Here is a 57,671-nt window from a genome sequence, read left to right as displayed (position 1 = left end):
TCGAATCCGTCGGGCCGGAAGAATTCGCCAAAAAGCCGGTCGGCACCGGTCCTTACAAGCTCGTTGACTACCAGATGAACTCGCGCATCGTGCTCGAACGCAACGACGATTATTTCGGCGCCAAGCCGAAGATCAAGCGCGTTACGATCGACATCATCAAGGATCCGTCCGCCCGCACTGCCGCCATCCAGTCCGGCCAGGTGGACCTGACCGTCAACATTCCGGTTCGCGAAGCCGAACGCCTCGGCAAGACCGAAGGCCTGACGGCCGAGATCAACCCTTTCACCCGCCTGATCCTGCTCCAGATGCGCAATGACATGGGTTTTACCGACAAGGCCGTTCGCCTTGCCGCCCATCACGCCATCGACAAGGCCGCGCTTTCCAAGGCCTTCTACGGCGGTGCCGCCGTTCCGCTCTCCATTCCGGCCACGCCGGGCACGCCGGGTTATATCGAGGACTACAAGTTCTCCTACGATCCGGAACTCTCGAAGAAGCTGCTGGCCGATGCCGGCTACACGGCCGAGAAGCCCGCGACCTTCACGCTGGCAGCCACCAACGGCCAGTTTCCGAGCGATTTCGACATCGCCCGCGCTCTCGTCCAGATGTGGCAGAAGGTCGGCCTGAAAGTCGAGCTGCAGCAGATCGAATATTCGAAATATTTCGAGCTGAACCGCGGCGGCAAGCTGCCGGAAGCAACCCTCTACAGCTTCGACAACGCCACCGGCGACCCGGAGATCTTCTCCGGCTATCTCATGAACCCGAAGATGCCGTTCGGCGCGTGGAAGGGTCAGGAAATCGGCGACAAGATCCTCAAGCTGTTTGTCGAACCCGTCTATGAGAAGCGCATCGCCGGCTACAAGGACGTGGCCAAGGAAGCCGTCGAAACGGGCGCCAACATTCCGATCCTGCAGAGCGTCCAGACACTGGTGCGCAAGAAGAACCTCAACTACGTCAAATACGGCAATGCCTGGGTTCTCGGCAGCACCATGTCCTGGTCATAAGCTGGCTGAATGAAATCTCGAGGGGTCCGGATGCGTCCGGACCCTTTCCCTGACATCGTAATACGGGGCAAACGCATGTTTGCGACCATTGCCAAGCTCTTGGTAAAGCGCGTCCTCACCGCGATACCGATCTTGCTCATTGTTTCCGCGCTTCTCTTCTGCATCCTGCGCATCCTCCCGGTCGATCCGGCCGCCATGTCGCTGCCGCCGAATGCGACCGTGGAGGAAGTCGAGGCCATGCGCACGGAGATGGGTCTCGATCGGCCGCTCTACGAGCAATACGGCATCTGGCTCGGCAAGCTGCTTGAGGGCGATGTGGGCCGCTCCATTCACTTCCGGCAGGATGTGACGTCCCTGATCGGTTCGACGCTGCCCGCCACCATCGAACTTGCGGTCATTGCCATGGTGGTCGCCACCATCTTCGGCCTCGCCGGCGGGCTTTTCCTCTTCTATGTACGCGGTACCCGCGCCGAAGCCGTGATGGACTTCTTCTCCATTCTGCTTCTCTCGTTGCCGGAATTCCTCTGGAGCCTGTTCCTTCTGCTGATCTTCGGCGTGTTCTTCGAGGTGTTGCCCTTCACCGGGCGGCTGAGCCCCGGTTTTGAACGTCCCGTCGTTACCGGTTTTCTGCTGATCGACAGCCTGATCACCGGCAATATCTCGACCTTCTTCAACGCCCTGCAGCACATGATCCTGCCATGCCTGGCTCTCGGCATCGCGCTCTCGCCCTCACTCATGCGCGTGCTGCGGTCGAGCCTGCTCGATGCCTATCAGGACGACTATATCCAGCAGGCGCGGCTGCGAGGTCTCTCCGAAAAGCGCATCCTGATCCGCCACGGCCTGAAGAACGCCATCCTGCCGACATTGAGCCTCATGGGCGTGCAGTTCGGCTTCCTGTTCGGCGGCACGCTTCTCGTCGAGATCATCTACTCCTATCCGGGCATGGGCAACCTGATGGTCGATGCGATCCGCAACGCCGACCTGCCGATCATCCAGGGTGCGGGGCTGACCTATTGTATCGCCGTTCTGGTGATCAGCATCGTGGTCGACAGCCTCTACCTGATCCTCAACCCGAAACTGAGGATGCGCTGACATGCGACCGCTTCCGCTCTGGCTGAAATCCGGCCGTGTCCAGACCGGCCTCGTCATCATCTTCATCCTTGCCGTCTGTGCGATCTTCGCGCCCCATCTGGCGCCGAACGATCCGAACGAGCAGAACCTCTTGAGCATCCTGACGCCGCCGGCCTGGGCGGACGGTGGTGACTCCATGTTTCCGCTTGGTACGGACAGTCTCGGCCGTTGCATCCTGTCGCGGCTGATCTACGGTGCCCGGGTGGCGCTGACTGTCGCCTTCACCGCCTCCATCGGTGCCATGATCATCGGCGCGTTCTTCGCCCATATCGCCGGTTATTTCGGTGGCTGGGTCGACTGGCTGATCGGCCGTGTCGTCGAAATCTGGCTCTCCTTCCCGCCGGTCATCCTCTCTCTCATCCTCATGGTCGGCCTCGGCACGGGCCTGCGCAATGTCGTGCTGGCAATCATCCTGGTCGACTGGACGCGCTTCTGTCGCGTGCTGCGAAGCGAGGTGATCGTCCTGCGCCGGCGCGACTATGTCGCTGCCGCCCAGCTCGTCGGCTTCTCCCACTGGCGGACCATCACCCGTGAAATCCTGCCCGGCACGCTGCCGCTGCTCATCACCCTGATGAGCCTGGAAATGGGCGTTGCCGTCATCGTCGAGGCGATCCTCTCCTTCGTCGGCATGAGCGTCGGCTCGGAAACCGCCGCCTGGGGCCAGATGATCGCCGATGCCCGCCAGAACATCTACGAAGCCCCGTTCAACCTGATCGCGCCGATCTTCGCGATTTTCTTCGCGGTTTTCGGCTTCAACATCTTGGGCGACGGGTTGCGCCGCACCCTCGATACGCGCCTCACGCAGACGGAGCGCACCTGATGACCAATTCCCTTGGGCCTATCCTCTCCGCACACAACCTCTGCGTTGAATCGCTCGGCGGGAAGGAAAGCTTTCCGGTCCTGACCGATCTCAACTTCTCGCTCCAGCCAGGCAAGATCCTCGGTCTCGTCGGAGAATCCGGTGCCGGCAAGTCGATGATCGGCCGCACCATCTCGCAATATCTGCCGAACGGTTTCGCGGTCACCCGGGGCACGCTGGAATTCGACGGCGAAGACCTGGTGAGTATGGCGCCGGAACGCCGCCGCAGCCTGCTCGGCCGCGACATCGCCTTCATCCCCCAGGAACCGCTTTCAGGCCTCAATCCGGTCTTGAGCGTCGGCCAGCAGATGAAGGAACATTTGCTGCGCATCGGCCTTGCCCCCGGCGAGAACTGGCGGGAACGGGCTCTGAAGGAATTCGAGGCGGTGCATCTGCCGCATGGCGCAGCGCTGCTCGATAAATATCCGCATCAGCTTTCCGGCGGCATGTGCCAGCGCATCCTGATCGCCATGGCCTTCGCCAGCCACCCGCGCCTCCTCATTGCCGACGAGCCGACCACCGCACTCGACGTGACGATCCAGGCCCGCATCGTCAAGCTCATTGCCGAAATGCAGAAGCGCGACGGCACGGCGGTGATCTTCATCACTCACGACCTCCGGCTGGCTTCGCAGATCAGCGATGAGATCATGGTGCTTTATGCCGGCCGTCCGGCCGAACGCGGGCCTGCAAAACAGCTGTTCTCTGCACCGGCACATCCCTATACGCGCTGTCTGCAGCTCGCCAACCCGACGATCAGCGGCCCGCGCCGGGGCCTCTTCATCCTGCCGGAACGCATGCCGGGCCTGCGCGTCCTGAAGGAGTTGAAAGGCTGCCGCTTTGCTTCACGCTGCCCGAATGCAGTCGAGGCCTGCACCGAGAGCGAGCCGCCGCTTGCCGATATCGGGCCGAACCACATCGCCGCCTGCATCCGTACGGAGAAGACGCCGGAGATCGTGCCGCCGCCATTGGCTCCCCGCCGCCAGGCCACGTCGGCCAAAGCGCATCTGCTGGGCGAAAAGCTTACCAAGGCCTATACGACCGCCTGGAGCCCCTTCGCCAGGCGCAGCAGCTTCAAGGCGGTCAACGGTGTCGATTTCACCCTCGGCGAGGGCGAATTCGTCGGGATCGTCGGCGAGAGCGGCAGCGGCAAGAGCTCGCTCGCCCGCCTGGTCGTCGGCCTCGATACGCCGACCGAGGGCAGGATCACGCTCGCCGGCCGCGACGTGACGGCAAACGACAATGCGGAAAAGGCCTATCGCCGGGAATATATCCAGATGGTGTTCCAGGATCCGCAATCGGCGCTCAACCCGCGACGGCGGATCGGCAGCATCGTCACTCAGGCGAACGAGGCGACCGGCCTGCACAACAGCACCCGTGAACGCATGGACCGGGCCGCCGAGCTGCTCAAGGAAATCGGCCTGCCGCCGGATGCGGCCATGCGTTTTCCCTCTCAGCTTTCCGGCGGCCAGAAACAGCGCGTCAACATCGCCCGCGCGCTCTGCACCCTCCCGCGCATTCTCGTCGCCGACGAGATCGTCTCCGGCCTCGACGTCTCTGTCCAGGCCCAGCTTCTCGACCTGCTCCTGAAGCTGCGCGACGAACACGGCTTCTCGATGATGTTCATCTCGCACGACCTTTCGGTGGTGCGCTATATCTGCGATCGGGTCATGGTCATGTATCGCGGCGAAGTGGTCGAAAGCGGCAAAACGGAAACCGTTTTTGCCGATCCGCAGCATCCCTATACCCGCAGCCTGCTGGCGGCCGTGCCGCCGGACGACGTCAACATGGAATGGTCGCCGGTGCTTTCGGAGGCGAGCTATCAGGTCGAATAGCTTCGCCCCGGATGACCGCTTTATCGTTCAGGGCCGAATAGTCCGCGTCTCCATCGGATAATGGGAATTGCCGCCTTCGAAGGGCGGAAAGGTCTTGAAATCCTCACGCATGGCGATGCGCGCAGGCGATTGCAGTGCCATCTGCAGCGCTGCCGGGCTGTCGAACATCACCCGGTTTCGCTGCATGTGGTTGACCCGCTCCCACGGCAGGAAACCGCACCAGTCGATGCGCGACAGCACCTCGATCTGCCGGATGCCCGGAAAAGTCCGCATCACCTGAGGATGATGGCTGACATAATGGTGCATCCAGACGTTCAGGTCCTCGGCCGGCCCGGTATAATGTACGACGTAGGAGCAGGGATTGCCGTTCTTTTCGACATCGAGCTTGCCGTCGTCGACCGGAAAAGGCCGCACATACATGGCCTGCTGCGTCGCCCTGGCACCGCGGATGCTGGAGAGCACGCCGGAAGCCGCGAGCTGCTGCAGGTGGCCCGCCGGCGCCATGGCGTCCTCAAGCTCGGTCAGCTCGTTGAAATAAAGCTGCATGCCGAAGACCGGCGGCAGTTCCTTCGCATTGAACATGTCGTCGGTGGTCTCGGGCGTATAAAAATTCGCCGATGTAAGCCCCGGTGTCAGTCTGACGATCTCCGCAACGGTCTCGACATCCGCCTCGCTCACGGCAAGCTGGCTGCCGTCGGTGTTCTCAAAGAAGGCGAAATAGGCAAAACGCATGGCTGGATTTCCTGCTTTTCTAAGGTCGCAACGCTTGGGCGGCGGCCTCGTTCCCCGATCGATTGGCTCACTATCGGACCATAGCCGAGGAAAAACAAGTTTAGGCCTAAACTATTTTTACAATGCGCTTTACCGCCGGTAACACCCATGCGGGACATGATTTAAGCTTCAATCTTTTCGCTTGAAACCGGCCGGATTTTGCATCACGATCCCCTCCAAACGCGCGTTGAAAGAGGATATGGAACGCTTGCGGCATCGCTCTTGGGGGAGAGCCCGATCCTGTTCATTCCATTCATCGCCAAGAAGAAAGAACAGATTGATCGGGAGAGAGCCTCCGGTCACGAACAGAGGGAACGAAATCATGACCATGACCCTTTTCCGCCGCGCCTTCATGGGCCTTGCGGGCGCTGCCGTCTTGTCCCTTGCGGGCGCCGGCCTCGCATCCGCCGAAGCGCTCGTCGTCGGCTCCTATCCGAGCAATCCGCCCTTCGAATACAAGACAGCGGACGGCAAGTTTGAGGGCTTCGAGGTCGACATCGTCAATGAGGTAGCCAAACGGCTCGGCATGACGGTCGAAATTTCCGACCTCGGTTTTCAGGCTCTGTTCGCCGCCGTCTCCTCCAGGCGCATCGACGTGGCGATCTCCTCCATCACCATCACCAAGGAGCGCCTCGCCAGCCAGTCCTTCACCCAGCCCTATTATGATTCCGACATGGGTATCGCCACACGCAAGGAAGCGAACCTTTCCGCGGTCGAGGATCTGAAGGGTAAGGTTGTCGGCGTATTGGCCGGCTCCACCGGCGACAAGTGGAGCAAGGACAACCAGGCGAAATACGGCATCAGCGAAATCAAGAGCTACAATGCCCAGCAGGACCTGCTGATGGATCTCTCCGCCGGCCGCGCCGACGCTGCCGTCAGCGACGTTCCCGGCATGGAATACGCTTTCCTCAAGATGAAGGACCTCGCCGTCAAGGTTCGCATCAAGACCGGCGAACAGTATGGCCTAATGATGAGCAAGGACCACCCGCTGCTTCTCAAGGCGAATGATGCTATCACCGCGATGAAGAAGGACGGCACGCTCGCGGCCATCCACAAGAAGTGGTTCGGCAGCGATCCGGCCGCTGGCTCCGCCTCCGCCGTGGAACAGCCCCTGCCGAAACCCTGAGCCGGCTACCGGTCGCTTCCACTTCAATCATGCCGGCCGGCGACGGCCGGCATTTTCATGACCCATAGGGCAGACGGACATGACCCTCCTTGAAACATTCTTCAATCTCGAAGTCCTGGGCCTCTCCTTTTTCCCGCTCTTGCGCGGATTGGTGAACACCTTCCTGCTCGGCATCGCCGGCATCGGTTTCGGCATTCCCTGCGGCTTGGTGATCGGGCTGCTGCGTCTCTACGCCCCGAAGCCGGTGCGCTACCTTATGGTGCTCTATATCGACATCTTCCGCGCCGCGCCCATGCTGGTCGTGCTGATCATGATCTATTACGCGCTTCCCTTTGTCGGCATCCGGCTTTCCTCCTGGACCTCCGCGGGGCTCGCTTTCTCGATCGTCATGGCCGCCTATTCGGCCGAGGTCTTCCGCTCCGGCATCGAGAGCATTCCGAAGGGCCAGTTCGAGGCCGCCTCCGCCCTCGGCCTTCCTTTTCTCGTGACGCTCCGCAAGGTCGTGCTGCCGCAGGCTATCCGCATCGTCATCCCGCCGATGACGAACAACTGCGTCTCGATGTTCAAGGATACGTCGCTCGCCTCGACGGTCGCCCTTCCTGAACTCCTGAAGGAAGCGACCGATGCCCAGGCGCTGCACGCCAATCCGACGCCGCTGATCGGCGCGGCGCTGATCTACATCGCCTTCCTCTGGCCGATGGTGCGGCTGGTCAGCCTGCTCGAAAAGAAATTCAACAAGGAAAAGAAGCGGTAGTTCGAGAACTATTCGAAGACGGCGCCGGAAAGATGATTGCTCGCTGAATTCTTCACCGCTCCGATTTCGGACCAGAGTGCCGTAATCATGTGCGGATCGACATCCGCCATCATCTCCTGCAGCCAGCTTTCGTGTGCGGCGGCCATCGCGGCAAAAAACGTCGTGCCATTTTCGGTAAGCTTCGCGACGGTAACGCGCCGATCGCCGTCCGGCGTCACCCGCTGGACATAACCATCCGCTTCGAGCCGCTCGACAAGGCCGGTGACATTGCCGTTCGTCACCATGGTGCGCTTCGAAAGCTCTCCGAGGCGCAGGCCCTCCTTCTCGCGGTAGAGCTGCGCCATCAGATCGAATTGCGGCAGCGTCGCGCCGAATTCGGTTCTCAGCCGCCGGCGGATTTCCTGGCTGATCAGCTTGGTGGTCGAGAGCATGCGCAACCAGAGACGCAATTCGGGCTTCGAGCGCCCCTGCGCCCCATGCACGATGATCTCCAGATCGACGTTGATCGCTTCCGCTTCTGCCATTCCGAATGCAGCCTCTTTCACCGGGGAAAGCTCTAAAAGCTGATATTTGAAATGTCAAAGGTTCGTGCGCTCAGCGCTTGCCGGCCAGCATCTTCGCCAGCATGAAGCCCGAACCGGCCCCCGTGCCCGCTCCCGGCCACGTCGAGGCGCCGCAGAGATAGAGCGACTTCACCGGCGTCCTGTAACGCGAATAACCTGCGACCGGCCGGAACAGGAAATTCTGGTCGAGATGGTGACTTCCCGAAAGATTGTCGCCGCCGATGAGGTTCGGGTTTTCCCGCTCGAGATCGAGCGGCGAGAAGACTGCCCGGCCGAGGATTTTTGCTTTCATGCCGGGCGCGTAACCCTCAAGGATATCCAGCGCGCGATCCGCATAAGCTTCCTTGACTTCATCCCAGTCGGTGCCCGCGATCATGCCCGACGCGTCACCGCGGATCTCCGCGGGCAGCACGCGCACTTGCACCCAGAGCACATGGTTGCCTTCCGGCGCCCGGGAGGGATCCAGCGCCGTCGGCTGACCGATCACCAGTGCCGGCTCCGTCGGCAAGAGGCCGGCCATAGCCTCGGAATAAACCCGCGACATCATGGCGAGATCAGGCGCCACGTGCACATAGGCGAAACTCTTCAGAGCCTCGCCAGCCTTCCAGTCCGGCAGGTCCTCCATCGCCAGATGGATCATCATCGTACCCGGACCGGCGCGGAAATTCGCAATTCTGCGGTCAAAAGCCTCACGTGCCGGATCGGTGTCGACCAGTTTGCCGAAGAGCAGTTTGGGATGTGCGTTGGAAATGACCGCCTTGCGCGCAGCGATAACCCGACCATCTGCGAGCCTTACGCCGGTTGCCGTGCCGCTCGACACCTCGACCCTCTCCACCGGTGTGCCGAGCAGCAGTTCGCCGCCCTTGGCCTTCAGAAGTCCCGTCATGGCCTTGACGATGGTATCGGCGCCGCCCTGGCCGATCACCATTCCAAAAGCCTGGTTCGCCATGCTTTCGAGATAAGGGAAGAGCGCACCGCCCGCGACATCTGGAGCGAAATCGAGATGCAGGCCCCAGGCGCTCATCATCGCCTTGACCTTGTCGTTCTGGAAACGGGCGTCGAGGAAATCCCGCGGCGAGGCGAGCAGCATGCGCGCCGTGTCGTAGAGCCAACCGCTTCTCCTCTCGCGCCAGGCTTTCCAGACCACTTTCGCGGCGGCAAGAGAGGGCATGGGCGAACCGAGCAATCCAAAGATATGCGGTGCATCGGCCCCGAACTCGGCAAAAAGCTTCCGCCATGCAGCGGCGTCCGCGGAAGAGATCGCGGCGATTGCGCCGGCGGTTTCCTCGATGTCGGTCGAGACACCCAGACAGGTCCCGTCCCGGAAGACGCTGGCGAAGCAATGCTTGGCCGGAACAAGGCCAAGCCCATGGCTGATCAGCTCTTCCTTATAGGCTGCAAAAAACGGCGAACCGGCGAACATGGAGAGATTCATGGCGGCGAAATCGTGCCGGAAGCCCGGCAGCGTCAATTCGCGGGTTTTCACCGCGCCGCCCGGCTCGTCCCTGCCTTCGATCACCGCCACCGACCAGCCTTGCGCGGCGAGATGGATAGCCGACGCGAGCCCGTTATGGCCGGCTCCGATCACCACCGCATCATAGGCTGTCATCCTCGTCCCCTCAGTTTCTTTATTTATCCATATGCATACATTTTCCCCAAAACACATCAAGAGCCTCAGTCAACCTGCGGGCGTGGAGCCGTGTATGGCGGCAGACACTCCGCATAGCTATGCACCGACTTGAGGCGAGTTCCGCTCCTTCTTCGGTCCGGCTCAGATGGGCAGAAATTGCAAAGAGAAGCTCCGCCGGATTGCTTGCATCCTCATATTTTCTGCAATAGGCTCCGCTATCGGTAAGCGGCACCCGGAGAGGAAACCGGCTGCCGCCCGGCTTACGAAACCGGTCATTCAAGGGGAACCTGATCATGTCTTCCAACGCTCTTTCCAGTCTTGCTTCTGCTCTTCTTTCCGGCTCGGTCAAGGTGGTCGACCTGACGGCGCCGCTTGGTCCGGACACCCCCGTCCTCTACCTCCCGCCGCAGTTCGGCAAGAACACGCCGAAGGTCGCCGTCCACACGATCTCGGCCTACGATCAGGACGGCCCCTTCTGGGCTTGGAACTGGCTGGAACTCGGCGAGCATACCGGCACCCATTTCGACGCGCCCTGTCATTGGATCACCGGCAAGGACAATCCGAAGAACACGACCGATACCATTCCGCCGCAGAATTTCGTCGCTCCCGTCAACGTCATCGACCGCTCCAAGGAAGCCGCCGAAAACCCGGACTACCTGCTGACCGTCGAGAGCATCAAGGAATGGGAAGCCGAGCACGGCGAAATCGAAGCCGGTACCTGGGTGCTGATGCGCTCCGACTGGTATAAGCGCAACGGCTCCACCGAAACCTTCCTCAACGCCGACGAGAACGGCCCGCACTCTCCGGGCCCGACCGCCGAAGCGATCGAATACCTGTTGTCCAAGGGCATCATCGGCTGGGGTCAGGAAACGGTCGGCACCGACGCGGGTTCGGCCGGCGGCATGAACCCACCCTTCCCCGCGCACAACCTCATGCACAAGAACAACAAGTATGGTCTCGCTTCGCTCTCGAACCTCGACCAGCTTCCGCCGAAAGGTGCCGTGCTGATCGCCGCCCCGCTCAAGATCGTCAAGGGCACCGGCTCGCCGGTCCGCGCGCTGGCGCTTATCGCCGGCTGAGCCTTCCGGGCCGGATCGCTCGCGGTCCAGCCCTTTCTGTATCCGGCGGAGAGAAGGCGGCATGGCGGATTTCGATTACATCATCGTCGGCAGCGGCATCAATGCGCTGGTCGCCGCCGCCATGCTCGTCAAGAAGGGCAAAAAGGTACTTGTCCTGGAGCGCAACGACCGCATCGGCGGCTGCCTCCATACGGAGGAGATCACCGAACCCGGCTTCGTTCACGACGTGATGGCAACCACGATGGTGCTCTTCCTCACCTCTCCTGCCTATGGTGCGCTCGGCAAGGATCTTGAAGCGCGCGGCCTCGAATTCGCCCATGCGGACCTGCCGACAGGCGTGCTGCGGCCCGATGGTTCGTCGGTCATCCTTTCAAAGGACCGGCAGCGCAATATCGCAACCTTCGAGGCTCTGGCGGCGGGCGACGGCAAGACGTTCGACAGGGAAATGAACCTGCTCGGAGCGGATGCCCCCTTTCTTTTCTCGCTGCTCGGCGGCGCGCTCTGGTCCGGCACGACCTTGAGAACCGTCGCCAGGCAGGGCTGGGGCAAAGGCCTGCGCCGGCTTGCCGCCTGGTTCGGCGATGCGTTGACGCCGGCGCGCGGCTATCTCGAAACCACATACGAATCGGATGCTACCCATGCCCTCTGGGCTCCATGGGTGCTGCATTGCGGGCTTTCGCCGGAAAGCGCCTATTCCGCCGAAATGATCAAAGTGATCGGTTTCGCGATCGAGCTTGCCGGCTGCCCGATCGTCAAGGGAGGTGCGGTCAATCTCGTCAAAGCCTTCGAGCGGCTGATCGCCGATCAAGGTGGTGCGGTCCGCACCGGCGCCGATGTCGAACGCATTCTCTCCGACGCCGGGGACAAAGCCGCTGGCGTACGGCTCTCGGGTGGCGAAGCGATCGACGCAGCATCGGGGATCATCTGCTCCACGACGCCCCACCAACTCTATGACCGACTGCTCAAGGATTGGCCGCAGCCCGCTCCGGAAGAAATCCGCGAAGGCGTTGCCCGCTACCGCTACGGCAAAGGCAACATGCAGATTCATTATGCCCTTTCCGCGCCGCCGCGCTGGAAGGGTGATCCGGAACTGGGCAAGGTCGCGCTCCTGCATCTGACGCCGGGCCTCGACGGTGTTTCGCGCGCCACCAACGAATGCGAACGCGGATTGCTTCCTGCCGAACCGACGGTCTGCGTCGGCCAGCCGGCGAGCTTCGACTCATCGAGAGCGCCGGAAGGAAAATCGATCCTGTGGCTTCAGCTGCCCGAAGCACCGCGCTTCATCAAGGGTGATGCCGCCGGCGAGATCGAGATACCGGCCGATGGCCGCTGGAGCGAGAACGTGCGCGAGCGCTATGCCGATCGGATAGAGGCGCTGCTCGCCCACCACATCGAGAACTTCTCGGAGATAAAACTTGCCCGCCGGGCCTATTCGCCCGCCGATCTCGAAGGAATGAACATGAACCTTGTGGGTGGCGATCCCTATGGCGGCTTCTGCGGCTTGGACCAGTTTTTCCTCTGGCGGCCCTTCAAGTCGTCTGTTAACCACCGCACCCACGTGCCGGGCCTTTACCATATCGGCGCCTCGACCCATCCGGGACCGGGGCTCGCGGGCGGCTCCGGCTTTCTGCTGGCATCGTCGCTGCGCTGAAGACGCGGCGGCCTGAGACATAAAGAGGGCTTATGGCAGAACGGTTTTCAGGCGTGGTGCTGCGCCGGCATCAGGAAGGCGATCAGGTGGACCGTCCGACCATGGGCGAGATCGGCCTCAACCATTTTGCGCCCTACCTGATGAACCGCATCATCGCCCGCTGGAACTCCAACATGGCGGAGGAGCTGCGGGAATACGACCTGTCGACTGCCAAGATGCGTACGCTCGCGGTCTTGAGCGTCTCCGCTTCGCTCACCATCAACGAACTCTCGGTCTTCGCCGTTATCGAGCAATCCACCATGAGCCGAACGCTCGATTCACTCGAGGAACAGGGCTACATCCGCCGCACGCCGCGGCCGGAGGACATGCGGATCCGCGATGTGACGATCACGGAAGAAGGGCGTGCGGCCTTCGCGCGCTTCTGGCCGGCCATGTACGATTCGCTCTTGAGGATGTTCGACGGCATCGACGAAGAGGAATATCGCGCCTTCACCGGCACGCTCCACAAAATTCTCGTCAACATCCGCAAGCACGAGATCTGAAACATACTGCCGGGCACGGGAGACGCTCCGGGCGACCTGCGAAGAAGAAACCAAAGCGTCTATTTCAAGCGCCCCTGCAGGCTGTCGCGAATCCGCTTGCCGAGCGCCTGATAGTTCTCATCGAAATGATGTCCGCCGTCGATCGGCACGACCTCGACGCCGCGGTCCTTGAGCATGGGGCAGGGATCGTCATCCTCATCCGTGCCGTAGACGCATTGGATGAGCTTCGGATCGATCTCGGCGATATCGTTCATGGGATCGCCGCCCCCGCCGTCCGAGGCGACGCCGAGCCAGCCGGTGACGGAGATTTCATAGTCCACTTCATGGGACAGGCCGAGCAGCGTGATCTGCTTCACTCTGGCTTTGTCGGCGGCCGGCAGGAGATTGTAGGTTGCAGGTATCACGTCGGCGCCGAACGAATAACCGATCAGCATCACGTTCTCGACCCCCCAATGGCGCCGGTAGTGTTCGATGATCTTCGCGAGATCGTCGGCAGTTCCCTGCGGCGTGCGCTCGGACCAGAAATAGCGCAGCGAATCCACTCCGACCGTCGGAATGCCCTGGGATTGCAGGTAGCCGCCCACTTCGCTGTCGAGGTCGCGCCAGCCGCCGTCGCCGGAATAGATGACCGCCATGGTGTTCATGGCCGGCTTGGCGTCGAGAACCGTGAGCGGCAGGTCGAGCGGCTGGCTGTTCTGGCCCGCAGCCGCAATATGCTCCAGGAGGACCCGGGACAAGGCCGCATCCGGTGTCTCGCCGGAATCCACAAGCTCCACTTCCGGATGTTCCTGCTTCAGGCGCTGGCCGTGCGCCTTGCCGGCAGCGTCCCCGGAAATGGTCGAGACGATCGTCACGGCAGCAGGGAGGGCCCCGTCGTCGAAGCCGTAAACAATCCGGTTGCCGACCACCTGCTTCGAAGCCGGCGTGCAGAGCTCCTTGGCAAGTGGAATTCCCGCCAGCGGATCGACTGCGATCGCTTCGCCGATCGTCGCATTGGGACTCTGGGAGATCATCGCCAGCGCCAGAGCGCCACCCTCTCCGATGCCGGCAACGATCGGGTGCCGGTAGTTCGGGTTGCCGATCCGCCGCTGCACCTGCTGAGACACGTCCTCGATGTCGGAGACCATATAGATGCAATCGCCGTCATCGGCGGCGAGCGACTTGATGTAGCTGGGAAAGTCGATGCCGACGACGGCGGCGCCCGCATTCTGCAGCGCCTGGGCCTGCGTCTCCTCCTCGGCGCCCCAGCCCTGCGCATCCGAAATCAGGAAAACGATGCCCTGCAGATCGTTGCCGTTGTTCGGCAGCATGATGTGCGGCGACGGGATCATGCCCGTCTGATAATCCTGCTGCTGGGCAGCAGCCGTTACGGTCCAGAACAACAGACCCGCAAGCACGATGCAAAAAGACCGCAGAGACATCATTTACCGACCACTCCTCTCAAGCCGCCGCCGATCAGAAGCGTCGCGTCCATCATCACGATGGCGGGGCTGACGCCGCCCGCCACAGCCAGATAACGCGGCTCCCAAATGGGATTGAACTTCGACTTGAAAGCCTTCAACCCTTTGAAATTGTAGAACCGTTCACCATGCTCGAACACCACGCTGCCGATCCGGTCCCAAGCGAGCGCCGCCTCGCGTGTGGACATGCCGGAAAGCGGCGCCATGCCGAGATTGAAACGTGCATAACCGGCATCGCGAAGATATTCCATGATCTTCACGAATAGAAAGTCCATCGAACCTTTCGGCGCATCCGGCAAGAAGCGCATCAGATCGACGGTTCCCTCCTGTTTCGTATCGGTGACGCAAAGCGTTGCGAAGGCGACGATCTGTCCCGCCTTGCGCAGAATTGCCACCGGCTGGGAAGCGACATAATCGTCCCGAAAGGCGCCCAGCGAAAAGGTTTTTTCGCGCGTATCATGCTCGGCGAGCCAGGCGTCGGAAACCCGCCTCAGCTCTTCGATCGACGCCATCACGTCCGGCGGATCGATGATGGAAAACTCCAGCCCCTCGCGCACGCCTTTGTTGAGCGCTTGGCGAAGCCCGGCGAGACGCCCGCCCTTGAGATCGAAGCGTGAGAGATCGACGATCGCCAGTTCGCCGAGTCTGAAGGCTCTCAACCCTGCATCGGCGCAATGGGAAAGAAGGCCGGGCGATATCTGGTAGAAGACCGCCCGCCCACCCTGGGTGCGCGCCTCCTCGACGAAACGCCAAACGAGATCGGCCATTTCTTCCTGCGGTCCGACCGGATCGAAAAGCGCGATCCACGAACGGCCCTGGATGCCGTACATGATGAAAGCCTTGCCGCTGTCAGAAAACATCAGCCGCTTGTCGCCCATTCTGACAAGGTTGGCGTCGGCATTGCCCTGCGCCATCGCAATCTCGATCGCGCGGTCGAGATCGCCGGAGGTCGAAAGCGGCGAACGGCGGACAGCCGGCCGCAGCAGGCTGAAAAGCGAGATGCTTGCCGCAAAGATCGCCAGCCCCAGAACGGCACGCAAACCGCGGGGCGCTTCCTCGGAGAATTCGAACTGCCACCAGAGCTGATGGCTATATTCCACCTCGCGGTAGACGAAGAGCAGCATGGTGACCGCCGCAGCCACGATGATGAACATTGCCGCAATCCAGCTCGGCGTCAGCACCTGGCCGAACAACGACGCGCGACGGTCGAACTGCTTTGCGCTGAGAAAAAGACCTGCCAGAAGGACGATGAGAAACGCTGCCTCGAAGGGGGCGATCGCGCGCACGAAGGCGAAGACGAGCGCCAGCGCGCTGCAGATCATCCCTGTCCACCAGGCCCCGTCCAATCGTGCGCCGATCCCGCGTGCTGCTACGAACAGGATGAGGCCGAGAATGCTGGAGATGAAATGCGCGCCTTCGACGAACGGCAGCGGCAGATAGCCGGAAAGGAAATCGAGGTCGGAATCCGGCGTCGGCGTCACGCTGGAAAAGATCAGCATGGCACCGGCGATGATCGCGAATGTCGCAAGCAGCGGCGGTGCAAGCCGGAATTCCAGTTTTCGAAGCGTCGAGGCGACCGGATGATAGGCAAGCTGGCGGATTTCGACGCCGATCACCACCAATGTCGCGATGAGCAGCGGTAGTACGTGATAGATGACACGGTAGAGAACCAGGCTGCCGAGTACCTGATCGATGCTGACCGTATTGCCGAGGGCTGCGACGATCACCGTCTCGAAGACGCCGAGGCCGGCCGGCACGTGGCTCAGCACGCCAAGGCCGACAGCGGTAGCATAGATCGCCAGGAAGGACGGCCAGCCGATCTCCGTCTGTGGCAGGAGGACGTAAAGGACGGATGCCGAGGCTGCGATGTCGAGCGCCGTGATGAGGAACTGCTGCGAAGACGTGCGGGTATCCGGCAGACGGATGCTCAGCCCGCCGACCGAGATCGTCCGCCCGTCTCGTCCGAGGATCACCAGGGCGGAAAGCACCACGATGATCAGGATCGCTCCGGCGCGGACCCAGCCGCCCTCTATTCCCAGGATTGCTCCGATTCTCGGCGCGGTGACGAGGGAGGCAAGCGCGGTGACGGAGAGCAGCCCGAGGCCGAAAGCCAGCGTCACGAAGGCGATGACCCGGCCGACATCGTCCGGCGAAAGGCCGAGCCGCGAATACGCCCGGAAACGTATGGCACCACCGCTCAATGCCCCGAAACCGGCCGTGTTGCCGACCGCATAGGCGCTGAAAGCCGTCATGGCGACCGGCACGAAAGGCAGCGACCGGCCGATATAGGTGAGCGCGTTCACGTCGTAGCCGACGAGGGCGGCAAAACTCAATGCGGTGAAAAAGACGGCAAGACCGATCGAAGACCAGCGTGTATTGCCAAGTGCTTCGATCACATCGTCATAGCTCACCTCGGTGGTCAGATCATAGATCGCAAACGTGGTGAATGCGAAAACCGCCAGCATCGCCAGAGCGATGAGGTAAGGGCGGTACGCCTCAAGAAGGTCTCGAAAGCGGCTAGGCTGACGATCCGTTGTTTCCATTTCAATTGCCGATGCTGAGAAGCTGCGCGTATAGATTTTGATCGGAAGCGCAGCAAAAGCAACGGGATCGCGGCGTAAATGTGTCTGATATGCTTAAAGCGTCGCCACCGTCTTGAGCGCGCCGTCGAGAGCGATGCCGCTTTCATCGAGAAGTGCCGCCTGCCGCAGGCGTTTCATCCAGGCTGCACCGTCCTCACGATCCTGTAGTGCGGTCAGTGCCGACATCACACGATCGAACTTCGAAAGACCGCGGGCATGCGTGTCGGAATAGCCTTTCACCAGCCGGCGATTGTTGATCACCTCGACCGCGAGATCGTAGTTCCGCGGCAGAAGAGAGGCGGCCGCATTGAGCCAGGCTTCCCGATGTTCCCTCTCGCGCATATGCCGCAGCGTGCCGCGGCGCGTGCGGCGCAGCGCCGCGAGCGTATAAAGCGTCAGGAACCAGAAAAGGGTGCCCGTCTGTACCCGCCGGCCCTTGTTGATGCGGCGGTCGAGCCAGGCGAAAAGCTTCGGACGGTTTTCGACCCAAAGACCGAGACCCCTCGGCAACGTACCGCAGACCTCCTCCATACGCGGATGCATGTATTCGGTCATATAGAGGATCTGATCCTGCTTGACGCCGACCTCCTTGCGGACACGATCGAAGCGCGAGCCGCGCGTCTTCAGGTCGGCGACGCGAATGACATCGTCATAGGCCATGGCCACAGCTACATATTTCGCCGATTGAACCGTAAAGGCATAATCCCTTTCCTCACCGCCATTGGCGCGGTCGAGGGCGAGAAGCTTGCCGACGCGGTCGAGATATTCGGCGGCATAGGCCGGGTCCTGAAAATCGGTAAGCTTCTTGATGCCGGCAAAAAGCAGCGGCCAGGCCGCTTCCGGAAACTCGGCGCGCAGGCGGTGCACCAGCCGGTCGAGCTGCGGATGGCCGGCGGTTTCCGGCATGGCGTCGAAGCGTTTCGGCGGTGAGGCGGCGATTTCCTCGCGCGGCTTGGCCTTCGCACGGTCATACGCCGCATTGAAGGCCTTGAGACTCGGCTCGACGCCCTTCCCGCCACCGCGGATCGTCGCCTCGAAGGCCTCCTTGGAAAAGGGCAGCACCTCGGCCGCGGCAAGCGCTCCGAACATCGACGCGGAGATGACGCTGCCGTTCTTCAGCGCCAGGGTATCCATGTCGAAGGCGATGGTGCGTTTGGCCGCGAAGTCCGTGGCGCCGACCACCACAGTCGGATCGCCCGTGCCGTCGCCCGGCTTTTCCTTCTCCCCGACCGCGAAGGAACGATGGGTCGAAGCGATCAAGGTCGTCTTGTCGGGCGTGACGAGGCCGCGCAGCACGGAGCGCCCGGCTTCCATCAGTTCGGCGGCGAGCACGACATCCACGTCGCCGGGCGTCGGCATCAGCGAAAAGATCGGCGAGACGCCGTCCCTGGCAGGCAGCATCTCGATATAATAGATCGTCGCGCCGGTGCGCTGGGCCACGCCCGGCACGGAAGTCGATTGCGCCATCCAGCCCTGTTTTTCGGCAAGGCCGACGATCCAGTCGGCGAGCACCCCGCCCCCCTGCCCACCCATGGCGAGAACGGCGAGCGTGAGCGGCTTGTCCGAGGCAATCAACGTCTTCGGGTTTACGGTCTCGTTCATCGCCCGACCCTCAATCCGCAAAGACGACGCGGCCGGCGGCGCGGCGGGCCTGCAGCCAGCCGATCACCGCATTGCGCACGCGGGAGACGAACCTGTCCCAGCCGGTCGGGTTATGGATGACATCGGCGCGGTAGAAGGACGGACAGAGGACCGCCGCCTCCGAAACCTCGCCGCAATTGCCGCAACCGACGCAGGAATTGTCGATCGCTGCGACCGGATCGTCCTTGAGGGGATCGTCGGTGTGCTTGACCGAAAGCGACGGGCAGCCGGAGAGCCGGATGCAGGCGTGATCGCCCGTGCAGACATCCTCGTCCACGCCGAAGCGCTCCTTCACCATGCGCTGGCCGTCCTTCACCGCCTTGGCGAATTGCGGCTTCACGCGGCGCTGCTTGTTCAGCATGCACTCGGAAGACGCGACGATGATCTTCGGCCCCTTTTCCTTGCTCGTCAGCGCTTCCTTCAGCGTGTCGCGCATCTTCGCGACATCATAGGTGCGGTCGATCTGGCGCACCCAGGTGGCGCCGATGCCCTTCACCGCATTGACGATCGTGTTGTTCGTCTTTCGGTTCGGGTTGTTGGCACGCGAGGACATGATGTCCTGCCCGCCCGTCGCCGCCGAATAATAGTTGTCGACGACGAGAATGACGCCGTCCTGCTTGTTGAACACCGCATTGCCGACCGACGTCGCAAGGCCGTTGTGCCAGAAGCCGCCGTCGCCCATGACGGAGATCGACCGCTTTCCCGCTTCCACATTGAAAGCCGAGGCGGACGCCGGGCCAAGGCCGTAGCCCATGGTCGTGCCGCCGATATTGAAAGGCGGCAGGATGGAGAAGAGATGGCAGCCGATATCGGCGGAGACGTGATGCTCGCCGAGCTCCTTCTCGACCAGCTTCATGGCCGCAAAGATCGGCCGCTCGGGACAGCCCGTGCAGAAACCGGCCGGACGCGCCGGCACCACTTCGGCAAGCGCCTTCACCTTCGGATCGTTGAGGATCGGCGTCGGGTCCGGCACCGGCGGCTGGTTGCCGAGCAGCATCCGGTCGTACATCTCGATGAAGGCCTTCAGGCCCTTCATCATGACAGGCGCGGTATATTCTCCGCCGAGCGGTAGGATGTCCTTGCCATGCACCTTGGTCTGGATGTCACGGCGGCGCATCAGCGTGTGGAGCGACTGCTCGATATATTCCGGCGCCCCCTCTTCCACCATGATGACGGCCTTCTTGCCGATGCAGAAATCGACGACCTCGTCGTCGACCATCGGATAGGCGACGTTCATCACATAAAGTGGGATCGACGAATTGCCGTAGACATCCGCAAGGCCGAGTTGCTGAAGGGCGCGCATGACGCCGTTGTACATGCCGCCCAGCATGACGATGCCGATCTCGCCTTCTTCCGGACCGAAGAACTCGTTGAGCTTTCTCTCCTTGATGAAGTTGACGGCAGCCGGCCAGCGGCGCTCCAGCTTGTCCTTTTCATGGATGAAGTTCGCCGGCGGCAGCACGATGCGGTTGACGTCGCGGACTGGATTCTCCAGCGCCTGCTTCAGCGTATAGGCAGGACGCTTGTTGTCCTTGGCGACGAACTGGCCGTGCACATGGCAGGCGCGGATGCGCACTTCCAGCATGACCGGGGTGGACGAGGCTTCCGAAAGCTCAAAGCCGTCTTCCACCGCCTTGACGATCGACGGCAGGTTCGGACGCGGATCGAGGAGCCACATCTGCGACTTCATGGCAAAGGCGTGGGATCGCTCCTGCATGATCGAGGAGCCCTCGCCGAAATCCTCACCGAGGATGATCAGCGCGCCGCCGTTCACGCCGCCGGAGGAAAGGTTCGAGAGCGCATCCGACGCCACGTTGGTACCCGCTGTCGACTTCCAGGTCACGGCGCCACGTACCGGATACATGACGGAGGCGGAGAGCATGGCGGCAGCGGCGGCCTCCGACGCCGAGGTCTCGAAATGCACGCCGAGATCCTCCATCACGTCCTTGGCGTCGGCCAGCACGTCCATCAGGTGCGAGATCGGTGAACCCTGGTAGCCGCCGACGTAGGAAACCCCGGATTGGAGCAGCGCCTTGGTGATTGCGAGGATGCCCTCGCCACGGAAAATCTCGCCTTCCCCGAGCTTCAAATCTTCCACTTCACGGGCAAAAGATCGTTCGGCCATGGCAGTTCCCCTTTTGCCTTTTCGGCTTCAAGCCATAAACATTTGCAAAAGCATATTTTCCACGTCATGCGTTTGTCAATTCACAAATGGCTGCGGAGATGCCGGGCCTATCGCAGCCTTCCGGGGAGCCTCTTCAGAAGTTTCTAAGAACCATTTTATATGTTTATGCATATTATTTGGATGAACTGCCGCAAGAATCTCTCGCTTTGGTTACAAATAACCCTTGCCGCCGTTCAGCACTTATTTTAACGTTCAACCATTCAACAAACGAGCCTGACACGGACCGCCTGTCCGCAAGTTTGGCCGAGTGGGAACAATGGAGTTGGATCATGATGACGCTCTCCCGGCGCCAGGCCTTGAGCCTGGGCGCGGCCACCTTTCTGACAAGCGTATTTTCCGGACGTAATACAGTTTTCGCGCAGGACAGCTCGACGCTGACCATCGCCTACAACGTCAACCTGCCGTCCTTCGACCCGACGGTCGGTCCCTCCGCCGTCAATCCGACGATCCAGGCGATCTACCGCTCGGTCTTCGACCAGTTCATCGGGCAGGGTCCCGACCTTTCCTTCCAGCCGGGACTTCTCACCGCCTGGGGCTGGAACGACGACAAGACGCAAGTCTGGATGGACGTGCGCGAAGGTGTCAAATGGCATGACGGCTCGGATTTCACGCCGGAAGACATCGTCTGGTCGCTGGAGCGTGCCGCCAGGCAGGAAACTGGCAATCCGATCCAGTTCGTCTGGTCGACCGCCGGCAATTACAAGATCGACGGCAAGCGCATCACCGGAGAGGTGAAGCAGTTCGACCCCACCTTCTTCAAGTGGATGGCCTTCCTCACCGGCTACGTCATGCCGAAAGCCTATTATGAGAAGGTCGGCGCGGAGGGTTTTGAGAAGAAGCCGGTCGGCACCGGGCCCTACATGTTCGACGCCTATGAAGGCAACGCCTTCCTGCGGCTCAAAGCCAACCCGAATTATTTCGGCGGCAAGCCGGCCTTCGACACCGTCGTCTTCAAGTTCGTGCCGGATGCAACGAGCCGCGTCGCCGAAATCGAATCCGGCTCTTCCGACATCACGCTGGAGATTCCCTATGAGGAATATGATCGCCTGAAGGAAAAGGCGGGACTGAAGGGCGTTGCAGCGCCGATTTCCGACATCGGCATGATCTTCATCAACAATGTCGATGCGATGCTCGACAAGAACGTGCGTCTCGCCGCCCATCACGCCATAGACAAGAAAGCGATCGTCGACCGGCTGCTGAAGGGCTACGGTGTGCCGATCGACACGCTCGAGGCGCCGGAATACGACGCTTATGACGCCTCGATCAAGGTCGGCTACGACCAGGCGAAGGCAAAGGAGCTCCTGGCCGCATCCGGTTATTCCACCGATAAGCCGGCAAAGTTCAAGATCCAGACGACGCGCGGCTTCAAGCCGAAGGATTACGAAATGATCCAGGCGATCGTCGGCATGTGGCGCCGCGTCGGAATCGAGGCGGAGATCGAGGTCTACGAGATCGCCAAGCATTACGAGCTGCGCGCCGCCGACCAGCTGGCACCGGCCGCCTTCTACAACTGGGGCAATGCGATCGGCGATCCGACCACCTCGACCGGGTTTGCCATGTTCGGTCCCTCACCGCACTCGGTCTGGAACACGGACGATCTCGACAACATGATCATGCCGCTCTGGGGTGAAAAGGACGAGAAGAAGCGCATCGACGGCTGGAAGGCGGTCAGCAAATACATCGCCGAACAGGGTTACGTGATCCCGCTTCTCCAGTACGTCCAGCCGATCGTCTACAAGGACAAGCTGAAGGTCGTGCCGAACGTCTCCGGCGCGCTGCAGCCGACCTTGGTATCGAAGGCCTGAGATTGAAGTCCCTCTTCTCCCCAACGGGGAGAAGGAGTTCCAATGATCGCCTTATCCATCCTCAACCGACTGATCATGGCCGCCGTGACGCTGTTCGGCGTCGCCGTGATTGTCTTCATGCTGCTGCGAGTCGTGCCGGGCGACCCGATCGCCATGATGATCGCGCCGGGCGCAAGCCCAGCCGATATCGCCGCGTTGCGTGCCAAATACGGCCTTGACTTGAGCCTGCCGGCGCAATTCGCCGTCTGGCTGCAAGCGGTGCTGGTCGGCGATTTCGGCACGTCGATCTCGCTCCGCCGTGACGTTCTGGAACTGCTGCTGGGGCGTCTGCCGGCGACGCTGGAGCTCGCCTTCGCAGCCCTGATCGTCGCGATCCTGATCGGCGGTACTGTGGCGGTCACCGGCACGCTCTTCCGCCGCACGCCGCTGGAACCGGCGATCGATGCCGCCAACGGCGTGCTGCTCGCCGTGCCGGATTTTGTCTGGGCGCTCGCGCTCGTCCTTGTGCTGGGCGTCTTCATTCCGGTCTTTCCGCTTTCCGGCCGCATCGATCCGACGTTCTCGATTGATTTCCTGACCTCCTTTTATCTGCTCGAAAGCCTGGTACGCCTGCGCTTCGACGTTTTTCTCGATGTCGCGGCCCACATGGTCATGCCGGTGCTGGCGCTCGCCCTGCCGCTCGCGACCGTCATCACCCGCATCCTCAAGGAAGCCCTGCTGGAGGCCATGGTGCAGGACTACGTTCTGCTGGCTCGGCTGAAGGGCATGTCGGAATTCCGGCTGGTGCTGCAGGAAGCGTTGCGCAACGCCGTCGGCCCCGCCCTCTCGCTCACGGGTGTGCAATTCACCTTCCTTGCCGGCGGCACTGTCATCGTCGAGCGCATCTTCGCCTATCCCGGCATCGGCAACATGGCGATCGACGCGGTGATCAACCGCGACTTGCCGCTGATCCAGGGCCTGGTCCTCGTCTTCGGCGCGATATTCATCGTCATCAATCTCGCCGTCGATCTTCTGGCCGCCGCACTTAATCCGAGGCTCCGCCATGGCTGAGCCCGTCACCATCGCCGTGCCGAAGACGAAACCTTACCGCGCACCATCACGGCTGAGGAGCTTGCTCACGGAGCCGAAGGTGCTGTTCGGCGGCGGCTTCATCCTGCTCCTGATTGTCATCGCGATCCTTGCACCGTTCATTGCGCCAAAAGACCCGCTGGAACAGGACCTCATGCTGGGCTCGCTGCCGCCCGCCTGGCTCGAGGGCGCCGAACCCGGTTACTATCTCGGCACCGACGACCTTGGCCGAGACGTGCTCTCCCGCCTGATCTACGGCAGCCGGATCGCCTTGCTTGTCGCCTTCGTCTCCGCAAGCCTTGCCGCGCTGATCGGCACGGTCCTCGGCCTGCTCGCCGGCTGGTATGGCGGCTGGACGGACCGGATCGTTTCGCGGATCGTCGACATCTGGATGGCCTTCCCGCCCGTTCTTTTGTCGATACTGCTCGTCGCGGTCTTCGGCTCCGGCGTACATTCGGTCATCGCCGCGATCGTCATCATAGACTGGACCCGCTTCTGTCGCGTTGTAAGGGCCGAGACGCTCGCCCAGGCACAGCTCGATTATGTGACCGCCGCCCGCACCGTCGGCTTTCCACGCATGACAATCCTGACTCGCGAAATCTTTCCGAATATCGTTCCGGTGCTGATCGCATTGGTCAGCCTCGAAATGGGTATCGCCGTCGTGGTCGAGGCCATTCTCTCCTTTGTCGGGCTTTCGGTCTCATCAGATACGCCGACCTGGGGCGGCATGATCGCCCAGGGGCGTCAGCTCATCCATCATGCCTGGTGGCTGTTGGTGGCGCCGCTCGCTGTGCTCTTCGCCACGGTGCTCGCCTTCAACCAGTTCGGCAGCGGCCTGCGCCGGGCGCTCGATCCGGTGCTGAGACGATGACGGAAAACCTGCTCGCCGTGACCGGTCTTTCAGCCGTCTCCGACCGGGAAGGCGGCATGCCCGTGCTGCGCGATGTCGGCCTGACGCTGAGGCAAGGCGAAGTGCGCGGCCTCGTCGGCGAAAGCGGCGCCGGCAAATCGACCATCGCGAAAGCGATTCTAGGCATATTGCCGCGCACAGTCCGCATCACCGGCGGCCGGATCGACTTCAAGGGCCGCGGCCTGCTGACGATGAAGCCGCCGGAACTGCGCAGCATCATGGGTTCGGAAATCGCACTGATCCCGCAGGACCCGCAGACATCCCTCAATCCCGCCCGCCGCATCGGCGCTCAGCTTGCCGACGGCCTGAAGCTGAAGCGAGGTATGTCGGCCAAGGCAGCCGAAGTCCGTGCGCTGCAACTGCTCGCCGACGTGCAGATCCGCGATCCCGACCGGGTGATGAGAAGCTTTCCGCACGAGCTTTCCGGCGGCATGCGCCAGCGCGTCCTGATCGCCGCCGCCTTTGCTGTCGATCCGCTGCTCGTCGTTGCCGATGAGCCGACCACCGCTCTCGACGTGACGGTTCAGAAGGAAATCCTCCGTCTCATCCGGCGGATGCAGGAAGCGCACGGCACCGGCGTGCTCTTCGTCACCCACGACCTCGGCATCGTCGCGCAGATCTGCGACAGCGTCACGCTGCTCTATGCCGGCAAGGTCATCGAGGAAGGCCCGGTGCGCACCGTGCTCGAAAGCCCGAAACATGATTACACCAGGGCGCTGATCGCCGCCGGGCCGCGCTACGACCGGCCCGATGCCGGGCTGGAGCCGGTGCCGGAAGCGGTCTTTCACGAGCTTCGCCGGGAGATCGGGATCAGCTGATGGAGAGCAACCTTCTCACCGCCACCGGCATCGAAGTCACCTATGGCAAGCGTGCCGCCCTGTTCGGCGCCAAGCCGGCGACCCCCGTCTTGCAGGGCATCGACATCCGTATCGGCCGCGGCCAGACGGTCGGCATCGTCGGCGAATCCGGCTCGGGCAAGACGACGCTCGGCCGCGCTCTGCTGCGCCTCGTCGATGTCTCCGCCGGCAACGTCGTTTTCGACGGCAAGGACATCACCCGCATCCCGGAAGGCGAGATGCGGCGGCTGCGCCGGCGCATGCAGATGATCTTCCAGGATCCGATGGCCTCGCTCAATCCGCGCCATACGATCCGCCGCATCCTCACCGGCCCTCTTCTGCTCCATGAGCTTGCGAGCGATACGGCGTCAGCGCTTGATCGGGTGAAGTCTGTTCTCGATCGCGTCTCCCTGCCGATCGCGTGCCTCGACCGTTATCCCCATGAGCTCTCCGGCGGCCAGCGACAGCGCATCGGAATTGCCCGTGCCGTGCTGGTGCAGCCGGATTTCGTGCTGGCCGACGAGATCGTCTCCGGCCTCGACGTCTCCACCCAGGCCCAGGCGTTGAAACTGCTGAAGGAGCTGTCCCGCGAGCTCGGGCTCGCCATGGCATTCATCAGCCATGATCTCTCTGTCATCCGCGCCGTCTGCGACTATGTCTATGTATTGCGGGTTGGAAGGATCGTCGAAGAAGGTCCCTGCGAGCAGGTTTTCGCAAACCCTTCCGCCGCCTATACCCGCGCGCTTCTGGATGCCATTCCGCTTCCCGAATACGATCCGGGCTGGCTGGAGCGGAAAAGCGAAGCGTGAGGAGGCGGCCCGATAAAAGCATGTCGAGGGAATTATCCGCTTGACGCTTCGATCGAACGCCATATAGTTTAAACTTAAAATAATGAACGTCAGGAGGACTAGGATATGCGCATCGTCTGTATCGGTGGTGGTCCCGCAGGTCTTTATTTCGCGCTCCTGATGAAGAAGTTTCATCCCGAGCATTCCATCTCCGTGATCGAGCGCAACCGGCCCTATGATACGTTCGGCTGGGGCGTGGTTTTCTCCGACGCGACCATGGTTTCCATGCGGGCCTGGGATCCCGAAAGTGCAGCCGAAATCGAGGATGCTTTCAACCACTGGGACGATATCGAGCTGCTCTTCAAGGGCACGCGCCAGCGCACATCCGGTCACGGCTTCGTCGGCATCGGCCGCAAGAAGCTGCTCAACATCCTCCAGCGCCGCTGCGAAGCGCTCGGCGTCGAACTTGTCTTCGAGACGGAGGCCAACGGCGACACCGATTATCCGGATGCCGATCTGATCATCGCCTCCGACGGCTTCAACTCGAAGATCCGCAACCGTTATCCGGAAGTCTTCGAACCGGATCTCGTCGTCCGCCCCAATCGCTACATCTGGCTCGGCACCAGCAAGCTCTTCGACGCCTTCACCTTCGATTTCCGCAAGACGGAACACGGCTGGTTCCAGGCGCATATCTACAAGTTCGACGAAAAGACCTCGACCTTCATCGTCGAGACGACTGAAGAGGCCTACGAAAAGCACGGCCTCGGTGAAATGGACCAGCAGGGCTCGATCGAGTTCTGCCAGAACCTCTTCTCGGAAGTCCTCGAAGGCGCCGAGCTGATGACCAATGCGCGCCACCTGCGCGGTTCCGCCTGGCTGAACTTCAACCGCCTGATCTGCGGCAAGTGGAGCCATTTCAACGGCAATTCGCATGTGGTCCTGATGGGCGACGCCGCCCATACGGCGCATTTCGCGATCGGTTCCGGCACCAAGCTCGCGATCGACGACGCGATCGAACTGACCAACCAGTTCAACAAGCTGGGGCATACGAAAGACAAGATTCCGGCGGTCCTTGAGACCTATGAGGAAATCCGCCGCGTCGATGTCGCCCGCATTCAGAACGCGGCCCGCAATGCGATGGAATGGTTCGAAGTCGTCGGCCAGCGTTATGCCGATACGCTGGAGCCGGAACAGTTCATGTATTCCATGCTGACCCGCTCGCAGCGCATCAGCCACGAAAACCTGCGCCTGCGCGATCCGAAATGGCTTGAGGGTTACGAGCGCTGGTTCGCGAAGAAGAACGGCCTCGATGTCAGCGGCAACGGCCGCACCCTGCCGCCGATGTTCACGCCCTATTCGCTGCGCCAAACCCACCTGCCGAACCGCATCGTCATGTCGCCGATGGCCATGTATTCCGCCAGGGACGGCCTGCTGGACGATTTCCATCTCGTCCATCTCGGTTCCCGGGCGCTCGGCGGTGCCGGCCTCGTCTTTGCGGAAATGACCTGCGTCTCGCCGGATGCGCGCATTACGCCCGGCTGCCTTGGCCTCTGGAACGGCGAACAGGCGGCGCGCTGGAAACGCTTCATCGACTTCGTGCATGAAAATTCCGCCGCCAAAGTGGGCATCCAGCTGGGCCACGCCGGCCGCAAGGGCAGCACCAAGGTTGCCTGGGAAGGTATCGACCAGCCTCTGGAGGAGGGCGGTTGGCCGCTGATCTCCGCTTCGGCGCTTCCCTATCTCAGGAACAGCCGGGTCCCGAAGGCGATGGATCGCCAGGACATGGACAGAGTGAAGGCCGATCACGTCCGGGCCGCCAGATATGCCGCCGAAGCCGGCGCCGACTGGCTGGAACTGCACTGCGCCCACGGCTACCTGCTGTCGAGCTTCCTCTCGCCGCTGACGAACATCCGCACGGACGAATACGGCGGCAGCCACGAGAACCGCGCCCGCTATCCGCTGGAAGTCTTCAAGGCGATCCGCGAGGTATGGCCGGAAGACAAGCCGATCTCGGTGCGCCTCTCCTGCCACGACTGGTTCGAGGGCGGCAACACGCCGGAAGACGCCGCGCTCTTTGCCGGAATGTTCAAGGAGGCCGGTGCCGACCTCATCGACTGCTCGTCCGGCCAGGTGTGGAAGGAAGAAAAGCCGGTCTACGGCCGCCTCTTCCAGACGCCCTTCTCCGACAAGATCCGCAACGAGATCGGCATTCCGACGATCGCCGTCGGCGCGATTTCGGAAGCCGACCACGCCAATTCGATCATCGCCGCCGGCCGTGCCGATCTCTGCGCCGTCGCCCGTCCGCATCTGGCCGACCCTGCCTGGGTGCTGCACGAAGCCGCCAAGATCGGCCTGACGAACATTCCGTGGCCGAAGCAGTATTATTCCGGCAAATCGCAATACGAAACCAACCTCGCCCGTGCCGCGGCAGCGGCTGCCGCTCCGGCGCCCGGCCCGACGGTGGTGGCGAAGTAAGGACGCGTCATGGGTGAAGCGATTCCTGCCAGGCTTTCCAGTCGTCATGCCCTCGTCACCGGCGCGGGATCGGGGATCGGCGCCGCGATCGCGACGGCACTCGTCGAGGCCGGCGCACGCGTGACATTGGCCGGCCGCCGGGCCGAGCCGCTCGAAGCGCTGGCGACGGCGCTCGGAGCCGACAGGGCCTGCGTTGCGGATGGTTTCGACGTGACCGACGAGATCGCCATAGACAATGGCTTGAAAACCGCCCGTTCCGCTTTCGGCCCGGTCGACATTCTCGTCAACAATGCCGGCGAAGGCCCGAGCGCTCCCTTTGAAAAGACCTCGCCCGACATGTGGAACCGGGTGATCTCCGTGGACCTCACCGGCGTCTTCCTGGTGAGCCAGGCCGTGCTCCCGGACCTCAAGGCCTATGGCGCCGGAGCCCGCATCATCAATATCGCCTCCACTGCCGGGCTGACGGGCTATGCCTATGTCTCGGCCTATGTCGCCGCCAAACACGGCGTCGTCGGCCTCACCCGGTCGCTGGCGCTGGAGCTCGCGAAAACAGGCATCACCGTCAATGCCGTCTGCCCCGGCTTTACAGATACGCCGCTGATCGCCCGCTCGATCGAAACGATCGTCGCGAAGACCGGGCGCACGGCCGAAGAAGCATTGAAAGAATTCACCAAAAGCAACCCGCAGGGACGGCTGGTTAAGCCGGAGGAGGTCGCGGATACGGTTCTGTGGCTGGCATCCCCCGGAGCGGCATCGATCACCGGACAGGCAATCGCCGTTGCCGGGGGAGAAATCATGTCAGGCTAACGGCCGGCATGATCTTGGTACGAAAGCTGGGAGATCAAGATGGAACTGGAAAAGGGCATCACCAAGAACGGTAGCGGATATAACGGCACCACCTGGAACATCCTCGGCCAGGTCTACTTTCCGAAGGCGGTCTGCGACGACACCTTCGCTTTTGAGACCAACAGCCTGCCGGGACAATTCGTGCCGGTGCATATCCATCCGACCCAGGACGAGTTCATCCTTGTGCAGGAGGGCGAACTCGATCTGAAGCTCGACGGCCAATGGGTCAAAGCGAAGGCCGGAGATCTGGTCCGCATGCCGCGCGGCATTCCTCACGGTTACTTCAACAAATCCGACAAACCGTGCCGGGCGCTCTTCTGGGTCTCGCCGGCACGCAAGCTCCCGCAGCTTTTCGGAGAGCTGCACGACATGACCGACGTGGAGGAAATCGTGAAGGTTTCCGCTGCGCACGAGGTGGATTTCCTGCCACCCGCGGCCAACGACTAATACACGGAAGACGCGTCCCGGCCACCTGATAAGGCGGCCGGCAGGCGACGGGAGGAAACGAGCATGAGCGACGTGATGAGAGAAATGAAACGCAGCTTTCGCGATTACCAGCCCAGGCATTTCCTCTGGGAGGTGAGTGAAAACGACCGTGTCGCGACGATCCGCCTGAACCGGCCGGAGCGCAAGAACCCGCTGACGTTCGAAAGCTATGCGGAACTGCGCGATCTCTTCCGCGATCTCGTTTATGCGTCCGATATCCGCGCCGTCGTTCTGACCGGTGCAGGCGGTAATTTCTCCTCCGGCGGCGACGTCTTCGAAATCATCGAGCCGCTGACCCATATGGCGATGCCGGACCTGCTCGCATTCACGCGTATGACGGGAGATCTCGTCAAGGCGATGCGGAAATGCCCGCAGCCCATCGTGGCCGCCGTCGACGGCGTCTGCGTCGGCGCCGGCGCGATCCTCGCCATGGCCTCGGACATGCGGCTGGCAACACCGGAAGCGAAGACCGCGTTTCTCTTCACCCGTGTCGGTCTGGCCGGCGCGGATATGGGCGCCTGCGGGATCCTGCCGCGCATCATCGGCCAGGGCCGCGCCGCCGAGCTCCTCTTCACCGGCCGCTCCATGAGTGCCGAAGAGGGACGGACCTGGGGCTTCTACAATGCCCTGCATGCAGCCGAAGAGGTCGAGACGGAGGCGGTCAAGCTCGCTCATTCGCTGGCCGACGGCCCCTGGTTTGCGCATACGATGACCAAGACCATGCTGAACCAGGAATGGGCCATGGGGATCGACGAAATGATCGAGTCGGAGGCCCAGGCCCAGGCAGTTTGCATGGCGACCAAGGATTTCCGGCGCGCCTTCGAAGCCTTCGCCGAGAAACGCAAGCCGGTCTTCGAGGGCAACTGATGGCGGCCGCGACCAACCTCAAAGGTCCAAGCCGGGATTTCCTGGACTGGCCGTTCTTCGACGAGAGCCATAAGGCGCTCGCGGGAAAGCTCGATGCTTTCGCGGCGTCGGGTGCGCTTTCGGCCATCGACCATTCGGATACGGACGGCGCCTGCCGATCGATCGTCAAGGCGCTTGGAAAAGCCGGACTGCTGGACGCCGCGACCGGCGCCGGCGGCAAAGAACCGATCGATTCCCGCGCCGCCTGCCTCACCCGCGAAACGCTCGCCTGGCATGACGGGCTCGCCGACTTCGCCTTTGCCATGCAGGGTCTCGGCACCGGCGCGATCGGTCTCTCCGGATCGGAAGAGTTGCGCCGCACGGTGCTGCCGAAGGCACAGTCCGGCGAATGGATTTCCGCATTCGCACTATCCGAGAAGGAAGCCGGTTCGGATGTCGCGGCTATGGCCTGCGCCGCGCGCAAGGACGGCGACCACTATATTCTCGATGGCGAAAAGACCTGGATTTCCAACGGCGGCATCGCGGACGTCTATACCGTCTTCGCCCGCACCGGCGAGGCACCCGGCACGCGCGGTATTTCCGCCTTTGTGGTCTTCGCCGACGATCCGGGCTTCTCGATCGCCGAACGGATCGACGTGATCGCGCCGCATCCGCTGGCGACGATCCGCTTCGAGAATTGCCGCATCCCCGCTGCGCGCCTGCTTGGCAGCCCCGGCGAAGGCTTCAAGATCGCGATGCGGACGCTCGACATCTTCCGCGCTTCCGTCGCCGCGGCGGCTCTGGGCTTTGCCAGACGCGCGCTGGACGAAGCGGTCGTTTATGCCAAGGCGCGGCCGATGTTCGGCAACCACCTTTCCGACCTGCAGCTCACCCAGGCCGCCTTCGGGGACATGGCCGCAGAGATCGATGCCGGCGCGCTGCTCACCTACCGTGCGGCCTGGCGTCGCGACGTGCAGGGTCTGCCGACCACCAAGGAGGCAGCCATGGCCAAGATGGTCGCGACCGAAAATGCCCAGGCCGTCATCGACCGCGCCGTGCAGATCTTCGGCGGCCGCGGCGTGAAGAGCGGGGAAATCACCGAGAGCCTCTATCGCGAAATCCGGGCACTGCGCATCTACGAGGGCGCGACCGAGGTGCAGAAGCTCATTATCGCCCGCGAACTTCTGAAGGCGTGAGGCGATCATGGCTTACACCACGTCCCGCCACTTGAACTTCGGAGATTGCGACCCTTCCGGCATCGCCTACTTCCCGTCCTATCTCAACATTCTCGTCGGGGTTTACGAGGAGTTCTTCAGGGCGATCGGCTTTGCCTGGCCGGAAATGATCAACGAACGGAAAATCGGTCTTCCGACCGTGACGCTGGATCTCACCTTCAAGAGTCCTGGCTTTCACGGCGACATGATGAATTTCACCGTTAGGGTCGTCCGGATCGGCAACAGCTCGGTTGACCTCGAACACGAGATAAAGGCGGGCGGCCGGTTGCTCTGGACTGCGAAGCAGCGATTGGTCGCCACCTCCCTCGAAACACACAAGGCCTGTCATTGGCCGGACGATATGCGCGCAGCGCTCACACAGCATTTGGAGAAGAAAGATGCACATGATTCTGCAGCCTGAAGGCTGGGCCAAACCGATCGGTTACGCCAATGGCGTCGCCGCCACCGGCCGCCAGGTCTTCGTCGGCGGGCAGATCGGCTGGAACGCTGAGTGCCGGTTCGAAACCGACGATTTCGTCGGCCAGGTCCGTCAGACGCTTTCCAACGTCGTGGCCGTGCTTGCCGAAGCCGGCGCAGGGCCGGAACACGTCACCACGATGACCTGGTATTTCACCGACAAGACCGAATACCTCGATAACCTGAAGGGCATTGGCCAGGTCTATCGCGAGATCATGGGCAAACATTTCCCGGCCATGGCCGCCATGCAGGTCGTGGCGTTGGTGGAAGATCGCGCCAAGATCGAGATCCAGGCAACCGCCGTCATTCCGGATTGAAGACCATGAGCGAGACGACCGCATTTTCGTCAACGGTTTCGGCCCCAAACTCGGTTAAAGCCAGTAACGGGATCCTGGTCGTCACGATCGACAATGCCCCGGTCAACGCGACATCCGCGGATGTCCGCACCGGGCTCGAACGTGCGCTTTCCCATGCGGAAGCGGCAGCCGATGTGACGGGCGTCGTCATCACCGGCGCCGGCAAGACCTTCATCGGCGGTGCGGATATCAAGGAATTCGGCAAGCCGGCCATCGAACCGACGCTGCCGGCCGTCATCGAAAAGATCGAGGCTCTCTCCAAACCGGTCGTTGCGGCGCTGAACGGCGTTGCACTCGGCGGCGGACTGGAATTGGCTCTTGCCTGCCACCATCGCGTTGCTTCCGCCGCTGCCCAGGTCGGCCTGCCCGAGGTGAAGCTTGGCATCGTACCGGGCGCCGGCGGCACGCAGCGTCTGCCGCGCCTGATCGGCATACCGGCAGCGCTCGATCTCATCGCCTCAGGCCGCTCCGCGAAGGCCGAAGAGGCCCACTCGCTCGGTATAATCGACGAGATCGCCTCCGGTGACCTTTTGGAAGCTGCCGTTTCGGCCGCGCGGAAGCTTGCCGGCAAACCGCTCCATCGCACGGGCGGACTGACCGTCGCCACAGCCGATCCGGCCGAAATCGAAAAGGCCTCGGCAAAGATCCTCGCCAAGTCACGCGGCCAGAAAGCACCGGCCGAAGTCGTGCGGCTCGTTACCTCTTCGACGCGTCCCCTCGCTGAAGGCCTGGCGGACGAGCGCGCCACATTCCTCGCGCTCCGTGACAGCCGCGAGGCCGCAGCGCTCCGCCATGTCTTCTTTGCTGAACGGGAAGCCTCCAAGGTCGAGGGTCTGGAAAGCGTTGAGGCCCGCCCGGTCTCGACGATCGGCATCTGCGGTCTGGGCCTGATGGGAAGCGGCATCGCGGTCGCGGCGCTTGGTGCCGGATATACGGTCATCGGCCTCGACCAGACGCCGGAAGCCGCTGAAAAGGGACGGGAACGCATTATCGGCCTGCTGGAACGCAACCTTGCATCCGGCCGCCTCGATCAAACCGGTTTCGAAGCCCGGAAGGCCAAGCTTTCAGTGACCGCCTCGGATGCCGATCTCGCTCCTTGCGACCTTGTCATCGAAGCGGTTTTCGACGACCTCGCCGTCAAGACCGATCTCTTCCGGCGGCTCGATAAAGTCATCCGGCCGGATGCGGTGCTGGCGACCAATACAAGCTACCTGAACCCCGACGAAATCGCTGCTGCCACCGCTTACCCGGGCCGCGTGCTGGGCATGCACTTCTTTTCGCCCGCGCATGTCATGCGGCTCGTCGAAGTCGTCCGTTGTACGAAGACTGCACCCGATGTGTTGGCGACCGGGCTCGCCGTCGCCAGGAAGCTGCGCAAACTGCCGGTCGTGAGCGGCGTCACCGAGGGCTTCATCGGCAATCGCATCTTTTCCGCCTATCGCCGTGAAGCCGAATTCCTTCTGGAGGATGGCGCCCTGCCGCACGAGATCGATGCCGCGCTGGAAGACTATGGTTTTCCGATGGGCCTCTTCGCCGTCTATGACATGGCGGGGCTGGAAATCGCCAGGGCGCGCCGCAAGAGGCAGGCAGCCACCCGCGATCCCTCGATCCGTTATGTCGAGATCGCTGATACCCTATGCGAGGCAGGCCGCTTCGGCCAGAAAGCCGGTCGCGGCTGGTACGCCTATCCGGAAGGCAAGAGGGCGATCGATCCCGAAGTGACGGCGATCATCGAAGCTGCCCGGGCGAAGAAGGGCATCACGCCCCGCACCTTCTCCAAGGACGAGATTCTCCAACGCCTGCTGGACGCCATGGCGGCGGAAGGCGAAGCCTTGCTTGCCGAAGGCATCGCCGCCCGGCCGGGCGATATCGACCTCGTGATGATCAACGGCTACGGCTTTCCCGCCTACAAGGGCGGCCCGATGTTCGCCAGCAACTGAGCCCGAGAAAATCTCCTTTAAAATAAAGCATTGAAATTTATCGCATCTTCCCGTCAACTGAGGCGAGCAGAAGGTTTTCCACTGCCTGCACATTTGCTCGCCTAAAAGAGTTTCGCTCATTTGATCAAACATGCTTGCATGTTTCCGGAAATCGCCTATTGTTTGCCCTAAGCCTCGCAAGTAGGCATTCAAGCAACGACAGGGAACGCTGCATGTCCGCACCTTATGAGCTTCCTTCGCACCGGTATTTTAAATTTAAAATATCTGGCACCGTTTGCCCCGCATTCGCATTTTCTCGTGGCGCGCTTAGGAGAGCATGATGTCTTTCTCGTTTTCCGCATTCAAACGTAAGATGCTGCTGGGCACGATCGCCGCAGCCATGGCGACGCCGCTGGCCGCCAATGTTCAAGCGGCAGATTTTAAATTCGCAGGCCCGCTCGATGCCTATACGCTCGATCCTCATGCGGTCTCGAACACGCTGATTTTCGCCGTGCTCGCTAATGTCTATGAACCGCTGGTTCGCCGCGGCGCCGACCAGAAGCTGGAACCGGCGCTTGCGACCGATTGGAAGCAGGTCGACGGCACCACCTGGGAATTCAACCTCCGCCAGGACGTCAAGTTCTCGAACGGCAATCCTTTTACAGCCGATGACGTGGTCTTCTCCCTGACGCGCGGCCAGGCCGGCGGCATCAAGGCCAACCTCAATTCGATAGCCTCGATCGAGAAGGTCGACGACTACAAGGTCCGCATCAAGACCCGCGCCGTCAATCCCATCCTGCCGAACCAGATCACCAACTGGTTCATCATGGACAAGGAATGGGCCGAGGCGAACGGCGCTGTCCAGCCGGGTTCGGCCAACAACGCCACCGAGACCTTCGCCAACCGCAACGCCATGGGCACCGGACCCTTCGTCATCAAGGAACGCGATCCAGGTGTGAAGACCGTTTTCGCCACCAATCCGGGCTGGTGGGACAAGAAGACCGGCAATATCGACAACGCCACCTTCTTCGTGATCCCGAACCCTTCCACGCGCGTCTCGGCGCTGATCTCCGGTGAAGTGGACATGATCGACGGCGTTCCGCCGCAGGATGCGGAGCGCATCGAGAAGACCGAAGGACTACGCGTGCAGGCGGGCCCGGATCTTCGCACCATCTATGTCCAGCCGGATGTCGCCCGCGACAGCCTGATCTTCGGCAGCGAAAAGACCAAGAACCCGTTCAAGGACCTGAAAGTCCGCCAGGCGATGGAACTGGCGATCGACACGGGCGCGATCCAGAAGCGCATCATGCGCAACTATTCGGTTCCGGTCGGCCTGCCGATCGGCAAGGAGATCAACGGCTTCGACCCGGAGCTCGGCGCACCGGTCAAGCCTGACCTCGACAAGGCCAAGGCCCTGATGAAGGAAGCCGGTTATGAGAACGGCTTCTCCGTCACGCTCGACTGCACCAACGACCGTTTCATGAACGACGAGCCGACCTGCCTTGCGGTCGCAGCCTCGCTCGCCCGCATCAACATCAAGGTCGAGCCGCGCGCCCAGGCGACCAGCCGCTGGGCCACCCAGGTCAACCCGCCGGAATACAATACCAGCCTCGCCATGCTGGGTTATTCGCCCGCGACCTATGACGCCCACATCTTCCTGACCTCGATCGCCGCGACCCGCGACCCGAAAAGCGGCCTCGGCGCCTTCAACATCGGCGGTTATTCCAATCCCGAAGTCGACAAGCTGATCGACGCGATCGGCAAGGAGACCGATCAGGCGAAGCGCACGGATCTCATCAAGCAGGCCTTCAAGCTCATCAAGGCGGACGTCGGCTTCATTCCGCTTCACCAGCTCAACATTCTCTGGGGCGTGAAGGACAATGTCACCGTCGTGCAGCCCGCCGACCTTGCTTACCCGCTGCGCTACTTCACGGTGAAGTAATGACCATTGCCGCCGGTATCATGAAGCAGGACATTACGAAGCAGCTCGCGGGACTTGTCTCCTTCCCGACGGTCAGCGCCGTTTCGAACCTCGACCTGATCAAGTATGTCGAAGACCAGACCGCTCCCTTCGGGGGGCGCGTCCGGCGTTTTCCCAATGCCGAAGGCGACAAGGCGAATGTGCTTGTCAGCATCGGGCCGGAAACGCCCGGCGGCATCATCTTCAGCGGTCATACGGATGTGGTGCCCACCGAAGGCCAGGCCTGGACCGGCGATCCCTGGACGCTCAGGGAAGCGAACGGCCGGCTGATCGGCCGGGGCGCGACCGACATGAAGGGATTTCTCGCCTGCTGTCTCGCCGCCGCACCAGTCATTGCGAAAAAGAACCTCAAGAAACCGATCCATCTCGCCTTCTCCTATGACGAGGAGGTGGGCTGCACCGGCGTCGGCAGCATGGCGGAATGGGTGGGACAAAGCGACCTGAAACCGCGTCTCGCCGTCATCGGCGAAGCGACCGGCATGGATCTGATCGCCGCCCACAAGGGCGGGCTTATCGGCTGGTGCCGCATCAAGGGCAAACCGGGCCACTCTTCCCAGCCGGACCGTTACGTCAATGCGGTCATGGCTGCCGGCGACATGATCGCCGAGATAAACCGCATCCGCGAGGACATGCGCAACGGTCCGCAGTTCGAGGGGCTCGACCCGCCCTACTCGACCATTCAGGTCAACGTCATCAAAGGCGGCCTTCACGGCAACATCGTTTCCGAAAGCTGCGAGTTCTTCTGGGAGATGCGCATCATTCCGGGTCAGAGCGACATGGCGGTGCTGGAGCACATGAGACGCTTCGCATCCGAACAGCTCGAACCGGCGATGAAGGCGGTCGATCCGGAATGCGGCATCGCCTTCGATGTGCAGGCGCGCATTCCCGGCCTGAAGCCGAACGACGATCCGGCACTCGACAAGGAGCTCCTGGCGCTTCTCGGACGGGCGGAACCTCGCTATGTTCCCTACGGCACGGAAGCGGGTATCTTCCAGATCGCCGGCGTCCCATCGGTCGTCATCGGTCCGGGCGATATCGCCGACGCGCACCAGCCGGACGAGTCGGTTGCGATTTCCGAGCTCGAACGCTGCGTCGCCTTTCTTGACCAGCTCGGGGATACCTGCTGCTGAGGATTTCGTAGTGCTGAATTATGCCGCGTCACGGATCGTACAGACGATCATCGTCCTGCTCGTGATCAGCTTCATCGCCTTCCTGCTGGTCGCCAATATCGGCGACCCCCTGGCGGCGCTTCTCTCCGCGGACGCGACCGTCAACGAGCGCATGGAACTGATCGCCAGGCTTGGCCTCGACCAGCCGCTCGGGACGCGCTTCCTGCATTTTCTCGGCAATCTCCTGCAGGGCGATTTCGGCATGTCCTACCGCACGCAGGATCCGGTCGCCAATCTGATCGCCGAACGCCTGCCGGCGACGATCGAACTCGCGTTCGTCAGCCTGCTGATCACCATTCTGGTCGGAGTGCCGGCGGGCATTTACTGCGGCGTCCACCCGAATTCGCTGTTCGGCCGCTTCATCATGCTGATTTCGACGGCCGGCATCACCCTGCCGAATTTCGTCGTCGGCCTGCTGCTGATCGCCGTCTTTTCCGTGCAGCTCGGCCTCTTGCCTTCCTTCGGGCGCGGCACGGTCGTCGATCTCGGCTTCTGGACCACGGGCTTGCTCTCCGTTTCCGGCTGGCGGGCGATCATCCTGCCGGCCGCGACGCTCTCCACCTTCCAGGTCGCCTTCATCATCCGCATGCTGCGCACGCAGCTCATGGAGGTCGGCCAGAGCGAGCATATCCGCTTCGCTCGCGCCCGCGGCCTGTCGGAAGCGCGCATCTGGTATGTCTACGCCATCAAGAACACGCTCTTGCCGGTCATCACCATGCTCGGCCTGCAGCTCGGCAATATCATCGCCTTCTCCGTGGTGACGGAAAACGTCTTCGCCTGGCCGGGCCTCGGTTCGCTCTTCCTGCAATCGATCCAGGCCGCCGACATTCCGGTCATCGCCATCTACCTGATCTTCGTCGGCCTGGTCTTCATGATCATCAATCTCATCGTCGAGCTGCTTTATCCTCTGATCGACGCCCGCGTGTTGAGGAGGCAATCATGACGCCTGTCGTCAACACGCCGTCCGTTCCGGCAGCACGCCGCAGCCGTCTGTCGAAACTCCTGCGCGCCATGCGCAGGGCGCCAGGCCCGACCTTCTGCGCTTTCATCATCTTCGCGCTGCTCATCTACGCATTCGTGACGCCGCTGGTCTCGCTGAACCCGTTCGAATTCTCCGGCATGTCGGTGATGGACAGCTTCATTCCACCCATGTGGATGGCCGACGGTATGCCGGACTTCCCTTTGGGCACCGACGATCAGGGCCGCAATCTTCTGACGGCGATGGCCTATGGCATGCGCACCTCGATCATCGTCGGCTTCCTGTCGGTCATCATCGGCCTCGTGCTCGGCGGCAGCCTGGGCCTCATCGCCGGCTTCGTCGGCGGCAAGGTGGACGCCTTCATCATGCGCGTCGCCGATGTCCAGCTCGCCTACCCGGCCCTTCTGCTCGCCATGATCATCGATGGCGCAGCTCGTGCGGCACTGGGTGCCGAGCGCAGCGTCACGACCGCCATCACCATCGTGGTCCTGTCGATCGGCATCGCCTTCTGGGTGCAATATGCGCGTACCATCCGCTCCTCGGTGATGATCGAACGCGACCAGGATTATGTCTCGGCGGCCCGCATCACCGGCCGCAGCAATCTTTCCATCATCGTGCTGCATATCCTGCCGAACGTCATGGCGCCGGTGCTGGTCATCGCCACCATCAACCTCGGCATCGCCATCATCACCGAAGCGACGCTGAGCTTCCTCGGCATCGGCATTCCGGTCACCTCCCCGTCGCTCGGCACGCTGATCCGTAACGGCAACAACTTCCTGCAATCCGGCGAATGGTGGATATCCGTCTGGCCCTGCCTCGTGCTCGTCGCCTTCGTCGTCTCGGTCAACATCCTCGGCGACCACCTGCGCGATGTCTACAATCCGCGACTGAGAGGCCGCTCATGACGACACCGCTTCTCGACGTCCGCGACCTGACCGTCACCATCAATCGCGACGGCCACCTGATCACCGCTCTCGACAAGGTCTCGTTCTCGGTCAATCCGGGCGAGGTGCTCGGCATCGTCGGCGAATCCGGCGCGGGCAAGTCGATCACCGGCGCTGCGATCATCGACCTCCTCGTCCCGCCCCTGAAACGCACAGGCGGCACGATCACGCTCGCCGGTGAACGCCTCGACCGGCTTTCGCCGAAGGCGATGCGCAGCGTCCGCGGCGGCAGGATCGGTTTCATCTTTCAGGACCCGATGACCAGCCTCAACCCGGTCATATCCATCGGCCGTCAGCTCTGCGACACGATTGAGGCGCATCTGAAGATCGGCGGCGAAAAGGCGAAAAGGAAAGCGCTCGAATGGATCGAGCGCGTCGGCCTGCCGAACCCTGAGGTCCAGTTCAGGCGTTATCCGCATCAGCTTTCCGGCGGCATGCGGCAGCGCATCGTCATCGCGCTTGCGCTTTGCGCCAATCCGGCGCTGGTCATCGCCGACGAACCGACCACGGCGCTCGATGTCTCGGTCCAGGCGCATATCCTGCAGCTCATGCGCGACCTCCATCGCGAGAGCAGGGCAAGCATGATGCTGATCACCCATGATCTCGGTGTCATCGCCAAGATGGCCGATCGCGTGGCGGTGCTTTATGCCGGCCGCGTCGCCGAAATCAGCCCTGTCGGCGAACTCTTCAACGCGCCGAAACATCCTTATACCCGTGGCCTGATCCGGGCCACTCCTATGCCTTCGGCCGACGGCGAAGTGCGGCTCGACCAGATTCCGGGCGCCATGCCGGGGCTTGGAGCCGTTGCGCCGGGCTGCGCGTTCAATCCGCGCTGTTTCAAGGCGGAGGGCGACTGCCGCGCGGCGATCCCGCCGCTGACCACGGAGGAAAGCGTTGCGTTTTCCTGTTTCCACCCGTTGGAAAGGGAAACTGCATGAGCGCACAGGATTTCCTCACCCTCAACCATGTAAGCAAGGTCTATCGCCGCAATCAGAGCCTTCTGGAGCGGTTGAAAAAGACCGATACCGGCGGCACCAAAGCGGTCAGCGACGTCAGCCTCACCGTCCGGCATGGCGAAACCGTGGGCCTCGTCGGAGAAAGCGGCTGCGGCAAATCCACGCTGGCCCGCCTCGTCTCCGGCCTCATGGAGCCGACGTCCGGCGAGATCGCCTTCCGCAAGGATGGAGCCGGAAGGACGCCGCGCCTGCAGATGATCTTTCAGGATCCCTATTCCTCGCTGAACGGCCGCTGGACGATCGAGGATATCATTGCCGAACCGATCCGTGTCCATAAGCTGCGCCGGGGCCGCGCGGCGATCCGCACCCGCGTCGACGAACTGCTGACCCAGGTCGGCCTGTCCCCGGCGGATGCGGAGAAGTATCCGCAGGAATTTTCGGGCGGCCAGCGCCAGCGAATCTGCATCGCCCGCGCGCTCGCGGGCGAACCGGAATTCCTGATCCTCGACGAGCCGACCTCGGCGCTCGACGTGTCCGTCCAGGCCCAGATCCTCAACCTTTTGCGCGACCTGCAGAAGAACCTGGCGCTGACCAGCCTGTTCATCACCCACAATCTCTCGGTCGTGCGGATCATGGCCGATCGGATCGGCGTCATGTATCTCGGCGAGCTGGTCGAGGAGGCCCCTTCGGAAGAGCTCTTCCTCAGGCCCCGCCATCCCTATACGCGCCTCCTGATCGATGCGGCCCCGGATATGGATACTTCCGACCGCTCGTTGCACCCGATCGCCGGAGAGCTGCCGAACCCGGCCTTTCCGCCCTCCGGCTGCCGCTTCCACACCCGCTGTCCCTTCGCCAAGGACATCTGCCGCAGCACGGCACCGCCGCAGAAAACGGCCGGAACCGGCGGCATGTTCCGCTGCCATTTCGATCTCGAACTGTCGAACGCACAGGTTATCCCACCGGCCTCCAAGGCCAGGACCGCCTGAAATTCCGAGGATGCCCCGATGACGACTGCCCCCACCCGCCAGGCGACGATCGACAAGGCTGTGGGTTATCTCGATGACGGCTCGTTCGAGACGGCGCTCCGCAAGCGGGTAGCCATTCCATCCGCCAGCCGCGTCGCCGCGCACAAGCCGGATCTTTGGCGCTACGTGACCGAGGATATGCAGCCCTTCTTCGAACGGCTCGGCTTCACCACGAAGATCTACGAGAACGAGTTGGCCCCTGGCCCCTTCCTGCTCGCAGAACGGATCGAGGACCCGAGCTTTACGACCGTCCTGCAATACGGCCATGGCGATGTCGTTGCAGGACTTGAGGGCCAATGGGAAGAAGGTCTCTCTCCTTTCGAGATGACCGAGAAGAACGGCTCCTGGTACGGCCGCGGAACCGCTGACAACAAGGGCCAGCATGCGGTGAACCTCGCCGCGATCGAGGCGCTGCTGGCGGTCAAGGGCTCCCTCGGCTTCAATCTCAAATACCTGATCGAGATGGGCGAAGAATCCGGCTCGCTTGGGCTGGAAGAAATGTGCGCCGCCCACAAGGATGAGCTGAAGGCGGACGTCTTCATCGCTTCGGATGGCCCGCGGCTCGCCCTCGACCGGCCGACCATTTTCCTCGGCGCTCGCGGCGGCATGTCCTTCCATCTGGAGATCAATGCGCGGGAAAGTTTCCAGCATTCAGGTAATTGGGGTGGCATCCTCTCCAATCCCGGCATCGAGCTCTGCCACGCCATCACCGCACTGGTCGAGCGGTCGGGCAAGATCAGGGTACGAGAGATGACGCCCGGCTCCATCCCGGAAAACGTTCGTGCCGCGCTGAAGGATTGCAGGATCACTCCCGCTGCCGATGATCCGCCGATCGAGCCCTGGTGGGGCGAGCCGGGGCTGACGCCGGAGGAGAAGGTCTTCGCCTGGAGTTCTTTCGAGGTGATGGAGATGGAATGCGGCAACCTCGCCCAGCCACTCTACGCCATCCCGCCGAAGGCCCGCGCCCGCGTGCAGCTCCGCTTTCCGGTCGGCGTCGATCCGGATGCAGTCGTCCCGGCCGTCCGCAAGGCCCTGAAGGATGCCGGTTACGACCGGGTCGTGGTGAAGGACCCGACGGATGCGATCTTCCTCGCGAGCCGCCTCGATCCGGATCATCCCTGGGTCAAACGTGTCGTCGCCTCGATCGAAAAGACGCTGGGTGCTCCGCCTGCAATCTTGCCTAACTTGGGCGGCTCGCTGCCCAACAATATCTTCTCCGACCTGCTCGGCCTGCCGACCATCTGGATTCCGCATTCCTATCCCGGCTGCCTGCAGCACGCTGCGAACGAGCACCTGCCGATTTCGATCGTCCGCGAGGGACTGGCGATGATGGCGGGACTCTACTGGGATATCGGCGAGACTGGCGAAGGGGTCTGAAGCCGGAACCAGCCTTTTCCATCACCCGCGTTTTATAAATACGCCGTCCTTCATGATCATCGGCAGGTGCGCGCCCTGCCTGGTCAGGAGCGAGATGTCCTTGAGCGGATCGCCGTCGACGACGATGAGGTCCGCGAAGGCGCCGGGCGCGACGCAGCCGATCTGCCCTTCCATCCGCAACAGCTTCGCCGCGACGTGGGTCGCGGCGGCGATCACTTCATGGGTGGGAAGAACACGGGAGCGGATGACGAATTCTTCCGACTGGTGACGATGCATTTCCCCAAGCAGGTCCGTCCCGAAAGCCATGGAGAGCCCCGCTTCGCGCATGATCGCAAGCGATTCCATGCCGGCAAGCCGCACCGAATCCACCTTGGCGATCGAGGCGGGCGGCAGGCCGAGCGCCGGACCCTCGACGCCGAGTTTCTCGTAGGTCACCAGCGTCGGCACGGCGATGCAGCCGCTCTCGACGGCGAGCTTCGCCGTCTCTGGTGCGATCAGGTTGCAATGTTCCAGTGAGTGGATGCCGCATTCGATCGCCCGGCGGATCGCCTTGTCCGTATAAAGATGCGCAGCAACATAGGTGCCGGCATTCTCCGCCTCCTCGACGGCTGCCATCAACTCCTCGCGCGAAAAGCCGAGGAAGTGAATGGGATCGGTCGGCGAGGCGATGCCGCCATTCGCCATGACCTTGATGAAATGGGCGCCGGACTTGAGTTCCTCGCGAGCCGCTTTGCGAACCTCCGGCACGCCGTCGCAGATCCGGCCGAGATTGCCGAGCGTGTGGCCGGTCTTCGGTGCCGGCGTGTCGTCATAGGGGCCGCGATAGTCGGTATGGCCGCCGGATTGGGACAGCGCCTTGCCGCAGATATTGAGCCGCGGCGTCGGCCATGGCGCTTCGGCTGCGGCCGCAGCGAGACCGGAAGTCGCGCCGCCGAGATCGCGAACGGTGGTGAAGCCGCGCATCAGCATCTCGCCCATGATCTTGAAGGCGCGCACGGTGACGACCGGATCGGGCAGCTTCGCGTTCTGGCCGAGATTGGCCATGCCGGCGATGACATGCACATGCGCATCGATGAGGCCCGGCATCAGCGTGCGGCCGGCTAGATCGATCCGCTCGGCGCTCTCGCTTCTGACTGATGGCCCCACCTCGCGAATGATATTGCCTTCGATGAGCACGCTTGCGGGCTCGCCGGCCTCGGGGCTTGTTCCGTCGACGATGCGGGCGTTTTCGAAAAGATAGGCGGTCACGGTTGTTCCTCGTCAGGCGGTGGGAGGGATGTTGCCGCGGCGGGCTTCGAGGAAGGCCGGGATCAGGAGCGGCGCGAACCGCCGCGCGATCCCGACATGCTCCTCGGTGTAGAAGAACTCCTCGTCCAGCAGATTGATCGTGCCGATCGTCTCGCCGTCATAGACGACTGGAATGTTGATCGCCGATCCGAGCCCGAGACTTTCGATGAGTTCGTGGTCGAAGAAGGCCCATTTGATGGCCTCACGATCGCGGCCGAGAAACGGCTGCTGCCGGCGCAGCACCAGGTCGCCCCAGGGCGTCATCCCCATCGGCTTGCGGCCGAAAACCGGGTAGACGTCCGGCATGTTGGAATAGACGCGCGCCACTTCGTCGCCGTCCTTGTAGAGCAAGGTCAGCAGTTTGTGCCCCACACGGCGGGCAAGGGCGGCATCCAATGCGTCGTAGAAGAAATTCGGCTGGCCGGGCTCGGCAAGAAGTTCGACAAGATCTTCGATCATCATGAAACCCTCTCTAGCGATGATGGCAGGCAGCCGACTGGCCATCAGCTTTCTGTTCAAGTACCGGCTCGACCTGCCGGCAGATATCCGTCGCCAGCGGACAGCGGGTGTGGAAGGCGCAGCCGGTCGGCTTTCGCGTGGCGCTCGGAATATCGTCGCTGACAGCGCTGAACCGGTGCCGGTTATGTGGATCGTGAGACGGTGCCGAACGCAGCAGCAGTTCGGAATAGGGATGCAGGGGCTTCGAGAAGATCGCCCTTTTCGATCCGGTCTCGACGATCTTGCCGAGATACATGACCGCCACGCGATGCGAGACGTGCTCGACCACGCCGAGATCATGCGAGATGAAGAGATATGAGAGGCCGAGTTCCTTCTGCAGATCGGCGAGCAGGTTGAGGATCTGCGCCTGCACCGAAACGTCGAGCGCCGACACCGGCTCGTCGCAGACGATGATATCCGGTTTTAGCGCCAGCGCACGGGCAATGCCGATGCGCTGTCTCTGGCCTCCGGAGAACTGGTGCGGAAAATTGTCGGCCTGATCGGCGCGAAGGCCGACCAGCGAGATGAGCTTGGCCACTTCGGCGCGCCGTTCCTCAGCCGTGCCGATCCCATGGATGTCGAGCGGCGCACGGATGATGTCGCGCACCCGCTGGCGGGGATTGAGCGAGGAGAACGGGTCCTGGAAGATGATCTGCATGCGGCGGCGATGCGACTTCGGCACCGACCGCATCTGTGTCACGTCCTCGGCGCCCTTCATCGCGATACGGCCGTCGGTGGCCTTCACCAGCCCCATGAGGGCGAGCCCGGTCGTCGACTTGCCACAGCCGCTTTCGCCGACGAGGCCCAGCGTCTCGCCGGCATTGATCGAAAAGGAGACGCCGTCGACGGCTTTCACCTCGCCGACACGCTGTTGGAGGATGCCGGCGCGGATGGCGAAATGCACCTTCAGGTTCTCGACCGCAAGCAGGGGAGAGGAGGCGCCGTCAGACATTGTCATGCTCCCAGCAGGCGGCAAAATGGCCGGGTTTCTTTTCGATGAAGGGCGGGCGCTCTTCGAGACACCGGACCGAGGCGCCCGGACAGCGCGGCGCGAAGGCGCAGCCCTTGGGCAGATCCCAGAGCGGTGGCACGGTGCCCGGAATATCGGTCAGCCGTTCGGAGGCTGCGTTGGGATCGCCTCTATGCGGAACGGCGCCCATGAGGCCGATCGTGTAGGGGTGGATCGGGTTGTCGAAGAGCTCGTAGACGCTGCATTCCTCGACACGTCGGCCGGCATACATGACGATGACGCGGTCGGCGATCTCCGCCACCACGCCAAGATCATGGGTGATCAGGATTTGCGCCGTGCCGAGTCGTTTCTGAAGGTCGGAAATGAGACCGAGGATCTGTGCCTGAACCGTCACGTCGAGCGCCGTCGTCGGCTCGTCCGCCACGATGATCTTCGGTTCGCAGGCAAGCGCCAGGGCGATCATCGCACGCTGCCGCATGCCGCCGGAAAGCTCGTGCGGATATTGCCGGGCGCGTCGTTCCGGATCCGGCATCTGCACCAGTTCGAGGCACTTGACCGCGCGCGCAAAGGCCTCGCGTTTGCCTGCCTTGCGATGCTGGCGGACGGACTCGGCGATCTGCTCGCCGATCGTCAGAACGGGATTGAGCGCGGTCAGCGGCTCCTGGAAGATCATGGCGATCTTGTCGCCTCGAAAATCCTCGACGTGCCGCTGGTCCATGGCGAGAAAATTCTCGCCATGGATTCTGACGGAGCCGGATGCGATGCGGGCGCTGTCGGGAAGGAGACGCAGGAGCGACAGAGCGGTCATCGATTTGCCGCAGCCGCTCTCCCCGACGATGCAGACCGTCTCGCCGGATCGCACCGAAAGGCTCATCTCCGAGACGACGGGGAAAGAGCCCGCTTCGCCCAGGATCTCGACATTCAGGTCGCTGACGGCCAGCACCGGTTCGGCTGTCTCTGTTGCCCGATTTTCCATCCGTTCACCCCAAAAGCGGCGGCCGATACTCAGTCGGTCGCGCCCTCCATGTTGCCGACCATGTAGCCGTAGTCCCCGGACTCCACGAGGTTGCGGGAAAGGTGCTGCATGATCATGATGCCGTTTTCGAAGGGCGTCGGGATCTCTTCCAGGACCTCGAAAGTATAGGGGCTGACGACGCGTCCGAGCAGCTGACCCTTCCTGATCAGCTCGCCGTTTGCGGGCGCCAGCGGTTCAAGCCATCCCGCCTGCGTCGGACGAATGCCGGCGATCTCGTTCACCACGACCTGCTTCGGATTGGGCTTCACGTCGCCCGAGATCACACCGAGATGGCGCAGCATGTTGAGAAGACCGGCCACTGTGCGGTCGACATAGGGCCCCTGATCGACGATACCGCCGCCGAGCTCCACGACCACGACCGGAATGCCGCGTTTGTCGATCGTCACCGACTTGGTCGTGCCGGAATAGACGGTCCCGTCCTTGCCCTGGACCGGACGGTACAGAACCTTGGAACCGAAAGCGCGCGACAGCGGCTCGTCGTTCCAGATGTAGACGTAATCGACAGTCGGACGGTCGGTGCCGGAATGCAGGTCGAGATGTATGTCGATCTTGTCGAGGAATTCGGCGGCGATCGCATGGGCAAGCTGCTGGGTGTAGTTGCCCTTCGGATTGCCAGGGAATTCGCGGTTGAGATTCAATTCGTCGATCGGCGTGAAGCGATGGTTGACGGCAAAGGCGCGCGGATTGGCGACCGGCAACAGAAGGATGCGGCCCTTGAGCGGCTGGTCCTTGAGGATGCGGTAGAGATCGACGATCGCCTGCGAGCCGGCATTCTCGTTGCCGTGGATCGAGCCGGAGATACCGATGGTCGGGCCGTCTTCCTCGCCCACCAGCTCATGCAGGAAGAGCACGGCATCGCTGCCGTCCGCATGGGTGGTGAATTTGGGGCGGAGCTTGTTGATCGACTTGACCATGGACATTTCCTTTCACTGTCATTGTCGGTGTGATCCGAAGGATTGCTATTTCTTCCGGCCGGCCGCGCGGGAGAGGTGGCGCGGATCGAGCGCGTCGCGCAGGCCGTCGCCCAGCAGGTTGAAGCCGAGCACGGTGATCATGATCGTCGCGCCGGAAATGATCGCCAGCCACGGTTCGTCGCGCATGAAGCGGGTGCCGTAGGCGAGCGTCCAGCCCCAGGTCGGCGCCGGCGGCGGCAGGCCGAAGCCGAGAAAGCTCAAGGCCGATTCCGAGATGATCGCCGTGCCGAAGCCGAGCGAGGCGAGCACGATGATCGGGCCCATGGCGTTCGGCAGGATTTCCTTGACGAGGATGCGGAGCGGATGCGCACCGAGCGCCTTGGCCGCCTGCACATAGTTCTGCTCGCGCAGCATCAGCGTCGTGGCCCGCACCACACGGGCATATTCCGTCCAGGCGACGACGATGATGGCGATCGCGACATTGACGATGCCGGGGCCGAGTACCGCGACGATGGCAAGTGCCAAAACGATCGCCGGAAAGCCGAGGAAGATGTCGGTGATGCGCATCAGGACCAGGTCGGTCCAGCCGCCGAAATACCCCGCCGCCAGTCCGACCGCCGTCCCGATGATGGCCGAGGCAAAGACCGAGATGCAGGCGATCAGGAGGGAGACGCGCGCACCGTAGATCAGCCGAGACCAGAGGTCCCGGCCGAAATTGTCCGTGCCGAGCCAATGCGCCAGCGTCGGACCGGAGAAGCGGTTGCGCATGTCCATCTGCTCGATGCCGTGGGTCGAGAGATAAGGTGCGAAGACGGCGCAGACGACGATCGCCAGCACGATGATCGCGCCGAGGATCAGGGAGATGTTGCGGAAACGCTTGGGTAATCTCATGAACCTAGCCCAAACGGATGCGCGGATCGACGGCCGCATAGAGAAGATCGACGACGAGGTTCACCAGCGCGAAGATGATCGCGAAGGTGAGCACGATGCCCTGGATGAGCGGCAGGTCGCGCTGCGAAATCGCGGTGATGGTGAGCTGGCCGAGACCCGGCCAGGCGAAGATCGTTTCCGTCAGTACCGCGCCGCCGAGCAGCGCGCCGAAGCGCAGGCCGATGACGCTCAGCACCGGCAGGAGCGCATTGCGAAGCGCGTGGCGGATGACGACCCGTCCACGGCGCAGACCCTTTGCATAGGCGGTGCGGACGAAATCCTCGCGCAACACTTCCAGCATCGAGGTGCGCACCAGGCGCGAGATGATCGCTGCCGAATTGGCGGCCAGCGCCAGCGCCGGCAGGATGATGTGGGAAAGCGAGTCGAGGAATACGCCCGGCTGACCTGTGATCGCTGCGATCAGGGCTTCGGGAAGCGGAACTCCCCTCCCGATCGATGGCAGCCAGCCGAGCGTAACGGCAAAAAGGAGCATGAGAAGCAAACCGAGCCAATAAACCGGCATCGACACCCCGAGCTGGGCGAAGATCATCGAGGCCGTGTCGATCAACGAGCCCTGTTTCGTTGCGGCGAGCACGCCGAGCGAGATGCCGATCAGACAGGCGAGGATGAGGGCGACGACCGCAAGCTCGATCGTCGCACCGAGCCGGCCGGCGATGATCTCCGAGACGGCCTGGTTCTGGAAGATGGAGCGGCCCATGTCTCCCTGGAGAAGCGCGGCGAAATAGGAACCGAGCCGGATATACCAGGGATCGTTGAGGCCGAGCGTGGTGCGCAGATTGTTGATCGCTTCCGCTGAGGCTTCCTGCCCGAGGAGTACGGAGGCCGGATCGCCGGGGATGAGCAGGAGCAGGCAGAACGTAACGATTACCATGCCGGCAGCCATCGGGATCAGCAGCAGCAGACGGCGGATCACATAGCTCAGCATCGGCGGCCTCCGCCTTCCATGTCGATCGATGGCGGAAAGCGCGTCATTGGATGACCACCTCGTCGATACGGCGGGGATAGACGGTCATGCTGTCCGGCCCGTCGGCGGTGATCAGCACGGTGTCGGCGATGCGGTAGCCGGCAAAGCCGGGCACGAAAATCGCCGGTTCGCTGGAGGTGATCATACCGGGTTCGAGGACCGTCTGATCGCCGCCCTCGACCCACGGCGGCTCATGGAACATGATGCCCATGCCATGGCCGACACGGTGGAGCAGGTATTCGCCCATGCCGCTGTCGCGGATATAGGCCAGCGCCAGATTGTCAGCCGAAGCGCAGGTCTTGCCGGCGATGAGCGCCGCGGTCGCCATCCGCTGCGCCTCGAAGGCGACGGCATAGTGCTCCTGCTGGACCTTCGACGGCTCGCCGATGAAAAGGGTTCGCTCGCTTTCGGCTGCCCGCCCGCCGACGCGGCAGCCGAGCGACAGAATGATGCTCTCGCCGGCTTTCACCGGATTGCCGGTCGGCATGCCGTGCGGGAAAGCGGAACGGGCGCCGGAATAGACGAGTCCGCTTGCCAGCCCCTGAACCAGCAGGACGTCCTCATGCTCCTCGTGCATCGTCCGCATGGCATGCCGGGAGACGTGAGATTCGATCTCGACCTCGCTCGGCAGGGACCCGCCCCTGCGCATGGCCTCGCGGATCAGCTCGACCCCCACCTCGACCATCCGGTCCGAAAGGCGCGCGGCCTCCCGGTGGAGCGCAATCTCCTCCGGATGTTTCCTGAGCCGCATCTGCTGAACGATATTGCTCGGGATCACCCGCTCGGCATTCGCAAACGCCGCCTCGATCGGCTGGACACGAGCGAGCGATATGGTGTGGCTATAGGCGACTGTGCCCTTGAAGCCCGGAAAGGCGCGGCCGAGCACGTCGAACGGTTTATCGATGCCGGGAAACTCGAAATAGACGATCGGTTCCGCCGCGATCTTCTGATGCGCCGCATGCGTGCGCTCGAGCTCCGGGATCAGCAGGAAGGCATCCGTGGCAGTGATGGCGAAGACGACGGGCCGCTCGGTCGTATAGTGCGAGAACCCGGTCGTGTAGATGACGTCGTCGTTCGAATCGAGGAGCAGCAGATCGATGCCTGCCGCTTCCATCCGGGCGCGGATTTCGCGGTGTATTTTCGCATAGAAGTCCGCGCCGAGACGCTGTGAGAAAGCCATCGGATCACCCTGAGCTGCAATGTCTCTGACAGGCCGGGGCCGAACGCGCCGGCCCCGGCGAGTTTCAGTCCTTGAGGCCGATCAGGCCGCGCATATTGCCGCGCGGTGTCGCCTGCACTTCGAAGGGCAGCTTCTTGGAATAGAAGAGCTGATAGCCCTGATAGGAGACGATGTAATAGGGCAGTTCGTCCGCAAGGATCGCGGCGGCTTTCTGGTAGGCCGCAGCACGATCCGCCTGCGCGGTTGCCGAGCGGCCCTGCTTCAGAAGGTCGTCGACGGCGGGGTTGGAATAGCCGCCCCAATTGGTCGAGCCGCCGGTGGTGAGCTGCGCGAACAGCAGCCGGTCCGGATCGACGATGTTCAGCCAGCCGAGAAGTGCGATCTGGTGCTGGCTCTTCTGGACATAATTGGCGGAGAAGGACGGCCAGTCGCTGATCTGCGTCTTGGCATCGACCCCCGCCGCCTGAAAGATCGCCTGCAGGAATTCGACCGTCTGGACGCGGTTGGAATCCTCGCTATGGGTCGAAAGCGTCACCGTCAGCGGTTTGCCGCCCTTGTCGAGAAGGCCGTCGCCGTTCGTATCGGCCCAGCCTTCTTCCTTGAAAAGCGCCGCGGCGCCTTCGATGTCGAAGCCGGGCTGCTTGATATCGGCGGAATAGGCCCAGGACGACGGCAGGATGATCGAGGAAGCGACCTGATCGACACCCTGATAGATGTCGTCGACGATGGTCTTCTGGTCGATCAGCATGGAAAATGCCTTCCGCATCTTCGGGCTGGAAAGCAGCGGATCCTTGGTATTGAAGTTCACGTAGGTGACGCCGAGGCCGGCCTGGATGGCATGGCCGAAACGGTCGTCCGCTTCAAGGCGTTTCACGTCCTGAGGGGCGAGCGGCGACTGGATGACATCGAGGTCGCCGGCCTCGAAGGCCTGGGCCCGGGCGGAACCATCGCCGATGATCTTGAGGCTGACCTTGTCGGCTTTCGGCTTCTCACCCCAATAGTTCGGGTTGGCTTCGAGCTCGATCGCGCTGCCCCGCGTCCAGGAGGCGAGTTTCATCGGCCCGGCGCCGACCGGCTTCAACGCGATATCGTTTCCGCCTTCCACCAGCGCCTTCGGCACGATGCCGATGTCGAGATAGCTCAGGAGCGGCGCATAGGGCGCCGACAGCGTGAACTTCACCGTCTGCGGATCGACCGCCTCCACCGCGGAGATCGGCGTGTAAAGCGCCCGCATCGGCGCGTTGAAGTCCTTGTTGAGGATCGTGCTGAACGTGAAGACCACGTCGTCGGCCGTGAGCGGGCTGCCGTCCGAAAATTTCAGGTTCGGGCGAAGCTTGAAGATCCAGGTGGTCGGGTCGGGCGTCTCCCAGCTTTCGGCAAGGTCCGGTCTGGCTTCCAGGCTCGGCGTCACATGGACGAGGCCGGAATAGATGAGATCGGTGGCGCGATAGGCCGTCGTATCGCGGGCAAGCCGCGGGTCGAGCGTGCCGGCGTCCACGTCGGTGCCGATGGTCACGGTCGCCGCCTTGGCCGGAGACAGCGCGGTGAAGGAAAACCCTGCAAGCAATAGGGCCGTGGTGATCGATAATGCTTTGCTCATGTCTGTTCCCTTTATTGTTTATGATCCGTTCAAAGCGTCGAGGTTCAGCGGGTTTTGGCTCTCCGCGACGCCAGATCGGAAACCTTGGCCGGCGCATTGCCGCCGCCGGCGATCTTGTTGTGGCGCAGCTCGGCGAGCGCCGGCGCCAGAAGGTTTTCGAGGACGCCGGGATCCGGCGCATGCCGATATTCGAAGCAGCGCTTGTTCGGACCGGCGAGATCGGCGACATGATCCGCACCGGAAGCGTAGATCACCACGTCGCAGCGGGCGATGATGTCGGGAAGGTCCTCGTCATAGGACCATGCGACGGTAATGTCCGAGATGTGCGGCGCGAATTCGCGCACGCTCGGACGCATGATGGCGATGTAGTCCTTAAGCTGCGTGACGGCCGCAACCCGCATGCGGGGATCCAGGAGAGCGAGCGACTGGCGGGTGCGTTCGGAGGGAATGAAGCGCAACGCGAGGATGTTGGCGTCCGGCACGAGGCCGCGCAGCTCCGCCTCGCGATGCACGAAGGTGAGGACGAGATCGGCCTCGCTGCATTGCCGGCGGAAGTCTTCGCTCTCGCGAACCTGATCCACTGTCACGAGACCAATGACGTCATTCGCCGCGAATGTCGGCCGGATCTGTTCGATATAATCCCGCCCCGGCGCCTCGAAGATCGCGACGAAGACGACATTGAGATGGGCGCGAGGCTTTCTGAGCTTCGCCTGTGCCTGCACCATGGATGCAAGCGTAACCGGCGAGATGCCGAGCCCCTCCGCCTTCTCCAACAGATGGTCGATATCGGCGCCGAGCGCATTTGCCGGAGCGATGCGGCCGACCTGCCGGTTCGGCTCATAGACCGTGAATGCCCCAAGCCCCGGCCTGATTTCCACCAGTCCTTCGGCGCGCAGCTGCTTGTAAACCTCCGCCACCGTCATCGGCGCGATGTCGAGCTCCGCCGCAAGCTGGCGCACGGACTGCAGCTTCACCCCCTTCGGCATGTCGCCGAAGGAGAGCACGTAACTCAGGAGCCCATAGAGCTGCTTGCCGACCGGAACCGGCAGAGAGCGGTCAATGCTGGAAGCGTCGATGGTGAACATACGTGTATTACTCGATTGATACACCGACCGTATCACGCGATGAGAAGATGACAAGCCCCCTGATAAAAATTTGCATATTTTAGGAGCACGCCAATTGATTGCCCCGAAATCTTCCAATTATATGGCGCATCCAACACAAAGACCGCGCTAGCAGGTCATTCCCGAAGCATGAGGTGTATCGATGGATTATGTCAATCTGGGCCGCACGGGGCTCAAAGTGTCGCGCTTGGCTCTGGGTTGCATGACCTTCGGATCGAGTGGCTGGGCGCCTTGGGTGCTCGATCAGGAAGAGAGCGCCAAAATTCTCCGGCATGCGGTCGAACTCGGCATCAATTTCTTTGATACGGCGGACATGTATTCGCTGGGCAAGAGCGAGGAAATCGTCGGTAAAGTCCTGCTCGATCTCGTGCCGCGGCATAAGCTCGTCCTCGCAACGAAGCTCTACAATCCGATGAGCAGCGACGCGAATGACCGCGGGCTGTCGCGCAAGCATGTCTTCGAGGCCGTCGACGGCAGCCTGAGACGCCTCGGAACCGATTACATCGACCTCTACCAGCTTCACCGGTTCGACTACGACACGCCGCTCGAAGAGACGCTGGACGCGCTGAACGACGTCGTGCGCGCCGGCAAGGTGCGCTATCTCGGTGCTTCCTCCATGTTTGCCTGGCAGTTCATGAAGGCGATAGGCCTGCAGCGCCAGCATGGCTGGGCGCCGTTCGTATCGATGCAGCCGCATTACAATCTGATCTACCGCGAGGAAGAGCGGGAAATGCTGCCGCTTTGCCTCAGCGAGGGCGTCGGCGTCGTGCCGTGGAGCCCGCTTGCGCGCGGCAGGCTCGCCGGACGGGCGGACACCGACACGAAGCGGGGCCAGACCGACAACACGGCCCGCGCGCTTTATGATCGCTCCAGGGCCGCGGACGATGCGGTCATCGCAAGATTGCGGAATGTCGCGGAGCGGCACGGCAAACCGATGGCGCAGATCGCCTATGCGTGGGTCGCGAGCCGCCCGGCAATCACGGCGCCCATTGTCGGGATCTCCCGTATCGAACAATTCGAAGATGCCGTGGCCGCGCTTGAGATCAAGCTGACCGATCAGGATGTCGCCGAATTGGAGCAGGATTATCTCCCAAAGCCGATCGCCGGCCACGCATAAGCCGCATATTGGCCGTGCCGAGAACGTCCTGTTCGATACCGTCGCATCACGGCGATGGTATCGGATACGACACAATTTTCCTTGGGCTATTCCCTGGTAGGTTGGCTTGAACCAAGGCCGCGCTCGCACAGAAGCGGAATAGGGATTGATCCCGACGAATTCCAAGTTGCTGGAGGGCGGGCGCTCCCACTCTACAAGCCCCGCAAACAGCCCTCCCGTTTTGTGCTGGGGTAGAAACGACTTCGGCCTCCACTTGGGAGGCCGCGAAGTCATTGATGTCGTGCTAGACTTTGGTTGCGGGGGCAGGATTTGAACCTGCGGCCTTCAGGTTATGAGCCTGACGAGCTACCGGGCTGCTCCACCCCGCGTTATAAGGTTTTTGCCCTGGGCAAAATACCGGTGCGGTAAATCCGTGCGGGATTTATCGCGGCGATGTGAGTGCGACGCACTTACATCTACTGCCGGAGCAAGTTGCGGAGCAACTTGTCTCCTGTAAGGAGGGCACCGGCAAGATCCTGTGCGCTTCCTCGCATTTCAGTTTGTCTGCCATGTGCCCCAAAACGACAAAAGCCGCCTTTGGGGCGGCCCTTGGGATCGGCCAGGGGCCGTTGTTTTCGTGCGAGAAGATTATTTGATCCACATTTCCATGTGGCATTGCCTTTAACAGACCTGGCAGCGACCTACTCTCCCGCGTCTTGAGACGAAGTACCATTGGCGCAGGGGTGTTTCACGGCCGTGTTCGGAATGGGAACGGGTGCAGCCACCCCGCAATGACCACCAGGTCGATTAAGGGCAATGTTTGTTTGAGAAGCTGGAGACTGTCAGGCCTTAGTCAATAGGCATTAGGCAATAGTCTTTTTTGAACACGTCCTGGAGCGGACCGAGGCTACTGCCTACTGCCTAACTCCTACTGGCTGCTCATGAGCGGACGAACGCTTTGCGTTCGCCGCGAGATGAGCATGAACAATGAGAACGATCAAGCCGATCGAGCGATTAGTACCGGTAAGCTTCATGCATTGCTGCACGTCCACACCCGGCCTATCAACGTGGTCGTCTTCCACGGCTCTGATAGGGAATACTCGTTTTCAGGGGGGTTTCCCGCTTAGATGCCTTCAGCGGTTATCCCGTCCATATATAGCTACCCTGCTATGCCCTTGGCAGGACAACAGGTCCACCAGAGATATGTCCATCCCGGTCCTCTCGTACTAGGGACAGATCCTGTCAATATTCCTACACCCACGGCAGATAGGGACCGAACTGTCTCACGACGTTCTGAACCCAGCTCACGTACCGCTTTAATTGGCGAACAGCCAAACCCTTGGGACCTGCTCCAGCCCCAGGATGCGATGAGCCGACATCGAGGTGCCAAACAACCCCGTCGATATGGACTCTTGGGGGTCATCAGCCTGTTATCCCCGGCGTACCTTTTATCCGTTGAGCGATGGCCCTTCCACGCGGGACCACCGGATCACTATGACCGACTTTCGTCTCTGCTCGACTTGTCAGTCTCGCAGTCAGGCGGGCTTATGCCATTGCACTCGACGAGCGATTTCCGACCGCTCTGAGCCCACCATCGCGCGCCTCCGTTACTCTTTCGGAGGCGACCGCCCCAGTCAAACTACCCACCATACACTGTCCCGGACCCGGATGACGGGCCGCGGTTAGACATCCATGACGATAAGGGTGGTATTTCAAGGATGGCTCCACGAAGACTGGCGTCCCCGCTTCAAAGCCTACCACCTATCCTACACATGCCGACACGAATGCCAGTGTAAAGCTATAGTAAAGGTGCACGGGGTCTTTCCGTCTGACCGCAGGAACCCCGCATCTTCACGGGGAATTCAATTTCACTGAGTCTATGTTGGAGACAGCGGGGAAGTCGTTACGCCATTCGTGCAGGTCGGAACTTACCCGACAAGGAATTTCGCTACCTTAGGACCGTTATAGTTACGGCCGCCGTTTACTGGGGCTTCGATTCAGAGCTTGCACCCCTCCTCTTAACCTTCCAGCACCGGGCAGGCGTCAGACCCTATACGTCGTCTTTAGACTTCGCAGAGCCCTGTGTTTTTGATAAACAGTCGCTACCCCCTGGTCTGTGCCACCCCAAAATGGTTGCCCAAATTGGGGTCACGCTTCTTCCGAAGTTACGCGTGCAATTTGCCGAGTTCCTTCAACATAGTTCTCTCAAGCGCCTTGGTATACTCTACCTGACCACCTGTGTCGGTTTCGGGTACGGTCTATAAGGTGGAGCTATTTCCTGGAACCGCCCCACTGCCCACCCAATCCAATAAGGATGAACAATTTTTGCGATCCGTCACTACCACCAGGCCCACGAATATTAACGTGGTTCCCATCGACTACGCATGTCTGCCTCGTCTTAGGGGCCGGCTAACCCTGCTCAGATTAACTTTAAGCAGGAACCCTTGGTCTTTCGGCGAGAGGGTCTCTCACCCTCTTTATCGTTACTCATGTCAACATTCGCACTTCCGATACCTCCAGGAGCCCTCACGGGTCTCCCTTCACAGGCTTACGGAACGCTCCGCTACCACTCCTCGGTTAAGAGGAATCCTCAGCTTCGGTGCATGGCTTCAGCCCCGTTACATTTTCGGCGCAAAGACCCTTGATTAGACCAGTGAGCTGTTACGCTTTCTTTAAATGATGGCTGCTTCTAAGCCAACATCCTGGTTGTTTTGGGATCCTCACATCCTTTCCCACTTAGCCATGACTTGGGGACCTTAGCTGGAGGTCAGGGTTGTTGCCCTCTTC

General features: G+C 62.1%; 48 protein-coding genes, 1 tRNA gene and 2 rRNA genes (2 of these 51 cut by a window edge). 30 read left to right on the top strand and 21 right to left on the bottom strand.

What is annotated here, in order from left to right:
* The 4 genes from QTA58_RS10215 to QTA58_RS10200 form a co-directional block, all read left to right on the top strand.
* Positions 1-1,001, top strand: partial view of an ABC transporter substrate-binding protein gene (locus tag QTA58_RS10215; protein ID WP_289672683.1) — the 3' portion only. The gene continues 535 nt to the left of window position 1, outside the view; 1,001 of the gene's 1,536 nt are visible here — the last part of the coding sequence; its start codon lies beyond the left edge, outside the window; it ends in the stop codon at positions 999-1,001.
* Between the two features lie 75 nt (positions 1,002-1,076).
* Positions 1,077-2,093: an ABC transporter permease gene (locus QTA58_RS10210; RefSeq protein WP_289672682.1), complete on the top strand. Its 1,017-nt coding sequence runs from the start codon at positions 1,077-1,079 to the stop codon at positions 2,091-2,093.
* Between the two features lies 1 nt (position 2,094).
* Positions 2,095-2,952: an ABC transporter permease gene (locus tag QTA58_RS10205; RefSeq protein ID WP_085419849.1), complete on the top strand. Its 858-nt coding sequence runs from the start codon at positions 2,095-2,097 to the stop codon at positions 2,950-2,952.
* A complete protein-coding gene (locus QTA58_RS10200) occupies positions 2,952-4,823 on the top strand; it encodes an ABC transporter ATP-binding protein (protein WP_289672681.1) in 1,872 nt (623 codons plus the stop codon). The genes QTA58_RS10205 and QTA58_RS10200 overlap by 1 nt, the downstream gene beginning before the upstream one ends.
* A gap of 27 nt (positions 4,824-4,850) precedes the next feature.
* Here the strand turns inward: QTA58_RS10200 and QTA58_RS10195 are convergent, their stop codons facing one another.
* The gene (locus QTA58_RS10195; RefSeq protein ID WP_289672680.1) at positions 4,851-5,555 is read right to left on the bottom strand and encodes a hypothetical protein; all 705 of its coding nucleotides are present in this window, start codon (positions 5,553-5,555) and stop codon (positions 4,851-4,853) included.
* Positions 5,556-5,723: 168 nt separating this feature from the next.
* Positions 5,724-5,924, bottom strand: coding sequence for a hypothetical protein (locus QTA58_RS10190; RefSeq protein ID WP_289672679.1), 201 nt, complete (start codon positions 5,922-5,924; stop codon positions 5,724-5,726).
* On the opposite strand from QTA58_RS10190, the gene QTA58_RS10185 reads away from it, so the two are divergent.
* Positions 5,923-6,720 carry an ABC transporter substrate-binding protein gene (locus QTA58_RS10185; RefSeq protein ID WP_289673102.1) on the top strand — a complete coding sequence of 266 codons (798 nt, stop codon included), beginning with the start codon at positions 5,923-5,925 and terminating at the stop codon, positions 6,718-6,720. The genes QTA58_RS10190 and QTA58_RS10185 overlap by 2 nt on opposite strands.
* Positions 6,721-6,799: 79 nt before the next feature.
* Positions 6,800-7,474, top strand: coding sequence for an amino acid ABC transporter permease (locus QTA58_RS10180; protein WP_085419853.1), 675 nt, complete (start codon positions 6,800-6,802; stop codon positions 7,472-7,474).
* Between the two features lie 8 nt (positions 7,475-7,482).
* On the opposite strand, the gene QTA58_RS10175 is transcribed toward QTA58_RS10180, so the two are convergent.
* Both QTA58_RS10175 and QTA58_RS10170 read right to left on the bottom strand, forming a co-directional pair.
* A complete protein-coding gene (locus QTA58_RS10175) occupies positions 7,483-7,998 on the bottom strand; it encodes a MarR family transcriptional regulator (protein ID WP_289672678.1) in 516 nt (171 codons plus the stop codon).
* Positions 7,999-8,068: 70 nt separating this feature from the next.
* Positions 8,069-9,646 (bottom strand): NAD(P)/FAD-dependent oxidoreductase, encoded by a 1,578-nt coding sequence (locus QTA58_RS10170; protein WP_289672677.1) that lies wholly within the window; start codon positions 9,644-9,646, stop codon positions 8,069-8,071.
* Positions 9,647-9,960: 314 nt separating this feature from the next.
* Here QTA58_RS10170 and QTA58_RS10165 point away from each other — a divergent pair, with 314 nt between their 5' ends.
* The 3 genes from QTA58_RS10165 (at position 9,961) to QTA58_RS10155 (ending at position 12,939) form a co-directional block, all read left to right on the top strand.
* A complete protein-coding gene (locus tag QTA58_RS10165; RefSeq protein ID WP_085419857.1) occupies positions 9,961-10,746 on the top strand; it encodes a cyclase family protein in 786 nt (261 codons plus the stop codon).
* A 61-nt stretch (positions 10,747-10,807) separates the two neighbouring features.
* Positions 10,808-12,397 (top strand): NAD(P)/FAD-dependent oxidoreductase, encoded by a 1,590-nt coding sequence (locus tag QTA58_RS10160; RefSeq protein ID WP_289672676.1) that lies wholly within the window; start codon positions 10,808-10,810, stop codon positions 12,395-12,397.
* A 32-nt stretch (positions 12,398-12,429) separates the two neighbouring features.
* Complete coding sequence (locus QTA58_RS10155) at positions 12,430-12,939, top strand: MarR family transcriptional regulator (RefSeq protein ID WP_289672675.1); 510 nt, start codon at positions 12,430-12,432, stop codon at positions 12,937-12,939.
* A 59-nt stretch (positions 12,940-12,998) separates the two neighbouring features.
* Here QTA58_RS10155 and QTA58_RS10150 read toward each other — a convergent pair whose 3' ends face one another.
* The 4 genes from QTA58_RS10150 to QTA58_RS10135 form a co-directional block, all read right to left on the bottom strand.
* Positions 12,999-14,360: an AcvB/VirJ family lysyl-phosphatidylglycerol hydrolase gene (locus tag QTA58_RS10150; RefSeq protein ID WP_289672674.1), complete on the bottom strand. Its 1,362-nt coding sequence runs from the start codon at positions 14,358-14,360 to the stop codon at positions 12,999-13,001.
* Positions 14,360-16,942, bottom strand: a complete 2,583-nt coding sequence (mprF, locus tag QTA58_RS10145) for a bifunctional lysylphosphatidylglycerol flippase/synthetase MprF (protein ID WP_289672673.1) — start codon at positions 16,940-16,942, stop codon at positions 14,360-14,362. The genes QTA58_RS10150 and mprF overlap by 1 nt, the downstream gene beginning before the upstream one ends.
* A 93-nt stretch (positions 16,943-17,035) precedes the next feature.
* The gene (locus tag QTA58_RS10140; RefSeq protein ID WP_289672672.1) at positions 17,036-18,583 is read right to left on the bottom strand and encodes an indolepyruvate oxidoreductase subunit beta family protein; all 1,548 of its coding nucleotides are present in this window, start codon (positions 18,581-18,583) and stop codon (positions 17,036-17,038) included.
* Positions 18,584-18,593: 10 nt separating this feature from the next.
* Positions 18,594-20,747, bottom strand: coding sequence for an indolepyruvate ferredoxin oxidoreductase subunit alpha (locus QTA58_RS10135; RefSeq protein WP_289672671.1), 2,154 nt, complete (start codon positions 20,745-20,747; stop codon positions 18,594-18,596).
* A gap of 329 nt (positions 20,748-21,076) precedes the next feature.
* On the opposite strand from QTA58_RS10135, the gene QTA58_RS10130 reads away from it, so the two are divergent.
* The 20 genes from QTA58_RS10130 to QTA58_RS10035 all read left to right on the top strand — a co-directional run bounded on the left by QTA58_RS10130 (position 21,077) and on the right by QTA58_RS10035 (position 43,264).
* The gene (locus tag QTA58_RS10130; protein WP_289672670.1) at positions 21,077-22,612 is read left to right on the top strand and encodes an ABC transporter substrate-binding protein; all 1,536 of its coding nucleotides are present in this window, start codon (positions 21,077-21,079) and stop codon (positions 22,610-22,612) included.
* A gap of 42 nt (positions 22,613-22,654) precedes the next feature.
* A complete protein-coding gene (locus tag QTA58_RS10125) occupies positions 22,655-23,662 on the top strand; it encodes an ABC transporter permease (protein WP_289672669.1) in 1,008 nt (335 codons plus the stop codon).
* The gene (locus QTA58_RS10120) at positions 23,655-24,551 is read left to right on the top strand and encodes an ABC transporter permease (protein ID WP_289672668.1); all 897 of its coding nucleotides are present in this window, start codon (positions 23,655-23,657) and stop codon (positions 24,549-24,551) included. Before QTA58_RS10125 ends, QTA58_RS10120 begins: the two co-directional genes overlap by 8 nt.
* Complete coding sequence (locus tag QTA58_RS10115; RefSeq protein ID WP_289672667.1) at positions 24,548-25,408, top strand: ABC transporter ATP-binding protein; 861 nt, start codon at positions 24,548-24,550, stop codon at positions 25,406-25,408. The genes QTA58_RS10120 and QTA58_RS10115 overlap by 4 nt, the downstream gene beginning before the upstream one ends.
* Positions 25,408-26,235, top strand: coding sequence for an ATP-binding cassette domain-containing protein (locus QTA58_RS10110; protein ID WP_289672666.1), 828 nt, complete (start codon positions 25,408-25,410; stop codon positions 26,233-26,235). The genes QTA58_RS10115 and QTA58_RS10110 overlap by 1 nt, the downstream gene beginning before the upstream one ends.
* A 105-nt stretch (positions 26,236-26,340) precedes the next feature.
* Positions 26,341-28,689 carry a bifunctional salicylyl-CoA 5-hydroxylase/oxidoreductase gene (locus QTA58_RS10105; RefSeq protein ID WP_289672665.1) on the top strand — a complete coding sequence of 783 codons (2,349 nt, stop codon included), beginning with the start codon at positions 26,341-26,343 and terminating at the stop codon, positions 28,687-28,689.
* Positions 28,690-28,698: 9 nt separating this feature from the next.
* On the top strand, positions 28,699-29,496 hold the full coding sequence (locus QTA58_RS10100) for an SDR family NAD(P)-dependent oxidoreductase (RefSeq protein WP_289672664.1): 798 nt from the start codon (positions 28,699-28,701) through the stop codon (positions 29,494-29,496).
* A 39-nt stretch (positions 29,497-29,535) separates the two neighbouring features.
* Entirely contained in the window at positions 29,536-29,982 is a 447-nt protein-coding gene (locus QTA58_RS10095; RefSeq protein WP_085419869.1) for a cupin domain-containing protein, read from the top strand.
* A gap of 63 nt (positions 29,983-30,045) precedes the next feature.
* Positions 30,046-30,888, top strand: a complete 843-nt coding sequence (locus QTA58_RS10090) for an enoyl-CoA hydratase family protein (protein WP_289672663.1) — start codon at positions 30,046-30,048, stop codon at positions 30,886-30,888.
* Complete coding sequence (locus QTA58_RS10085; protein WP_289672662.1) at positions 30,888-32,063, top strand: acyl-CoA dehydrogenase family protein; 1,176 nt, start codon at positions 30,888-30,890, stop codon at positions 32,061-32,063. Before QTA58_RS10090 ends, QTA58_RS10085 begins: the two co-directional genes overlap by 1 nt.
* Before the next feature lie 7 nt (positions 32,064-32,070).
* Complete coding sequence (locus tag QTA58_RS10080) at positions 32,071-32,502, top strand: thioesterase family protein (RefSeq protein WP_289672661.1); 432 nt, start codon at positions 32,071-32,073, stop codon at positions 32,500-32,502.
* The gene (locus tag QTA58_RS10075; protein ID WP_289672660.1) at positions 32,480-32,875 is read left to right on the top strand and encodes a RidA family protein; all 396 of its coding nucleotides are present in this window, start codon (positions 32,480-32,482) and stop codon (positions 32,873-32,875) included. The genes QTA58_RS10080 and QTA58_RS10075 overlap by 23 nt, the downstream gene beginning before the upstream one ends.
* A 5-nt stretch (positions 32,876-32,880) precedes the next feature.
* Positions 32,881-34,854 carry a 3-hydroxyacyl-CoA dehydrogenase NAD-binding domain-containing protein gene (locus tag QTA58_RS10070; protein ID WP_289672659.1) on the top strand — a complete coding sequence of 658 codons (1,974 nt, stop codon included), beginning with the start codon at positions 32,881-32,883 and terminating at the stop codon, positions 34,852-34,854.
* A 319-nt stretch (positions 34,855-35,173) separates the two neighbouring features.
* On the top strand, positions 35,174-36,775 hold the full coding sequence (locus QTA58_RS10065; RefSeq protein ID WP_289672658.1) for an ABC transporter substrate-binding protein: 1,602 nt from the start codon (positions 35,174-35,176) through the stop codon (positions 36,773-36,775).
* Positions 36,775-37,944 carry an acetylornithine deacetylase gene (gene argE, locus QTA58_RS10060; protein WP_289672657.1) on the top strand — a complete coding sequence of 390 codons (1,170 nt, stop codon included), beginning with the start codon at positions 36,775-36,777 and terminating at the stop codon, positions 37,942-37,944. The genes QTA58_RS10065 and argE overlap by 1 nt, the downstream gene beginning before the upstream one ends.
* A gap of 13 nt (positions 37,945-37,957) precedes the next feature.
* On the top strand, positions 37,958-38,926 hold the full coding sequence (locus tag QTA58_RS10055; protein ID WP_289673100.1) for an ABC transporter permease: 969 nt from the start codon (positions 37,958-37,960) through the stop codon (positions 38,924-38,926).
* Complete coding sequence (locus tag QTA58_RS10050) at positions 38,923-39,867, top strand: ABC transporter permease (RefSeq protein WP_085419878.1); 945 nt, start codon at positions 38,923-38,925, stop codon at positions 39,865-39,867. The genes QTA58_RS10055 and QTA58_RS10050 overlap by 4 nt, the downstream gene beginning before the upstream one ends.
* Positions 39,864-40,844 (top strand): ABC transporter ATP-binding protein, encoded by a 981-nt coding sequence (locus tag QTA58_RS10045; protein WP_289672656.1) that lies wholly within the window; start codon positions 39,864-39,866, stop codon positions 40,842-40,844. Before QTA58_RS10050 ends, QTA58_RS10045 begins: the two co-directional genes overlap by 4 nt.
* Entirely contained in the window at positions 40,841-41,848 is a 1,008-nt protein-coding gene (locus tag QTA58_RS10040) for an ABC transporter ATP-binding protein (RefSeq protein WP_289672655.1), read from the top strand. The genes QTA58_RS10045 and QTA58_RS10040 overlap by 4 nt, the downstream gene beginning before the upstream one ends.
* An 18-nt stretch (positions 41,849-41,866) precedes the next feature.
* Complete coding sequence (locus QTA58_RS10035; RefSeq protein WP_289672654.1) at positions 41,867-43,264, top strand: M20 family metallopeptidase; 1,398 nt, start codon at positions 41,867-41,869, stop codon at positions 43,262-43,264.
* A gap of 21 nt (positions 43,265-43,285) precedes the next feature.
* Here the strand turns inward: QTA58_RS10035 and QTA58_RS10030 are convergent, their stop codons facing one another.
* From QTA58_RS10030 to QTA58_RS09985, 10 genes are all read right to left on the bottom strand, one after another.
* Positions 43,286-44,512: an amidohydrolase family protein gene (locus tag QTA58_RS10030; protein ID WP_289672653.1), complete on the bottom strand. Its 1,227-nt coding sequence runs from the start codon at positions 44,510-44,512 to the stop codon at positions 43,286-43,288.
* Positions 44,513-44,524: 12 nt separating this feature from the next.
* The gene (locus tag QTA58_RS10025; RefSeq protein ID WP_341850278.1) at positions 44,525-45,013 is read right to left on the bottom strand and encodes a GAF domain-containing protein; all 489 of its coding nucleotides are present in this window, start codon (positions 45,011-45,013) and stop codon (positions 44,525-44,527) included.
* Between the two features lie 10 nt (positions 45,014-45,023).
* A complete protein-coding gene (locus QTA58_RS10020) occupies positions 45,024-46,001 on the bottom strand; it encodes an oligopeptide/dipeptide ABC transporter ATP-binding protein (protein WP_289672652.1) in 978 nt (325 codons plus the stop codon).
* A complete protein-coding gene (locus QTA58_RS10015; protein ID WP_289672651.1) occupies positions 45,994-46,995 on the bottom strand; it encodes an ABC transporter ATP-binding protein in 1,002 nt (333 codons plus the stop codon). Before QTA58_RS10015 ends, QTA58_RS10020 begins: the two co-directional genes overlap by 8 nt.
* Before the next feature lie 29 nt (positions 46,996-47,024).
* The gene (locus QTA58_RS10010) at positions 47,025-47,969 is read right to left on the bottom strand and encodes a succinylglutamate desuccinylase/aspartoacylase family protein (protein WP_289672650.1); all 945 of its coding nucleotides are present in this window, start codon (positions 47,967-47,969) and stop codon (positions 47,025-47,027) included.
* A 45-nt stretch (positions 47,970-48,014) separates the two neighbouring features.
* Complete coding sequence (locus tag QTA58_RS10005; protein WP_085419886.1) at positions 48,015-48,860, bottom strand: ABC transporter permease; 846 nt, start codon at positions 48,858-48,860, stop codon at positions 48,015-48,017.
* Positions 48,861-48,864: 4 nt separating this feature from the next.
* A complete protein-coding gene (locus QTA58_RS10000) occupies positions 48,865-49,845 on the bottom strand; it encodes an ABC transporter permease (RefSeq protein ID WP_289672649.1) in 981 nt (326 codons plus the stop codon).
* 43 nt (positions 49,846-49,888) lie between these two features.
* Positions 49,889-51,064: a Xaa-Pro peptidase family protein gene (locus tag QTA58_RS09995; RefSeq protein WP_289672648.1), complete on the bottom strand. Its 1,176-nt coding sequence runs from the start codon at positions 51,062-51,064 to the stop codon at positions 49,889-49,891.
* Between the two features lie 64 nt (positions 51,065-51,128).
* Positions 51,129-52,664 (bottom strand): ABC transporter substrate-binding protein, encoded by a 1,536-nt coding sequence (locus QTA58_RS09990; protein ID WP_289672647.1) that lies wholly within the window; start codon positions 52,662-52,664, stop codon positions 51,129-51,131.
* Between the two features lie 44 nt (positions 52,665-52,708).
* Positions 52,709-53,749 (bottom strand): GntR family transcriptional regulator, encoded by a 1,041-nt coding sequence (locus QTA58_RS09985; RefSeq protein WP_289672646.1) that lies wholly within the window; start codon positions 53,747-53,749, stop codon positions 52,709-52,711.
* Between the two features lie 181 nt (positions 53,750-53,930).
* Here QTA58_RS09985 and QTA58_RS09980 point away from each other — a divergent pair, with 181 nt between their 5' ends.
* Positions 53,931-54,905 (top strand): aldo/keto reductase, encoded by a 975-nt coding sequence (locus QTA58_RS09980; RefSeq protein WP_289672645.1) that lies wholly within the window; start codon positions 53,931-53,933, stop codon positions 54,903-54,905.
* 291 nt (positions 54,906-55,196) lie between these two features.
* Here QTA58_RS09980 and QTA58_RS09975 read toward each other — a convergent pair.
* From QTA58_RS09975 to QTA58_RS09965, 3 genes are all read right to left on the bottom strand, one after another.
* Positions 55,197-55,273 (bottom strand) — tRNA-Met (locus QTA58_RS09975).
* Positions 55,274-55,572: 299 nt separating this feature from the next.
* Positions 55,573-55,687: ribosomal RNA gene (gene rrf, locus QTA58_RS09970) — 5S ribosomal RNA — on the bottom strand.
* A gap of 190 nt (positions 55,688-55,877) precedes the next feature.
* A 23S ribosomal RNA gene (locus QTA58_RS09965) occupies positions 55,878-57,671 on the bottom strand; it runs 1,086 nt beyond the window's last position.

This window comes from Neorhizobium sp. CSC1952, assembly GCF_030378245.1.
In the GTDB taxonomy this organism is placed as follows: Bacteria; Pseudomonadota; Alphaproteobacteria; order Rhizobiales; family Rhizobiaceae; genus Neorhizobium; species Neorhizobium oryzae_A.
The sequence above is the reverse complement of the archived record's forward strand: the minus strand, read 5'-3'. Positions and strand labels throughout refer to the sequence as shown.

Bases quoted from the DNA above. Each gene is read 5' to 3' on its own strand.
- QTA58_RS10210 (WP_289672682.1), top strand. From the start codon at position 1,077: ATGTTTGCGACCATTGCCAAGCTCTTGGTAAAGCGCGTCCTCACCGCG.
- QTA58_RS10205 (WP_085419849.1), top strand. From the start codon at position 2,095: ATGCGACCGCTTCCGCTCTGGCTGAAATCCGGCCGTGTCCAGACCGGC.
- QTA58_RS10200 (WP_289672681.1), top strand. From the start codon at position 2,952: ATGACCAATTCCCTTGGGCCTATCCTCTCCGCACACAACCTCTGCGTT.
- QTA58_RS10195 (WP_289672680.1), bottom strand. From the start codon at position 5,555: ATGCGTTTTGCCTATTTCGCCTTCTTTGAGAACACCGACGGCAGCCAG.
- QTA58_RS10185 (WP_289673102.1), top strand. From the start codon at position 5,923: ATGACCCTTTTCCGCCGCGCCTTCATGGGCCTTGCGGGCGCTGCCGTC.
- QTA58_RS10190 (WP_289672679.1), bottom strand. From the start codon at position 5,924: ATGGTCATGATTTCGTTCCCTCTGTTCGTGACCGGAGGCTCTCTCCCG.
- QTA58_RS10180 (WP_085419853.1), top strand. From the start codon at position 6,800: ATGACCCTCCTTGAAACATTCTTCAATCTCGAAGTCCTGGGCCTCTCC.
- QTA58_RS10175 (WP_289672678.1), bottom strand. From the start codon at position 7,998: ATGGCAGAAGCGGAAGCGATCAACGTCGATCTGGAGATCATCGTGCAT.
- QTA58_RS10170 (WP_289672677.1), bottom strand. From the start codon at position 9,646: ATGACAGCCTATGATGCGGTGGTGATCGGAGCCGGCCATAACGGGCTC.
- QTA58_RS10165 (WP_085419857.1), top strand. From the start codon at position 9,961: ATGTCTTCCAACGCTCTTTCCAGTCTTGCTTCTGCTCTTCTTTCCGGC.
- QTA58_RS10160 (WP_289672676.1), top strand. From the start codon at position 10,808: ATGGCGGATTTCGATTACATCATCGTCGGCAGCGGCATCAATGCGCTG.
- QTA58_RS10155 (WP_289672675.1), top strand. From the start codon at position 12,430: ATGGCAGAACGGTTTTCAGGCGTGGTGCTGCGCCGGCATCAGGAAGGC.
- QTA58_RS10150 (WP_289672674.1), bottom strand. From the start codon at position 14,360: ATGTCTCTGCGGTCTTTTTGCATCGTGCTTGCGGGTCTGTTGTTCTGG.
- mprF (WP_289672673.1), bottom strand. From the start codon at position 16,942: ATGGAAACAACGGATCGTCAGCCTAGCCGCTTTCGAGACCTTCTTGAG.
- QTA58_RS10140 (WP_289672672.1), bottom strand. From the start codon at position 18,583: ATGAACGAGACCGTAAACCCGAAGACGTTGATTGCCTCGGACAAGCCG.
- QTA58_RS10135 (WP_289672671.1), bottom strand. From the start codon at position 20,747: ATGGCCGAACGATCTTTTGCCCGTGAAGTGGAAGATTTGAAGCTCGGG.
- QTA58_RS10130 (WP_289672670.1), top strand. From the start codon at position 21,077: ATGATGACGCTCTCCCGGCGCCAGGCCTTGAGCCTGGGCGCGGCCACC.
- QTA58_RS10125 (WP_289672669.1), top strand. From the start codon at position 22,655: ATGATCGCCTTATCCATCCTCAACCGACTGATCATGGCCGCCGTGACG.
- QTA58_RS10120 (WP_289672668.1), top strand. From the start codon at position 23,655: ATGGCTGAGCCCGTCACCATCGCCGTGCCGAAGACGAAACCTTACCGC.
- QTA58_RS10115 (WP_289672667.1), top strand. From the start codon at position 24,548: ATGACGGAAAACCTGCTCGCCGTGACCGGTCTTTCAGCCGTCTCCGAC.
- QTA58_RS10110 (WP_289672666.1), top strand. From the start codon at position 25,408: ATGGAGAGCAACCTTCTCACCGCCACCGGCATCGAAGTCACCTATGGC.
- QTA58_RS10105 (WP_289672665.1), top strand. From the start codon at position 26,341: ATGCGCATCGTCTGTATCGGTGGTGGTCCCGCAGGTCTTTATTTCGCG.
- QTA58_RS10100 (WP_289672664.1), top strand. From the start codon at position 28,699: ATGGGTGAAGCGATTCCTGCCAGGCTTTCCAGTCGTCATGCCCTCGTC.
- QTA58_RS10095 (WP_085419869.1), top strand. From the start codon at position 29,536: ATGGAACTGGAAAAGGGCATCACCAAGAACGGTAGCGGATATAACGGC.
- QTA58_RS10090 (WP_289672663.1), top strand. From the start codon at position 30,046: ATGAGCGACGTGATGAGAGAAATGAAACGCAGCTTTCGCGATTACCAG.
- QTA58_RS10085 (WP_289672662.1), top strand. From the start codon at position 30,888: ATGGCGGCCGCGACCAACCTCAAAGGTCCAAGCCGGGATTTCCTGGAC.
- QTA58_RS10080 (WP_289672661.1), top strand. From the start codon at position 32,071: ATGGCTTACACCACGTCCCGCCACTTGAACTTCGGAGATTGCGACCCT.
- QTA58_RS10075 (WP_289672660.1), top strand. From the start codon at position 32,480: ATGCACATGATTCTGCAGCCTGAAGGCTGGGCCAAACCGATCGGTTAC.
- QTA58_RS10070 (WP_289672659.1), top strand. From the start codon at position 32,881: ATGAGCGAGACGACCGCATTTTCGTCAACGGTTTCGGCCCCAAACTCG.
- QTA58_RS10065 (WP_289672658.1), top strand. From the start codon at position 35,174: ATGTCTTTCTCGTTTTCCGCATTCAAACGTAAGATGCTGCTGGGCACG.
- argE (WP_289672657.1), top strand. From the start codon at position 36,775: ATGACCATTGCCGCCGGTATCATGAAGCAGGACATTACGAAGCAGCTC.
- QTA58_RS10050 (WP_085419878.1), top strand. From the start codon at position 38,923: ATGACGCCTGTCGTCAACACGCCGTCCGTTCCGGCAGCACGCCGCAGC.
- QTA58_RS10045 (WP_289672656.1), top strand. From the start codon at position 39,864: ATGACGACACCGCTTCTCGACGTCCGCGACCTGACCGTCACCATCAAT.
- QTA58_RS10040 (WP_289672655.1), top strand. From the start codon at position 40,841: ATGAGCGCACAGGATTTCCTCACCCTCAACCATGTAAGCAAGGTCTAT.
- QTA58_RS10035 (WP_289672654.1), top strand. From the start codon at position 41,867: ATGACGACTGCCCCCACCCGCCAGGCGACGATCGACAAGGCTGTGGGT.
- QTA58_RS10025 (WP_341850278.1), bottom strand. From the start codon at position 45,013: ATGATGATCGAAGATCTTGTCGAACTTCTTGCCGAGCCCGGCCAGCCG.
- QTA58_RS10020 (WP_289672652.1), bottom strand. From the start codon at position 46,001: ATGTCTGACGGCGCCTCCTCTCCCCTGCTTGCGGTCGAGAACCTGAAG.
- QTA58_RS10015 (WP_289672651.1), bottom strand. From the start codon at position 46,995: ATGGAAAATCGGGCAACAGAGACAGCCGAACCGGTGCTGGCCGTCAGC.
- QTA58_RS10010 (WP_289672650.1), bottom strand. From the start codon at position 47,969: ATGGTCAAGTCGATCAACAAGCTCCGCCCCAAATTCACCACCCATGCG.
- QTA58_RS10005 (WP_085419886.1), bottom strand. From the start codon at position 48,860: ATGAGATTACCCAAGCGTTTCCGCAACATCTCCCTGATCCTCGGCGCG.
- QTA58_RS10000 (WP_289672649.1), bottom strand. From the start codon at position 49,845: ATGCTGAGCTATGTGATCCGCCGTCTGCTGCTGCTGATCCCGATGGCT.
- QTA58_RS09995 (WP_289672648.1), bottom strand. From the start codon at position 51,064: ATGGCTTTCTCACAGCGTCTCGGCGCGGACTTCTATGCGAAAATACAC.
- QTA58_RS09990 (WP_289672647.1), bottom strand. From the start codon at position 52,664: ATGAGCAAAGCATTATCGATCACCACGGCCCTATTGCTTGCAGGGTTT.
- QTA58_RS09985 (WP_289672646.1), bottom strand. From the start codon at position 53,749: ATGTTCACCATCGACGCTTCCAGCATTGACCGCTCTCTGCCGGTTCCG.
- QTA58_RS09980 (WP_289672645.1), top strand. From the start codon at position 53,931: ATGGATTATGTCAATCTGGGCCGCACGGGGCTCAAAGTGTCGCGCTTG.